At 71.3% G+C, this 54424-nt stretch carries 56 protein-coding genes and 2 pseudogenes (1 of these 58 cut by a window edge); 25 read left to right on the top strand and 33 right to left on the bottom strand.

Annotation, left to right across the window (positions count from 1 at the left end):
• Window positions 1-831: the 3' portion of an RNA polymerase sigma factor gene (locus ACZ6R6_RS36175; RefSeq protein ID WP_470101117.1), read on the top strand. 381 nt of this gene lie to the left of the window's left edge; 831 of the gene's 1212 nt are visible here — the last part of the coding sequence; the start codon falls outside the window, past its left edge; the stop codon is at window positions 829-831.
• 72 nt (window positions 832-903) lie between these two features.
• Here ACZ6R6_RS36175 and ACZ6R6_RS36170 read toward each other — a convergent pair whose 3' ends face one another.
• Genes ACZ6R6_RS36170 through ACZ6R6_RS36155 form a run of 4 tightly spaced genes read right to left on the bottom strand, consistent with a single transcriptional unit; the run spans window position 904 to window position 5196 of the window.
• The gene (locus ACZ6R6_RS36170; protein ID WP_470101115.1) at window positions 904-2262 is read right to left on the bottom strand and encodes an alpha-L-fucosidase; all 1359 of its coding nucleotides are present in this window, start codon (window positions 2260-2262) and stop codon (window positions 904-906) included.
• A gap of 9 nt (window positions 2263-2271) precedes the next feature.
• The gene (locus ACZ6R6_RS36165) at window positions 2272-3093 is read right to left on the bottom strand and encodes a carbohydrate ABC transporter permease (RefSeq protein ID WP_470101113.1); all 822 of its coding nucleotides are present in this window, start codon (window positions 3091-3093) and stop codon (window positions 2272-2274) included.
• Window positions 3083-3925 (bottom strand): carbohydrate ABC transporter permease, encoded by an 843-nt coding sequence (locus ACZ6R6_RS36160; RefSeq protein WP_470101111.1) that lies wholly within the window; start codon window positions 3923-3925, stop codon window positions 3083-3085. Before ACZ6R6_RS36160 ends, ACZ6R6_RS36165 begins: the two co-directional genes overlap by 11 nt.
• Window positions 3922-5196, bottom strand: a complete 1275-nt coding sequence (locus ACZ6R6_RS36155) for an ABC transporter substrate-binding protein (protein ID WP_470101109.1) — start codon at window positions 5194-5196, stop codon at window positions 3922-3924. Before ACZ6R6_RS36155 ends, ACZ6R6_RS36160 begins: the two co-directional genes overlap by 4 nt.
• 111 nt (window positions 5197-5307) lie before the next feature.
• On the opposite strand from ACZ6R6_RS36155, the gene ACZ6R6_RS36150 reads away from it, so the two are divergent.
• The 3 genes from ACZ6R6_RS36150 (at window position 5308) to ACZ6R6_RS36140 (ending at window position 8434) form a co-directional block, all read left to right on the top strand.
• Entirely contained in the window at window positions 5308-6444 is a 1137-nt protein-coding gene (locus tag ACZ6R6_RS36150) for an ROK family protein (protein WP_470101107.1), read from the top strand.
• Between the two features lie 124 nt (window positions 6445-6568).
• The gene (locus tag ACZ6R6_RS36145) at window positions 6569-7453 is read left to right on the top strand and encodes a TrmB family transcriptional regulator (RefSeq protein WP_470101105.1); all 885 of its coding nucleotides are present in this window, start codon (window positions 6569-6571) and stop codon (window positions 7451-7453) included.
• 27 nt (window positions 7454-7480) lie between these two features.
• Window positions 7481-8434: a hypothetical protein gene (locus ACZ6R6_RS36140; RefSeq protein WP_470101103.1), complete on the top strand. Its 954-nt coding sequence runs from the start codon at window positions 7481-7483 to the stop codon at window positions 8432-8434.
• On the opposite strand, the gene ACZ6R6_RS36135 is transcribed toward ACZ6R6_RS36140, so the two are convergent.
• The 3 genes from ACZ6R6_RS36135 to ACZ6R6_RS36125 all read right to left on the bottom strand — a co-directional run bounded on the left by ACZ6R6_RS36135 (window position 8435) and on the right by ACZ6R6_RS36125 (window position 13273).
• Entirely contained in the window at window positions 8435-9394 is a 960-nt protein-coding gene (locus tag ACZ6R6_RS36135) for a hypothetical protein (protein ID WP_470101101.1), read from the bottom strand.
• Window positions 9391-10635: an MFS transporter gene (locus ACZ6R6_RS36130; protein ID WP_470101099.1), complete on the bottom strand. Its 1245-nt coding sequence runs from the start codon at window positions 10633-10635 to the stop codon at window positions 9391-9393. Before ACZ6R6_RS36130 ends, ACZ6R6_RS36135 begins: the two co-directional genes overlap by 4 nt.
• A gap of 85 nt (window positions 10636-10720) precedes the next feature.
• Window positions 10721-13273, bottom strand: coding sequence for a proprotein convertase P-domain-containing protein (locus ACZ6R6_RS36125; RefSeq protein WP_470101097.1), 2553 nt, complete (start codon window positions 13271-13273; stop codon window positions 10721-10723).
• 627 nt (window positions 13274-13900) lie between these two features.
• Between ACZ6R6_RS36125 and ACZ6R6_RS36120 the strand changes: the two genes are divergently transcribed.
• The 3 genes from ACZ6R6_RS36120 (at window position 13901) to ACZ6R6_RS36110 (ending at window position 16191) form a co-directional block, all read left to right on the top strand.
• Window positions 13901-15133, top strand: a complete 1233-nt coding sequence (locus tag ACZ6R6_RS36120) for an SMI1/KNR4 family protein (protein WP_470101095.1) — start codon at window positions 13901-13903, stop codon at window positions 15131-15133.
• The gene (locus tag ACZ6R6_RS36115) at window positions 15123-15740 is read left to right on the top strand and encodes a hypothetical protein (RefSeq protein ID WP_470101093.1); all 618 of its coding nucleotides are present in this window, start codon (window positions 15123-15125) and stop codon (window positions 15738-15740) included. The genes ACZ6R6_RS36120 and ACZ6R6_RS36115 overlap by 11 nt, the downstream gene beginning before the upstream one ends.
• Window positions 15741-15903: 163 nt before the next feature.
• The gene (locus ACZ6R6_RS36110; RefSeq protein ID WP_470101092.1) at window positions 15904-16191 is read left to right on the top strand and encodes a hypothetical protein; all 288 of its coding nucleotides are present in this window, start codon (window positions 15904-15906) and stop codon (window positions 16189-16191) included.
• Window positions 16192-16233: 42 nt separating this feature from the next.
• On the opposite strand, the gene ACZ6R6_RS36105 is transcribed toward ACZ6R6_RS36110, so the two are convergent.
• From ACZ6R6_RS36105 to ACZ6R6_RS36075, 7 genes are all read right to left on the bottom strand, one after another.
• Entirely contained in the window at window positions 16234-17406 is a 1173-nt protein-coding gene (locus tag ACZ6R6_RS36105; RefSeq protein WP_470101090.1) for a serine hydrolase domain-containing protein, read from the bottom strand.
• A 631-nt stretch (window positions 17407-18037) separates the two neighbouring features.
• A complete protein-coding gene (locus ACZ6R6_RS36100) occupies window positions 18038-18520 on the bottom strand; it encodes a Clp protease N-terminal domain-containing protein (protein ID WP_470101088.1) in 483 nt (160 codons plus the stop codon).
• Window positions 18521-18522: 2 nt separating this feature from the next.
• Window positions 18523-18753 carry a hypothetical protein gene (locus ACZ6R6_RS36095; RefSeq protein WP_470101086.1) on the bottom strand — a complete coding sequence of 77 codons (231 nt, stop codon included), beginning with the start codon at window positions 18751-18753 and terminating at the stop codon, window positions 18523-18525.
• A gap of 176 nt (window positions 18754-18929) precedes the next feature.
• Entirely contained in the window at window positions 18930-19727 is a 798-nt protein-coding gene (locus tag ACZ6R6_RS36090; RefSeq protein ID WP_470101084.1) for an amino acid ABC transporter ATP-binding protein, read from the bottom strand.
• Window positions 19724-20632 (bottom strand): amino acid ABC transporter permease, encoded by a 909-nt coding sequence (locus ACZ6R6_RS36085; RefSeq protein ID WP_470101082.1) that lies wholly within the window; start codon window positions 20630-20632, stop codon window positions 19724-19726. The genes ACZ6R6_RS36090 and ACZ6R6_RS36085 overlap by 4 nt, the downstream gene beginning before the upstream one ends.
• 2 nt (window positions 20633-20634) lie before the next feature.
• Complete coding sequence (locus ACZ6R6_RS36080; protein ID WP_470101080.1) at window positions 20635-21588, bottom strand: ABC transporter substrate-binding protein; 954 nt, start codon at window positions 21586-21588, stop codon at window positions 20635-20637.
• 14 nt (window positions 21589-21602) lie between these two features.
• Complete coding sequence (locus ACZ6R6_RS36075) at window positions 21603-23171, bottom strand: amidohydrolase (RefSeq protein WP_470101078.1); 1569 nt, start codon at window positions 23169-23171, stop codon at window positions 21603-21605.
• Window positions 23172-23281: 110 nt separating this feature from the next.
• On the opposite strand from ACZ6R6_RS36075, the gene ACZ6R6_RS36070 reads away from it, so the two are divergent.
• Window positions 23282-24157, top strand: coding sequence for a LysR family transcriptional regulator (locus ACZ6R6_RS36070; RefSeq protein ID WP_470101076.1), 876 nt, complete (start codon window positions 23282-23284; stop codon window positions 24155-24157).
• A 141-nt stretch (window positions 24158-24298) separates the two neighbouring features.
• Entirely contained in the window at window positions 24299-25480 is a 1182-nt protein-coding gene (locus tag ACZ6R6_RS36065) for an amidase (RefSeq protein WP_470101236.1), read from the top strand.
• Between the two features lie 3 nt (window positions 25481-25483).
• On the opposite strand, the gene ACZ6R6_RS36060 is transcribed toward ACZ6R6_RS36065, so the two are convergent.
• Window positions 25484-26524: an Lrp/AsnC family transcriptional regulator gene (locus ACZ6R6_RS36060; RefSeq protein WP_470101074.1), complete on the bottom strand. Its 1041-nt coding sequence runs from the start codon at window positions 26522-26524 to the stop codon at window positions 25484-25486.
• 131 nt (window positions 26525-26655) lie between these two features.
• On the opposite strand from ACZ6R6_RS36060, the gene cuyB reads away from it, so the two are divergent.
• Window positions 26656-27519, top strand: a complete 864-nt coding sequence (gene cuyB / locus ACZ6R6_RS36055; protein ID WP_470101072.1) for a cysteate racemase — start codon at window positions 26656-26658, stop codon at window positions 27517-27519.
• A gap of 27 nt (window positions 27520-27546) precedes the next feature.
• Here the strand turns inward: cuyB and ACZ6R6_RS36050 are convergent, their stop codons facing one another.
• Window positions 27547-28125, bottom strand: a complete 579-nt coding sequence (locus ACZ6R6_RS36050; protein WP_470101070.1) for a hypothetical protein — start codon at window positions 28123-28125, stop codon at window positions 27547-27549.
• Between the two features lie 242 nt (window positions 28126-28367).
• A complete protein-coding gene (locus tag ACZ6R6_RS36045) occupies window positions 28368-31184 on the bottom strand; it encodes an AfsR/SARP family transcriptional regulator (RefSeq protein ID WP_470101068.1) in 2817 nt (938 codons plus the stop codon).
• Between the two features lie 94 nt (window positions 31185-31278).
• Between ACZ6R6_RS36045 and ACZ6R6_RS36040 the strand changes: the two genes are divergently transcribed.
• Window positions 31279-31731 (top strand): carboxymuconolactone decarboxylase family protein, encoded by a 453-nt coding sequence (locus ACZ6R6_RS36040; RefSeq protein WP_470101066.1) that lies wholly within the window; start codon window positions 31279-31281, stop codon window positions 31729-31731.
• A 33-nt stretch (window positions 31732-31764) separates the two neighbouring features.
• The gene (locus tag ACZ6R6_RS36035) at window positions 31765-32055 is read left to right on the top strand and encodes a hypothetical protein (RefSeq protein ID WP_470101064.1); all 291 of its coding nucleotides are present in this window, start codon (window positions 31765-31767) and stop codon (window positions 32053-32055) included.
• Window positions 32056-32179: 124 nt separating this feature from the next.
• Here the strand turns inward: ACZ6R6_RS36035 and ACZ6R6_RS36030 are convergent, their stop codons facing one another.
• Window positions 32180-32668, bottom strand: a complete 489-nt coding sequence (locus ACZ6R6_RS36030) for a MarR family winged helix-turn-helix transcriptional regulator (RefSeq protein WP_470101062.1) — start codon at window positions 32666-32668, stop codon at window positions 32180-32182.
• Between the two features lie 198 nt (window positions 32669-32866).
• Here ACZ6R6_RS36030 and ACZ6R6_RS36025 point away from each other — a divergent pair, with 198 nt between their 5' ends.
• Window positions 32867-34024, top strand: a complete 1158-nt coding sequence (locus ACZ6R6_RS36025) for a cytochrome P450 (RefSeq protein WP_470101060.1) — start codon at window positions 32867-32869, stop codon at window positions 34022-34024.
• Window positions 34025-34177: 153 nt separating this feature from the next.
• Here the strand turns inward: ACZ6R6_RS36025 and ACZ6R6_RS36020 are convergent, their stop codons facing one another.
• From ACZ6R6_RS36020 to ACZ6R6_RS36010, 3 genes are all read right to left on the bottom strand, one after another.
• Window positions 34178-34957 carry a class I SAM-dependent DNA methyltransferase gene (locus ACZ6R6_RS36020; protein WP_470101058.1) on the bottom strand — a complete coding sequence of 260 codons (780 nt, stop codon included), beginning with the start codon at window positions 34955-34957 and terminating at the stop codon, window positions 34178-34180.
• A 193-nt stretch (window positions 34958-35150) separates the two neighbouring features.
• Entirely contained in the window at window positions 35151-36362 is a 1212-nt protein-coding gene (locus ACZ6R6_RS36015) for a cytochrome P450 (RefSeq protein ID WP_470101056.1), read from the bottom strand.
• Window positions 36363-36924: 562 nt separating this feature from the next.
• Window positions 36925-37398, bottom strand: a complete 474-nt coding sequence (locus ACZ6R6_RS36010) for an RrF2 family transcriptional regulator (RefSeq protein WP_470101054.1) — start codon at window positions 37396-37398, stop codon at window positions 36925-36927.
• Window positions 37399-37478: 80 nt separating this feature from the next.
• Here ACZ6R6_RS36010 and ACZ6R6_RS36005 point away from each other — a divergent pair, with 80 nt between their 5' ends.
• Window positions 37479-38222: an SDR family oxidoreductase gene (locus tag ACZ6R6_RS36005; RefSeq protein ID WP_470101052.1), complete on the top strand. Its 744-nt coding sequence runs from the start codon at window positions 37479-37481 to the stop codon at window positions 38220-38222.
• Window positions 38223-38485: 263 nt separating this feature from the next.
• Complete coding sequence (gene aroQ, locus ACZ6R6_RS36000) at window positions 38486-38938, top strand: type II 3-dehydroquinate dehydratase (protein ID WP_470101051.1); 453 nt, start codon at window positions 38486-38488, stop codon at window positions 38936-38938.
• Window positions 38939-39320: 382 nt separating this feature from the next.
• Here the strand turns inward: aroQ and ACZ6R6_RS35995 are convergent, their stop codons facing one another.
• From ACZ6R6_RS35995 to ACZ6R6_RS35980, 4 genes are all read right to left on the bottom strand, one after another.
• Window positions 39321-39647, bottom strand: a complete 327-nt coding sequence (locus tag ACZ6R6_RS35995) for a DUF1048 domain-containing protein (protein ID WP_470101049.1) — start codon at window positions 39645-39647, stop codon at window positions 39321-39323.
• A 1-nt stretch (window position 39648) separates the two neighbouring features.
• A complete protein-coding gene (locus ACZ6R6_RS35990; protein ID WP_470101047.1) occupies window positions 39649-40005 on the bottom strand; it encodes a DUF1048 domain-containing protein in 357 nt (118 codons plus the stop codon).
• On the bottom strand, window positions 40002-40328 hold the full coding sequence (locus ACZ6R6_RS35985; protein ID WP_470101045.1) for a PadR family transcriptional regulator: 327 nt from the start codon (window positions 40326-40328) through the stop codon (window positions 40002-40004). The genes ACZ6R6_RS35990 and ACZ6R6_RS35985 overlap by 4 nt, the downstream gene beginning before the upstream one ends.
• Window positions 40329-40750: 422 nt before the next feature.
• A complete protein-coding gene (locus tag ACZ6R6_RS35980; protein ID WP_470101043.1) occupies window positions 40751-41071 on the bottom strand; it encodes an ArsR/SmtB family transcription factor in 321 nt (106 codons plus the stop codon).
• Between the two features lie 141 nt (window positions 41072-41212).
• Between ACZ6R6_RS35980 and ACZ6R6_RS35975 the strand changes: the two genes are divergently transcribed.
• The gene (locus ACZ6R6_RS35975) at window positions 41213-41590 is read left to right on the top strand and encodes a VOC family protein (protein WP_470101041.1); all 378 of its coding nucleotides are present in this window, start codon (window positions 41213-41215) and stop codon (window positions 41588-41590) included.
• Between the two features lie 199 nt (window positions 41591-41789).
• Here the strand turns inward: ACZ6R6_RS35975 and ACZ6R6_RS35970 are convergent, their stop codons facing one another.
• Entirely contained in the window at window positions 41790-41912 is a 123-nt protein-coding gene (locus ACZ6R6_RS35970; protein WP_470101039.1) for a hypothetical protein, read from the bottom strand.
• 333 nt (window positions 41913-42245) lie between these two features.
• Here ACZ6R6_RS35970 and ACZ6R6_RS35965 point away from each other — a divergent pair, with 333 nt between their 5' ends.
• Window positions 42246-43124: a hypothetical protein gene (locus ACZ6R6_RS35965; RefSeq protein WP_470101037.1), complete on the top strand. Its 879-nt coding sequence runs from the start codon at window positions 42246-42248 to the stop codon at window positions 43122-43124.
• Here the strand turns inward: ACZ6R6_RS35965 and ACZ6R6_RS35960 are convergent.
• A complete protein-coding gene (locus ACZ6R6_RS35960; protein WP_470101035.1) occupies window positions 43108-43428 on the bottom strand; it encodes a helix-turn-helix transcriptional regulator in 321 nt (106 codons plus the stop codon). The genes ACZ6R6_RS35965 and ACZ6R6_RS35960 overlap by 17 nt on opposite strands.
• Window positions 43429-43736: 308 nt before the next feature.
• Between ACZ6R6_RS35960 and ACZ6R6_RS35955 the strand changes: the two genes are divergently transcribed.
• Window positions 43737-44210, top strand: coding sequence for an STAS domain-containing protein (locus tag ACZ6R6_RS35955; RefSeq protein WP_470101033.1), 474 nt, complete (start codon window positions 43737-43739; stop codon window positions 44208-44210).
• Window positions 44211-44236: 26 nt separating this feature from the next.
• On the opposite strand, the gene ACZ6R6_RS35950 is transcribed toward ACZ6R6_RS35955, so the two are convergent.
• Entirely contained in the window at window positions 44237-44554 is a 318-nt protein-coding gene (locus tag ACZ6R6_RS35950) for a hypothetical protein (protein ID WP_470101031.1), read from the bottom strand.
• 62 nt (window positions 44555-44616) lie between these two features.
• On the bottom strand, window positions 44617-45261 hold the full coding sequence (locus ACZ6R6_RS35945) for a hypothetical protein (RefSeq protein WP_470101029.1): 645 nt from the start codon (window positions 45259-45261) through the stop codon (window positions 44617-44619).
• A 40-nt stretch (window positions 45262-45301) separates the two neighbouring features.
• On the opposite strand from ACZ6R6_RS35945, the gene ACZ6R6_RS35940 reads away from it, so the two are divergent.
• Window positions 45302-45889 carry an isochorismatase family protein gene (locus ACZ6R6_RS35940; protein WP_470101027.1) on the top strand — a complete coding sequence of 196 codons (588 nt, stop codon included), beginning with the start codon at window positions 45302-45304 and terminating at the stop codon, window positions 45887-45889.
• A 252-nt stretch (window positions 45890-46141) separates the two neighbouring features.
• On the opposite strand, the gene ACZ6R6_RS35935 is transcribed toward ACZ6R6_RS35940, so the two are convergent.
• Window positions 46142-46339 (bottom strand): hypothetical protein, encoded by a 198-nt coding sequence (locus ACZ6R6_RS35935; RefSeq protein WP_470101025.1) that lies wholly within the window; start codon window positions 46337-46339, stop codon window positions 46142-46144.
• Window positions 46340-46448: 109 nt separating this feature from the next.
• On the opposite strand from ACZ6R6_RS35935, the gene ACZ6R6_RS35930 reads away from it, so the two are divergent.
• Entirely contained in the window at window positions 46449-46784 is a 336-nt protein-coding gene (locus tag ACZ6R6_RS35930) for an ArsR/SmtB family transcription factor (RefSeq protein ID WP_470101023.1), read from the top strand.
• Between the two features lie 10 nt (window positions 46785-46794).
• Window positions 46795-47751 carry a GNAT family N-acetyltransferase gene (locus tag ACZ6R6_RS35925; RefSeq protein ID WP_470101021.1) on the top strand — a complete coding sequence of 319 codons (957 nt, stop codon included), beginning with the start codon at window positions 46795-46797 and terminating at the stop codon, window positions 47749-47751.
• A gap of 504 nt (window positions 47752-48255) precedes the next feature.
• Here the strand turns inward: ACZ6R6_RS35925 and ACZ6R6_RS35920 are convergent.
• Together ACZ6R6_RS35920 and ACZ6R6_RS35915 are read right to left on the bottom strand one after the other, a co-directional pair.
• Window positions 48256-48966: pseudogene (locus ACZ6R6_RS35920) on the bottom strand (F510_1955 family glycosylhydrolase); the annotation flags it as partial.
• Between the two features lie 206 nt (window positions 48967-49172).
• A pseudogene (locus tag ACZ6R6_RS35915) lies at window positions 49173-49235 on the bottom strand (hypothetical protein); the annotation flags it as partial.
• A 323-nt stretch (window positions 49236-49558) separates the two neighbouring features.
• Here ACZ6R6_RS35915 and ACZ6R6_RS35910 point away from each other — a divergent pair.
• The 3 genes from ACZ6R6_RS35910 (at window position 49559) to ACZ6R6_RS35900 (ending at window position 51735) form a co-directional block, all read left to right on the top strand.
• Complete coding sequence (locus tag ACZ6R6_RS35910) at window positions 49559-50086, top strand: DinB family protein (RefSeq protein ID WP_470101019.1); 528 nt, start codon at window positions 49559-49561, stop codon at window positions 50084-50086.
• 235 nt (window positions 50087-50321) lie between these two features.
• A complete protein-coding gene (locus ACZ6R6_RS35905) occupies window positions 50322-50591 on the top strand; it encodes a hypothetical protein (protein WP_470101017.1) in 270 nt (89 codons plus the stop codon).
• Window positions 50592-50863: 272 nt separating this feature from the next.
• Window positions 50864-51735 (top strand): IS5 family transposase gene (locus ACZ6R6_RS35900; protein ID WP_470101234.1). Its coding sequence is split into 2 segments (ribosomal slippage): window positions 50864-51499 and window positions 51502-51735, totalling 870 coding nucleotides; the frame shifts between segments, so codons are not numbered across the junction.
• 50 nt (window positions 51736-51785) lie between these two features.
• Here ACZ6R6_RS35900 and ACZ6R6_RS35895 read toward each other — a convergent pair.
• Window positions 51786-53528, bottom strand: a complete 1743-nt coding sequence (locus ACZ6R6_RS35895; RefSeq protein ID WP_470101015.1) for a leucine-rich repeat domain-containing protein — start codon at window positions 53526-53528, stop codon at window positions 51786-51788.
• 315 nt (window positions 53529-53843) lie between these two features.
• Here ACZ6R6_RS35895 and ACZ6R6_RS35890 point away from each other — a divergent pair.
• A partial coding sequence (locus ACZ6R6_RS35890; RefSeq protein WP_470101013.1) for a transposase occupies window positions 53844-54424 on the top strand: 581 nt, incomplete at its 3' end.

Raw genomic sequence — 54424 nt, 5'->3', positions numbered from 1 at the left:
ACCACGGCCGAGATCGCCCGCGCGTTCCTGGTGCCGGAGGCCACGATGGCGGCCAGGATCAGCCGGGCCAAGCAGCGCATCAAGGCCGCCGGCAGCTCGTTCGGCCTGCCGGACGGCGCGGACCGCGAGGAGCGGCTACGGGTCGTCCTGCACGTGCTCTACCTGATCTTCAACGAGGGCTACACCGCCTCCTCGGGCAGCGAGCTGCACCGCGCCGACCTCGCGCACGAGGCGATCCGGCTGGCCAGGATGGTGCGCGCGCAGCTGCCCGAGGACGGCGAGGTGACCGGGCTGCTCGCGCTGATGCTGCTGACCGACGCCCGCCGGGAGGCCCGCACGACGGCGGCCGGCGACCTGGTGCCGCTGGACGAGCAGGACCGTACGAGGTGGGACCGCGGGCTGATCGACGAGGGCATCGAGCTGGTCAAGGCGTCACTGGCCGGCCCGGCGCTGGGGCCCTACCAGCTACAGGCCGCCATCGCCGCCACGCACGCCGCCGCGGCCACGGCCGCGGCGACCGACTGGTCGCAGGTGCACGCGCTCTACCTGATCCTGGAACGGATCGCGCCCAACCCGATGGTCACCCTCAACCGGGCGATCGCGCTCGCCGAGATCGAGGGCCCGCCGGCCGGGCTGGCCCTGCTGTCCACACTGGACGGTGACGAGCGGATGGCCGGGCATCACCGGCTGCTGTCCGTACGGGCGCATCTGCTGGAGAAGACCGGCGACACGGCCGGGGCCTACGAGCACTACCGGCGCGCGGCGAAGTCCACCGCCAGCATCGCCGAGCGACGCTACCTGGAGGCCCGGGCCAGCCGGGTGAGGACGTAGATCCCGCCCCAGCCCCTTCACCGGTGGTGCTCTGTGGATCTCGTCTGAGCCGGAGCGGCAGACGGGCGACGGTCACGGCCGGAAGGCCGAAGACGGCGGCAGGGTCAGGACGGCGGCGGGCAGGTGGCGCAGCGCCGGCGGGACGGTGACGGTGCCGTCCCGGTCGATCTGCGCCGGGTCCTCGCCCCAGTGGGCGCCCGGGTGGCCGAGCAGGTCGGCGGGCAGGCGGAAGCCGCCGTGCGCCGGGTCGAACGCGATCACGTTGAGCGCCCCGTCGGGGCGGACCGTGTAGCGCAGCGGCGCGCCCACCGGCTCGGCGTGGCGCTGCCAGGGGCGGGTGCCGTAGACGGCGTGCGGGTGGGCGGCCAGCCAGCGGCCGAGGTCGCGCAGCCGGTCGACCTGCGCGCCGGGCAGGGAGCCGTCGCCGCGCGGGCTGATGTTGAGCAGCAGGTTGCCGTTCTTGGCGACGGTGTCGACGAGGAGGTGGACCAGCTCGGTGGCGCCGATGAGGTGGGTGTCGTCCTCCGCGCCGTTGTAGCCAAACGAGGCGCCGAGGCCGCGCGTCGCCTCCCACGTCCACTCGGGCGCGGTGGTCTCGGTGCGGTACTCGCGGGTGCGGAACCCCCGGTGCGGCACGCCCCACCGGTCGTTGACCACCCCCTCGGGCACGCGCTCGTAGTAGTACTCGAACAGCGCGGCCAGGCTGTGCGGCCCGGCGGCCTTGGCGGAGTCCGGCCAGTCGATGTCGTTCCACAGCACGTCGGGCCGGTGCCGTTCGACCAGTTCCCGCACCTGGTCGAAGCAGTAGCGGGCGAAGGCCGGGTCGTTGCGCCGGTAGGTGAACAGGTCGGTCAGCGACCGGATCGGCGGGAAGTGCGACACGTGCCAGTCGAGCGCGCCGGAGTAGTAGAGCCCGAAGCGCAGCCCTGCCGACCGGGCGGCGCCCGCCAGCTCGGCGACGACGTCGCGGCGGGGTCCCCGGTGGACGCTGGAGAAGCCGGTGGTGGCGGTGTCCCACAGGCAGAAGCCGTCGTGGTGCTTGGCCGTCGGCACCACGTAGCGCGCCCCGCACGCGGCGAAGAGCCGCATCCAGCCGTCGGGGTCGTACCTGTCGGCCGCCCAGTCGTCGGCCAGGTCCTCGTAGGAGGTGCCGACGCCGAAGGCGCTCTCGTGGTGGGCGCTGGTCGGCGAGCCGGGGATGCGCAGGGTGTTGGCGTACCACTCGGCGTACTGGTGGTGGCTGTATTCGAGCTCCGCGGGCACGTCCTGGCCCGGCCCGCGCGGCGGCGCCCATCCGGCGACCGAGTACAGCCCCCAGTGGACGAACACGCCGAACTTGGCGTCCCGGTACCAGTCGGGCACCGGTCTGTCGGGGTAGTCCGGCGCGTCCGCGCCGAGGTCGGGGCCGGTCCGGCGATCGAAGAAGAGCATGGATTCCTTTCAGCGCCCGGCCAGCCCGGCCGTGGCGATCCCTTTCACCAGGTGTTTCTGCAGCGCGATGAGGAGCAGCAGGGTGGGCAGAACGGAGATGACGGAGGCGGCCATGACCAGGTGCCACTGGTTGCCGTTCTGGCCGAAGAAGAGCTGCAGGCCGAGCGGCACCGTGCCTCTGGCGTTCACATCGTTGATCATGATGAGCGGCCACAGGAAGCTGTTCCAGTAGCCGATGAAGGTGAACACCGCGAGCACGCCCAGGGCGGGCCTGGCGAGCGGCAGCATGACGCGCAGGAAGACGCGCAGCTCTCCGGCGCCGTCGAGGCGCGCCGCCTCGCGCAGCTCACCCGGCACGCTCTTGAAGAACTGCCGCAGCAGGAACGCGCCGAAGGCGGTGAACGCCCACGGGAAGATGAGCGCCTGGTAGCTGTCCACCCAGCCGAACCCCTGCATGAGCAGGAACATCGGCACGACCAGCACCTCCTGCGGCACCATCATGGTGGCCAGGAAGACGAGGAAGACGCCGTCCCGGCCGCGCCAGCGCAGCGCGGTGAAGGCGTAGGCCGACAGCGCCGAGGCGGCCAGCACGACGAGGGTGCCCGCGCCCGACACGAGCACGCCGTTGCCGATGTAGCGCTCGAAGGGCACGTAGTCGAAGACGTCGGCGAAGTTGCGCCAGCGCAGCTCGGAGCCGATCAGCGCGGTCGGCGAGCCGAACGTCTCGCCCGGCGGCTTGAGCGCCGTGGCGACGGCGAAGATCAGCGGGTACAGGAACGCCAGGGCGACGCCGGCCAGCAGGGTGTGCGACAGCAGGCGGCTAACTCTCATAGTGGACCCACCGTTTCTGGCCCAGGAACTGCACGGCCGTGACACCGAGGATGATCGCGAACAGCAGCCACGCGCCCGCCGCGGCCAGCCCGAGGTCGCGTGACTCGAAGCCGGCCTGGTAGACGTTCATGACCAGCGTCTCGGTGACGTTGCCCGGCCCGCCCGCCGTGAGGATGTAGGGCTGGGTGAACACCTGCAGCGCGTTGATCATCGTCATGGTCGCCGCGAAGAACAGCGCCGGCGAGATCAGCGGCAGTTGCACGCTGAGGAGCCTGCGCAGCCCGGTCGCCCCGTCGAGCGAGGCGGCCTCCAGCACGCTGGGCGACATCTCGTTGATGGCCGCGGAAAAGACGATCATGTTGTAGCCGAACCCCTGCCACACGCTCATCGCGACCACGGCCAGCAGCGCGGTGCGGCCGTCGGCCAGCAGGTTCGGCTCCCCGCCCACGGCCTGGAAGAGCAGCTTCCAGATGACCGCGTTGGCGACCATCGGGGTGATGGCCGGGACGAAGAACAGCACCCGCCACAGGTTCGCCCAGCGTGACCGGTTGATCCAGAACGCCAGGCCGAGCGCGAGCAGGAGGTTGAGCGGCACGTAGAGGCCGGTGAAGACGAAGGTGTTGCGCAGCGCGGTCAGGAAGTCGGGATCCTCGCCGAGCAGGTAGCGGAAGTTCTCCAGGCCGACGAACTCCCGCGTGCCGAGCATGGGCCACTCGAAGAAGCTCATGACGACGGCCATCCCGACCGGGAACAGGGTGAACAGTCCCAGCCCGAGCACGCTCGGCGTGACGAAGCCGAGCGCGCTCCACTGCTCTGTCGTGCGCGGCTTCACTGGCCTCGGGCGCTCTGCTGCTGGATCGTGCCGAGCGCGTCCTTGGGTGACTGGTCGCCGGTGTAGACCTGGATGAGGTACTGCGCCATGAGCTTGCTGACGCTGTCCCAGTTCTTGGTGGTGAAGAGGGGGACGCCGCCGGTCAGGCCGTCCTTGAGCGAGGCGATCGCGCCGCGTACCGCCTCGGCGTTGCGCGGGTCCTGCTTGACGAGGAACTCCTCGTAGGTGGCCTGCTGGTCGGTGCGCGAGGGGAGGCTGCGGCCCTGCCCGGCCAGGTAGGCCTGGGCGTCCGGCCCGGTCAGCACCGAGACGGCCTTGGCGGCCTCCTGCGGGTAGGGGCAGCCCTTGGCGACGCCGAAGCCGGAGGCGGCGAGGTAGGTCTTGGACCCGCCGGACCCGGCGGGCAGCGGCGCGAAGCCGACCGCGAACTTGGCGTCCTTGACCGCCGAGCCGATGTTCCACGACCCGTCGACCGCCATCATGGCGTTGCCGTTGACGAACTGCGTCTCGCCCCAGCCCACGTCGGACGAACTGGCCGGCACCAGCGCCGCCTTGCTCGCGGCCAGGCCGGCGTACCAGGTGAGCGCGTCCACCATGGGCTGGCTGTCGAACCCCAGCTTCACGTCCGGGGTGACCGGCTGGGCCCCGTTGTAGGACAGCATGAACGACAGCGAGTGCAGGTCGGCGAAGGACATGCCGAACCCGGCCTTGCCCCCGGTGGAGAGCTTCTTGGCCGCCTGCTCGAAGTCGGCGACGGTCCAACCGCTCTTCGGCTCGGCCACGCCCGCCTTGGTGAAGGCGTCCTTGTTGTAGTAGAGAAGCATCGAGGCCAGGTCGTACGGCAGGGCGAGCTGTCTGCCGCCCAGTTTGAGCGCCTCCAGGGCGGCGGGGGCGAAGCCCTGGGTGTCGATCTTTCCGTCGAGCGGCTCCAGCAGGTCGGCGTAGGCGCTGAGGCGCAGGCTCTGCATGGACACCACGCACGGCTGCTTGCCGGCCGCGAACTCGGTCTGGAGCTTGGTGAAATAGTCGTTGAACGGTGCCGTGCGGAGATTCACCTTGATGGTGGGGTGTCTCTGGGTGACGAGCGCGGCGAGATGGTCGAGCTGGGCCTTCTCGTCCTCACTGCCGGCCCACATCTCCCAGTCCAGCGTGACGGTGCCTCCGGTGTCGCGGGCGCCGCCCGACGTGCCGGAGCCTCCGCCGCCGCACGCGGCGGAGACCATCATGCCTGCCAGGCCCAGAGCCGGCAGGACGCTTCTGCGCATGCGCATCTGCGCTCCCTCCTAGACGCCGCCCGTGATATTTTTCGGGGACGAATTTATTATGGTGGCTGACCTTAGGGTCGGGACGCGCAGGCCGTCAAGAGAGGCAGAATGACCGACATGCCCCCACCTCCGTACCGGGAAGACCTGGTCAAGGCGGAGATCCTCGCCATGCTCGGGTCACGGCCGCTCAACCGGTCACAGATCGCCGCCCGGCTGGGCCTCGGTGCCGCCACCGTGACCGAGCACACCCGCCGCCTGATCGAGCTGGGCTTCCTGCGCGAGCTGCCGCCGCAGGTCAGCGGCAGAGGGCGGCCGAAAGTGCCGCTGGAGGTCGTCCCCGACGCCGCCTACACGCTGGGCCTGCGCGTCCACTCCGACCATCTGATGGGCGTGCTGGCCCGGCTCGACGGGGGCGAGGTGGCCCGCTTCACCCGGCCGTTCTCGCCCACGGGCGACCCCGTGCGACAGCTCGCGGCCGCGTGCGAGGACGTGCTGCGCGATCCCGACACCGGCTCACGGGTGCTCGGCATCGGGCTGGCCGTCCCGGGGGTCATCGACCCCGGCACCGGAACGGTGCGGCTGTCGCCGCGCATGGGGTGGACCGACCTGCCGCTCCAGCCGCCACTGGCGGCGCGCCTGCCGGTGCCCGTGCTGATCGACAACGACACCCGCGCCTCCACCACGGGAGAGCTGCTCTACGGCACCGGCCGCGACCACGACGACTTCCTGGTGCTGGCCATCGGCGACGGCGTGGGCATGGGCATCGTGCTGGGCCGCCGGGTCCATCGCGGCCCCGACGGGGTGGCCGGCGAGTTCGGCCACGTGCCCACCGGTCCGGGCGGCCCGAAGTGCGTGTGCGGGCGGCGCGGCTGCGTCGACGCCTACGTCGCGGACTACGCGCTCGCCGCCGAGGCCGTGGCGCGCGGCCTCGTCGACGTGCCGCCGCCGCTGGAGGGACTGCGCCGCCTGGCCGCCGACGACGCCCCGGGCGTGCGCGACCTGCTCGCCGAGGCCGGTGAGATCCTCGGCCGCGCCGTGGCGGGCGTGGTGAACGTGCTGGCCGTGCGGGCGCTGACCGTCATCGGAGAGAGCCACGTGCTCTGGCCGTACATCGCGCCCGGCTTCCACCGCGCGGTCGACGAGGGGGTCATCGCGGCCCTGCCCGGACTGGAGATCACCCTGAGGCCGTGGGACGACAGCGGTCACGCCCGCGGCGCGGCCAGCCTGGTGCTGGCCGCCAGTCTCGCCTCGTGAAATGCCGACAGACAGCCACCGGATTACTTATAGTGATCGCGTGGAACCGGATGATCTATATAGTCACCTGGTCATTCTCGGCTTACGCCCCCAAACCGCCCGCGTGTACGTACAGTTGCTCTCCATGCGGCAGGTGACCGAGGCGGCGCTCGCCGAGGCGCTGGACCTGCGGGCCGACCAGGCGCGCTCGGCGTTGAAGGAGCTCACCACCTGGGGCCTGGCGGGCCGGCACGACGCCAGCGGTTTCCGGGCGGTGGTGCCGGAGGTCGGCCTCGACGCGCTGGTCCGGCGGCGGCAGGCCGACGTCGAGCAGGCGCGCATCGCCGTGGGCCACGCCTTCGAGACGCAGCGCAGGTCCGCCCGCAGGACCGACGTCGACTCGCCGGTCGAGGTGGTGACCGGCCCTGCGGTGAAGCTGCGCATCCGGCAGCTCGTCAACGGCGTCCGGCACGGGATCCGGCGGCTCGACCGGCCGCCGCACCTGTTCGGGGCCGTCAACAGGGCGGAGATCGAGCAGCTCGCCCGGGGGGTGAGCTACCGGGTGGTCTACGCGCGGGAGTCCCTGGAGCTGCCCGGCTACCTGGAGGAGAACGTCACGCCGTGCGTGGAGGCCGGGGAGCAGGCACGCGTCGCCGCGGACCTGCCGGTGAACATGACCATCCTCGACAAGGACCTCGCGTGGCTCGCCAGGCCGGAGAACGGCCGGGACGGGGCGCTGACGATCGTCTACCCGGGGGGCCTGCTGGAGGCGCTCGCCGGGCTGTTCGAGATCTGCTGGAAGAGCGCCGTCCCCCTGCACCTGGCGGCCGGGACGGGGCCGTCGATCCGCGCCGATGACCGCAGACTGCTCGTCCTGCTCAACGCGGGGGTCAGCGACGCCCGCGCGGCCCAGAGCCTGGGGATGAGCCGCAGGACGTTCTACCGCCGGCTGGAGCAGCTGATGGCCCTGACGGCCACGACCAGCAGGTTCCAGCTGGCCGTCGCGGCGGCCCGGCGGGGCTGGCTGTAGGCGTGCTCGACGGAAGGGAGCGCAGGGGTGAACCAGCAACAGCCGCCTGAGGAGTTGCGCAGGTCCCTCGACGAGGCGCTGGCCGCCGGGCCGTTCAGCGTCGCGTTGAGGCTGGCCATCCAGGTAGGCGGCCTGAGCCTCGACCGCCTCCAGCACCGCCTGCGCGAGCAGGGGATCTCGGTGAGCAGGACGGCGCTGAGCTACTGGCAGTCCGGCCGCACGCAGCCCGAACGGGCCGAGTCGATCCGGGCGCTGCGCGCCCTGGAGCAGGTGCTGGACGTGCCGGCCGGCTCGCTCGTCGGCCTGCTCGGACCGCCCAGGCCCCGGGGGCGCTGGACCGGGCACCACGTCCCCCGCCCGACCCGGCCCGACCGGTCGTGGGCCAGGCCGGACGGGCTGCTGCGGGTGCTCGCCCAGGTGGAGGCCGCCCCCGACACCATGGCCCACCTGCTCCAGCGGCGGCGCAGCACGCTGGTGCGGCTCGACGCGCACCGGCAGATCCGCTCGATCTTCATGCAGGTGGTGATGGAGGCGCAGCGCCCCCACGTGCACCGCGCGCTCATGGTCCACCGCTTCCACATGGCCGGGGTGCCCGGCCCGGCCATCGAGCAGCCCCGGGGATGGCGGCCCGGCCGGGTCAGGAGCGACCCGGAGACCGGCTTCGAGGTCCACGAGATGATCCTCGACCGCATCCTCCCGCAGGGCGCGACCGCGGTGACGGAGTACACGCTCGCCTTCCCGCCCGGCCACCTCGACCCGTACACCGCCCACCGGGTGGTGCCCGGCACGCGGGAGCTGACCATCGAGGTGGTCTTCGACCCGGCGGCGCTGCCTCCCTTGTGCCGCGGCTTCTACCAGCCGTCGATCGCGCACCCGCGGACCGCGACGGAGGAGCTGTTGGTCGGCGGCACGGGCACGGCCACCTACACGCTCTTCGACCCCGAGCCGGGCATCCACGGCGTGGCCTGGGAGTGGAACTGACTATCGCTGGATCACCGCCGGCGAGGAGGCGTCCCGGCGCAGCAGCCGCGGCGCCCCCGTGCCGTCGGCCGGCACGGCGAACAGAGAGATCCGCCCCTCGCCGTCTGGCCGGGCGTAGGCCACGGTCGCGCCGTCCACCCAGGCCGCCTGGTCGTCCACCTCGGCCCGCTCGGCGAGCGGGATCTCACGCCCGGTCCGCAGGTCCATGACGTGCAGCCGCCAGCGCGTGCCGGCCCGCTTCTTGTAGGCGATCCGCGTCCAGTCGGGCGACAGTGAGGGGCACTCCACGCCGTCGGCGACCGCGGTGAGCGTGCGCGTGGCCAGGTCGCCGCGGAGCAGCCAGATCCGGCCGCCCGATCCCATCGTCGCGTAGAAGATCCGGTCGTCGGCCGCGAACGTCACGCCCCAGAAGTTGCGGTCCTCCCGCCGGTACGGCTCGCCGTTGACGACGACGGCGAAGTCCTCCAGCGAGCCGTGCAGCGTCCCGGACCGCGTGTCGTAGATGCCGGCGGTGGTGGCGAACCCGCCCGGGTCGTAGGAGTCGCCGGAGCGGAAGACCGTCCAGGCCGCCAGGCGGCCGCTCGGGGAGACCCGCGCCCTGCTGGGCGTGCCGTCGATGCGGACCGGCTCGGCGATCTCCTCGTCACCGCGCAGGAACGCCGCCTCGAAACCGGCGGGCACGGCGACCGGCCGCAGGCACACCGTGGTGCCCCCGGAGGTGTAGGCGCGCAGGCAGGTCCGGACGCGGCGGACCGGCTCCGCGCCGGCGTCCGTGACCGGCACCTGGGCGAGGGTCCGGCCGCGGTCCAGGAACACGAGGGTGCCCGGCCCGGCCTCGGCCGCGGCCCGCGTGACCGGTTGCTCGTTCCCGGTCATCGCCCAGGCCACGTAGCCGCCGCCCGCGCAGGCCAGCGCCATGATCGAGCAGATTCCGGCGACGATCCGGCGGCGGGCGCTCACGACAGGGTCTCCTTTCCACCGGGCGGGAAGGCGCAGGCCGGCAGGAGGCCGGCGGCGAGCAGCACGGCGAAGGCCCCGAACGAGACGCGCAGGTCCCAGCCCGTGGCGAGCGCGCCGAAGCCGATCGTGCCGCCCATGCGGGCCAGCGCCTGGCCGGTCTGGGTGATGGCCAGGCCGCTGGCGCGCAGGTGCTCGGGCAGGTGAGGCGCGAGATGGGCCATCAGCACCCCGTCGGTGGCGGCGTAGAACAGCCCGTGCAGCAGCAGCACGCACGCGGCCGCCACCGGGCCCTGCCACGCGGCGGCCAGCAGCGCGTAGGCCGCCGCCAGCAGCGCGTGGCCGGCCACGAACACCTTCCAGCCGCCAACCTGGTCGGCCAGCCTGCCCAGCGGCACCGCCGCGAGGAGGAACACCAGTGAGGTGGCCAGCGGCAGCAGCGGCAGAGTGGCCGCGCCCAGCCCGGCCTGCCGCTGGACGCCGACGAACACGAACGCGTCCCCGGCCGTGACCAACCCCAGCATGGTCGCGTAGGCCGCCGCCCGGCGCAGCGGGCGCCGCGCCGGCAGACCCCAGCCGTCCCGCAAGGAGACCCGCGGGCGGACGGCCGGGGCGATCCGCCGGTCGCGCACGAAGCACGCCAGGATCACCACGCCGATCATGGCCAGGCAGAAACTGGTGACGAAGACCGCGTCGTAGGCGTCGCCGACGGCGGCCACCAGCGCGAACACCACCACGGGGCCGAGCAGCGCACCCGCCGTGTCCAGCGCCCGGTGGACGCCGAAGGCCGCGCCCAGCGCGTGCGGGGACGTGGCGGCCGTGATGAGGGCGTCACGCGGGGCCGCCCGCAGCCCCTTGCCCGCCCGGTCCACGGCGACCGCCGCGCCGATGGCCGAGACCGCCCCGCCCACCAGCGGGAACAGCAGCTTGCTCGCGGCCGACAGACCGTAACCGGCCAGGGCCACCGCCTTCGGCCGCGCGGACCGGTCGGCCAGGTGGCCCCCGGCCAGCCGCAGCAGCGCGCTGGCACCCGTGTAGAGGCCGTCGAGCAGACCGAGGTGCAGGAAACCGGCGCCGAGGCCGTACAGCAGGTACATGGGCAGGAACGCCGCGACCATCTCGGCGGAGATGTCGGTGAAGAAGCTCACCATGCCGAGGGCGACCACGGTGGCGGGCACGCGGGCGGATCTCAGCCGCCCGGCGGCCGCGGGCGTCCCGGTGGCCCTGGTTGTGGACAGATACACGGTTCACCTTCTCTGGGGCGGAGGGCTTGGCGGGCCGAGCGGGGGCGCGGGACGGCGGCTCCGTCCCGCGCCCCCGGGGCGCCGGTCAGAAGGTCAGGCTCCAGGAGTTCAGGACGCCGTTGTCCTGGTCGAGCGTGTCCTTCACCCGGAGCCGCCACTGCCCGTTCGCGGCCGTGCCGGAGCCGTCCACGGCGGTGCCGACGGTGAGGTCGGCCCCGTCCTCCTTGCTGTGCGCGGCCTTGATCGGGAAGGTGTGCCCGTCCGGGGCGACCGGCTCGACGGCGAGGTCACCGCGGTAGGGGTGGGAGATCCGCGCGTTGACCCGCAGCCCGGCCGGCGCGTTGTCCGGCCGGCCGGCGGCCGCGATGGGGCTCTCCGCGCTGCCGCGGTCCGGCACCGGGGACTCGGTGTCGTTGCGGAAGGCGTCTGCCCCGCCGGAGGAGGTGATCCGCACGTCGTCGACGGCGGCCTCGACGAGGCTCGCCGTCCCGACGTCGGCCGCCTCGACGAGGATGCGGACGCTCTGCCCGGCGAAGGCGCTCAGGTCCGCGGTGGCCGTCTTCCAGGCGCCGTCCAGGTCGGTGGAGGCGGTGCCGAGTTTCTCCAGGACGGTGACGGTGACGGTGCCGGTGCCGGTGCCAGTGCCGGTGCCGGTGCCGGTGCCGACGACCTTGACACGCAGGTAGTCGTCGGGGCCGGAGTTGTCCCGGTGGGCGAAGTTGTAGGAGAAGGTCAGCGTGGAGGCGCCGGCCGGCAGCGTGACGGCCGGGGAGCGGATGCCGGTGACACCACCGTCGACGTCGTCGGCGCCCGGCCCGGAGCCGGCCAGCTTGCCGGTGACCAGCGCGTTGAGGCCGCTGACCGTGGTGCCGAGCTGCTTGACGCCCGACTCGGCGGTCTCCTCGGGGTCGCCGCGCTCCCAGCGCCCGCTGGTGGCGGTGTCGCTGCCGGCGGGGTTGGCGGTCCAGCCACGCTCGGCCTCGAAGTCGTCGGAGAAGGCGGTCGTGCCTCCCCCGCCGCCGACGGTGAGCTGGACGGTGGCGGTGTGGCTGAGGGAGCCGGAGGTGCCGGTCACGGTCAGGGTGTGGGTGCCGGTGGGCGTGCCCGCGGCCACCGAGACGTTGAGCGTGGCGTCCGCGGTCGCGCCGCCGCTGACCGTCACCGACGACGGGGAGATCGTCGCGGTCACACCGGACGGCCGGCCCGAGACGGCGAGCTGGGTGGTGCCGGCGAAGCCGTCACGGCTCGCCACCTGCACGGTGGAGGTGGCCGAGGCGCCGGGGGCGACGTTCAGCGAGGAGGGCTGGGCGCCCACCGTGAAGTCGGGCGTGCTCGAGCCCGCCTTGTGGCAGGTGGCGGTGCCGCTGTCGGTGAACGTGCGGCCGGCGATCGGCACGAAGTCGAACCGGTAACCGGTGCTGGACAGGGTCAGCTTGAGCACGCCGTGCGTGTTGGCGTTCTTGGCCTGGAGATTGGCCGGGTTGCTGGAGCTGAGCGAGTAGAAGCTCCGGCCGCCCGTGCCGACCAGGATCTCCCGGATGCCGTTCGGGTCGGCCCTGCCGTCGGGGTCCTGCAACGCCCACCGCTGGTAGTTGTGGTCGTGGCCGGCCAGCAGCAGGTCGGCCTTGTGATCGTAGAGGGCCTTCCACAGCGGCCGGGTGCCGGTGGCCGCGCCGTGGTCGCCGACGTTGAAGAGCGGGTGGTGCAGGTAGGCCGCGGTGCACGGCTTGGTGTTGGCGGCGAGGTCCTGGCGCAGCCACTGCTCCTGGGCCGAGCCGGCGCTCGTCGAGATGTTGCTGTTGAGCGCGATGAAGTGCCAGTCGCCGATGTCCCAGCTGTAGTAGCCCTTGCCGCGGGCGCCGGCGCGGGCGCCGAAGTAGTCGAAGTAGCCGGAGGCGCCGCTGGTCTTGTACTCGTGGTTGCCGGGGGTGGGGTAGGTCCTGTCGAAGAAGGGGCCCCAGGTCTGCCTGTAGGCGCCGTTGTACTCGCTGAGCGTGCCGCTCTCGTAGGCGTTGTCGCCGGTGGTGAAGACCGCGGCGGGGTTGATGCCCGTCAGGAGCTTGGCGGTGTCGGCGCAGGCGCTGCCGCAGATGTCGCCGGCCCCGGCCACCACGACGTCGGCGGCCGCGAGGGACTGGGTGCCGGCCTGGTAACCGTCGACGGCGTATGCGCTGGCCGGGTCGCTGAAGCGGGGCTCCACCCTGGCGCAGTCGCCCTGCAGGGCGCGGGTGGTGAACACCCTGTCGCGCCAGGCGTCCCCGGTGAACCGGAAGCCGCCGCCCGCCGAGCCCGTCACGGTCAGGCTGTCCCTGCCGCGCAGGTCGAGCCGGGTGAAGCGCAGGCGCAGCCACTTGGCTCCGGAGCTGCACACCTCGCGGGCGGCGGCCCTGGCCGCCGACCCGGACACGGCGACGCTGCCCGTACCGGCGGCGCTCTCGGCGAGCTGCGGCACGGTGTCCTCGGCGGGAGCCGCCTGCGCCGCGGCCTGGGCCGTCCGTACGTTCGTGGTCTGGGCCTGCCGGCCCTGGGTCTGGGTTCCGGCTGCCTGGGCCTGGGCCGGTCCGGCGCCGAGCGCGGCCAGCATCGCCAGGCACGCCGTACCGGACAGGAGTCGGTAGCGTCTCTGAGAAGGGATCACGGACGGTGTTCCTCTCGGATGGGGTCAAGAGTCGTGCCTCTCCGTGGGCCCCACGGCGATCGGAAAGCTATCTGCCGTACGCGCGGAGTCAATGGCCGTGTCGGACGCCGTGACAGCATTCAGTGAATGGCCGGGCGGCGCGCGGGCAGGTCAGCCGGAGTCTCCCCTGGCCAGCGGCCCTGTCAACGCTTGCTGTTCCGTGAATTGACGCCTTGACGCCACGCGCTATGTCCCTATTAACGGCATTTATGGCTGTTTATCGCTGGAATCATGGCGTATTGGTGCCAGTGGCACTGCTTCCCCCACAATGAGGGTGCCGGCGCAGGACCTTCACCCCATGAGACGACCCAGCCGCGCCGTGGCCGCCGTGGCCACCGCCACGCTCATGGCCACGACCGGCCCCGTACTGGCCCAGCCCTCCCACCCCGCAGATCGCCGACGCCCTCGTGACCGCGGCCACCACCGGCAAGGTGACCGACCCGGGCAGCAGCTCGCCCAACCGGCTGCTCCACCTGGCGCCGGGCGCGAGCGCCTGCGGCCCGTTCACCGACTCCCCCGCCGCCGCACCGGCGGACCGGGCCACCGTCAGGCGCCCCGTCACAGGCCGCCGCCGAATAGGGTGCCGCTGTGGATCTGGACGTCATCCGGCGCGGCATCGACGCGCTCAGCGAGTACGACACGGACTTCGGACTCTTCGGCGCCCGCCGACACCGCTACCGGTTCGAGCCGCCGCTCGACGAGGCCGCGCTGGAGGCCGTCGAGGCCCGGACCGGGGTGCGCTTCCCGGCCGACTACCGCACGTTCTTGACCCGGCTCGGCAACGGCGGCGCCGGCCCGTACTACGGGGTTCACGGACTGCCGCCGGAGCACGCCTGGACGCGGTCCGGCCCGTTCCCGTTCACCGAGGAGTGGGAGCCGCCCGACCTGGACGACGAGGACTACGACGACGTCATGGAAGCCGCGTTCGAAGGGCTGCTGCCGGTCGCCGAGCACGGCTGCGGCTACCGCTCCCACCTCGTCGTCAACGGTCCCGCCGCGGGCCAGGTCTGGGGCGACTGGACGTGCGTCGGCGAGGTGCTGGCCCCCGAGGCCCAGTCGTTCGGCGTGTGGTACCACGACTGGCTGGAGGGTTCGCTGCGCACGGTGCTGGGTGAACGGATCGAGGCCACCGTGCGCGACGAGGCCGGCTGGAGCGTTGACCGGCGGCTGCTCGGCCTCCTCCCGCCGCCACCCGCCGGTGGTGACGGACAGCCGGAGGTAAAGGTCCTACGGCTGCTCATGCGGGTCTACCCCGCCCTTTACGGACACCGCCACAGCGACGCCCGCGACCTCCTCACCCGAGCCCGCGCGGTCGGCGCCGCGATGGACTACGAGGTGCGCATCGCGCTCGCGGAGGCCGTGCTCCTGCGTGAGGAAGGCAGGATCACCGACGCCCTCACCACCGTGGAACACACGATCCCGCGGTGCGGATGGCCGTTCGAGAGCGCGTGGCTGCGCCGCCTGCGAGTCGAGCTGCTTGTGATGCGGGGCCGGCTGGACGACGCGTGCGCGGCGACCGAGGAGCACATCGCGTACTGTCCCGACGACGACTTCGGCTACGTGCGCCGCGCCCTCCTTCGGGTGCTGACCGGCGACCCCTCGGCCGCCGAGGAGGTCCTGCGCGCCGACGCCCCGCTCGGGAGAGGACTCGGGCCGGCGAGCCACCTGTATCCCGCCGACCGCGCCCCGGCCGCCCTACGGCTGCGCGCCCGGCGCCTGGCCTGGGAGTGCCGCCGCTGGGGACACCCCGCCGACGCGTCCCGCTTCGACGCGATCGCCACCGAGCCGGGTGCGGGAACCGAGGACGTCGATGCTCGCTGAGGAGTTCGGTTACCGGGTGCTACCGGGGGCGGCCGTCGACACCCTGGGCGTGGAGGAGATCCTCCGGGGCCGGGAGCGGGGCTCGCGCCTGGGCCTGGCCCTGCTCGCCGCCGAAGCGGTGCTGTCGGCACTGGCGGCCGTGACGGAGGGGCCGGTGTCGCCTGCCGCCGTGGCCCTCGTGGCCGTCTCCGCGGCGACCGCCGCCCCGGTCCTGCTGTGGCGCCGGGCACGGCGCAAGGAAAGGGCGATCATGTCCGCGTACGGCTGGCAGGTGTGGCCCTGCGCCGTCGAGACCGTGCGGGTGGTCGCCGCCGAGGGGCGGCGTGACCGGGGCCGGAACTGGGCGCGGCAGAGCCGGGTCGTGCTGCTGCGGCCCGACGGCCAGGCACAGTGCTCCTTCCCCCCTCCGGAAGACGGCGTGCCCGCGGCCGGGGAGGTGTGGTTCGCCGGCGACACCCGGTTCGGCGGGATGCTCGCGCGCCCCGGCGGGCTCCCCTTCCGCTATGTCGTCCGCGCCAAGCCCGGCAGGGCGCGGGGAAGCGCCCAGGAGGACCGCGCCGCCCGAGCCACCGGCCTGATGCCCCGCGCCTGGCGTCCCCGCGGCTGAGGCCCCGGAGCCTGCCCGGCGCCGTACGGAGGCGGGGACAGAGCGCCGGCGGACCTGAGGGTGTGCTCGTCCAGCCGGAGGCCGCCGTCCCAAGGTTTATGATCTTTCGCGACCATCCAGCTATCGCGGCAACACGGTGCGAAAGTCGCTGACCTCACCCCTCATGCTCGTGGCAGGAGTCTGCGTCGCTCCCGGCGTTCAGCACCCGGTCGCCTCCGCGCGGACCGACAGCCCGAACACCGTGCGCGTCGACCTCACCCACAGCCTCGGGGCGCTCCCCTTCCGGCCGGGCCGTCAGCTGAGCGCCATCCCGAAGAGCTGGCGGTACGGCCCGGCCACGGACGCCACCCTGGAGCGGCTGGACCTGGACCGGACCCGGGTGTGGCTTTCAGCGACGCCTACGACGTGGCCAGGCGGCAGCCGGCCTACGAGAAGCTGTACGACTACATGACGGCGCACGCGTCGCGCAGCCGGAGCCGGGCGCTGAGGCCGACTACGGCGCCCGGGAACCGTCCGGGCAGAACTCCGCCTGAAGCACATCGGTGAAGACGCCGATCGGGTCCTTCCACCCGCCCCCGGCCCAGTCGCCGTTGACGTTGACCGCGACCACGCGCCCGCCGTCGCGGGTGCCGTAGGTGTAGGTCCACGAACCGAAGATGGCCCCGCCCATGCCCCAGACCGTCGCGCCGCACGACAGCCTCACCGAGGAGACGCCCAGGCCGTAGGTGGTGTGGGGGATCCAGTCCTTGGTCGGGACCATGGTGAACATCTCCCGCTGCTGGGCGGCCGGGAGGAGCCGGCCGCCCAGCAGCGCCCTGAAGAAGCGGTTGAGATCCCGAGCTGTGGAGATCATGGCCCCGGCCGCCCAGAACGGGGAGGTGTTCATCTCGGTCACGTCGTGGATCTCGGCGCCGGGGTCGGGCAGGTTCAGCTTGGAGTAGTGCCGCGAGTGCGGTCCCCGCAGCTTCAGGTCCTCGCCGCGCGGCAGGTACGTCCCGGCCAGGCCGAACGGGCGGGCGATGCGCCGCGAGATCTCCCCCGCCAGCGTCCTGCCGGTCGCCCGCTCGATGACCATCGCGGCCAGGACGTAGTTGGTCTGGGAGTATCCCCAGCTCGTGCCCGGTTCGAAGGCGGGCGGATGGGACATGGCGATCTGCACGAGCTGTCGGGGGGTGGGGTAGCCGTAGCGGTTCACCGCCGCCTGGTCCTGGAGGTAGTCGAAGATCCCGCTGGTGTTGTCGAGCAGCCGCCTGATGGTGATCTTGCGCCCGTCGTTGCCGTTGCCGCCGACCACGCCGGGCAGCCACTTCTCCACGGTGTCGTCGAGGCTCACCGTGCCTTCGGCCGCGAGCTGCAGGGCCACGGTGGCCACGAACGTCTTGGTGGTGCTGCCGATGCGGAAGCGGTGCTGCGGCTTACGCTTGCGACCGGTCCTGGTGTCGGCCACTCCGGCCGAGCCGGACCACCGTTCACGGCCGTCGCGGATCTCGGCGAGGATGCCGGGGACGCCGCCTTCGGCCACGGCCCGGTCGAGCACGCGCTGGACCTCGGCACGGCCGGGGCCGGCCGGCGCCGAGGGCGTCGCGGAGGCCGCCATGGCGCTCCCCGCCACCATCGCCCCGGTGATGAGCAGGCCGAGGCCCGCTTGAGCCGTGCGTGTGCGCATGGGGGTGTTTCCTTTCGGGTGGCGCGAGCCGTGCAAGACCGCACGGACTCGCGATCGGTCGAGTTTCATCGGTCCGCCTGCCAGGTGACCGGAAGGCGGTGCACGCGGCAGACGGCGGTGGACACCGGGGCGGCGCGCGCTGGCGCGTCCTCGGGTGGGATGGCCGGGCGTGGCGTCGCGGACCGGGCGGGCGGCGCGGCAAAGGCGTCCCGCGCCCCGCGTCCGGGCGCGGGCCGGCTGCCGGGCGAGGCGCCGGTGGATGCCGCGGCCGGAGGCCGGAGGTCCGCCGGCACGCCGGTGCGGACGAGTGCGGGACGCGGGGGCCGGGGATCGGCGGACTCAGCCGGATCGCGGTTGGCGGTCCGGGCCGGGCGAGCGTCTCGCCGGCCTCCGGTGAGGGGGCGGCGGCGGGCGGGGGCACGCCGATCGCACGGGGCTTCACGGCCGGCGTTCGGGGATCCGTCGTGCGTCGCCGTGCGGGCGGCCGTCGTGGGCCCGGTGCCGGGAAAGCCGGGGAAGTCAGGGAAAGTCGTGGGCCCGGTGCCGGGAAAGCCGGGGAAGTCAGGGAAAGTCGTGGGCCTGGTACCGGGGGACGTCGGAGAGGCTGGGCGCTCTCAGCGGCGGCCGCCCGTTACCGGCCGGCGTCGGTGAGCGTCTGCAGCAGGCGCGCCATCAGGTCGTCGTGGTCGACACCGGCCAGGGCGAGCGCGCGCGGCACGGTGCCGACCCGGGCCTGCAGGATGCCCAGCAGCAGATGCGCCGGCTGCAGGTCCTTCTTCCGGGTGACGGACGCGAAGCCTCGTTCGAGCGCGAGCTTGGCCGAGGCCCCCAGCTGCGTGGGAGGGTCGGGGGCGGTGCTCGGCTGCGGGAGGTCGAAGGCGGCGAGAGAGACCCCGGCCGCGTTCAGGCTGTGCTCGAACTCCCGGTCCAGCGCGTCGCGGATCGCCTGGCGGTCCAGCCCGGCCGAGCTCAGGACCCGGCGGGTGGTGCTCTCCTGTCCGGCGGCGATCGCCAGCAGGAGATGATGTGCCTCGATCGTCGTCGATCCGTCGGTGTGGGCCTGGTGTGCTCCCTGGTCGATGATCGTGTTGATGTAGTGGTCGATGGCGGCCATCGTCAGCGCCTCCTCAGTGTGACGCCTGCGGCGATGAGCCGTTTGGCGTGCTTCTTGTGGACCGCCTGCCGCGTCACGCCGAGCGCCTCGGCGACCTGCGGCCAGCTCCAGCCCGCCCGCATGGCCTGCTCGACGGCGGCGTCCTCTATCTGGTCGGCCAGGCGTCTCAACGCCGCCACAGCCGCCAGCGCGTCAGCGGGCTGCGGGGAATCGGGAATCTCATTGGCGGGCATGCAAGCAACCATAGTTGACTAATCTCAAGTTAGTCAACACAGGTTGCTTGCTGCGGGCTCCGGGGGCCGCGCCGCCTCCCCCGCCTCCCCCGCCTTCCCCGCCCCGGCGCCGTCCGGCAGGTGGCCGGCCGGCAGCGACGCGCGTAGCGGGCACGGGCCGGCGCCGGCGCGCTCCGCTAGGACCGCCGGCGTTCTTCCGGGCCGAGCACGCTGGACAGGAACGCCCTGGTCCGCCCGTGGCCCGGGTTGGCCAGGAGTTCTCTGGGCCGGCCCCGCTCGACGGCCACGCCGTCGGCGAAGAAGATCAGCCAGTCGCCGACCTCCCTGGCGAAGGCGATCTCATGGGTCACCACGACCATCGTCATCCCCTCGGCGGCCAGCCCCTTCATGACCTCCAGAACCTCGTCGACCAGCTCCGGGTCCAGCGCGGAGGTCGGCTCGTCGAACAGCATCAGCGCCGGGTTCATCGCCAGCGCCCTGGCGATGGCCACCCGCTGCTGCTGGCCGCCGGAGAGCTGGTGGGGCCGCTTGTGCGCGTGGTCGGCCAGGCCCACCCGCTCCAGGTGCTCCATGGCCAGCGCCCGCGCCCGGTCGGCCGGGGTGCCCAGGACGTGGACGGGGCCGCAGGCGACGTTCTCCAGCGCGCTGTGGTGGGCGAACAGGTTGAAGCGCTGGAAGACCATGCCGATGTTCCTGCGGAAGGCGGCGAACTCCTTGGGCGTCCAAGGGTGGTACCTGCCGCCGCGCAGGGTGTGGCCGACCTCCTCGCCGAGCACCCGCAGGCTGCCGCCGAGCACCGGCTCCAGGCCGTTGATGCACCGCAGGAACGTGGACTTGCCCGAGCCCGACGGGCCGATGACGCAGCTCACCTCGCCGGAGGCGACGGTGAGGTCCACGCCGTTGAGCACCTGCACATCGCCGTAGCTCATCCGGACGCCCGCGGCCCGCACGACCTGCTCGCCCGGCGCGTTCATGCGGCCGCCTTCGGCAGGATCCTGGCGGCCAGGCCGCCGCCGCGCACCAGCCGTACGGCCTCGGAGCCGAAACGGCGCTCCAGCCTGCCCTGCAGGAAGGTCGCCACGGCGGTCATGAGCATGTACCACAGGCTCGCCACGATCAGCAGCTCCATGATCAGGTTGTTCGCCTTGTATATCTGGCTGGCGTTGGTCATCAGGTCGTGCCCGGCGACCACGTAGACCAGCGAGGTGGTCTTCAGCATGGAGATGAACTCGTTGCCGGTCGGCGGGATGATGATGCGCAGCGCCTGCGGCAGCACGATGACCCGCATCCGCCTGGCCGGGGTCATGCCCAGCGCGTACGCCGCCTCGCTCTGGCCGCGGTCGACGGCCTGGATCCCGGCGCGCACGGTCTCGGCGAAGTAGGCCGCCAGGTTCAGCCCCAGCCCCAGCATGGCCGAGGTGAAGCCGGTCATCACCTGGTTGGTGTCCCACTTGACACCGATCATGGTGAACGGGATCTTGAGCACCAGCTCGGGGAACAGGAAAGCCAGGTTGTACCAGAAGATGAGCTGCACGAGCACCGGCGTGCCGCGGAAGAACCAGATGTAGAACGTGGCCAGTGCGCTCAGCACCGGGTTGTGCGCCAGCCTCATGATCGCGACCAGCACGCCCAGGACCAACCCGAGGGCCGTGGCCAGGACCGAGATCTCGATGGTGACCCAGACCCCGCTCAGGATCCGCTCGTTGAACACGTAGCCGGCGACCTTGCCCCAGTCCAGGTTCGGGTTGGCCACGATGAGGTAGGCCAGCCGGGCCGCGACCGCCAGCGCGACCGCCGCGGCCAGCCAGCGACCCCAGTGCCAGGTCCGCGCGACGGGGATCGGCCTGCCCGACGCGTCGGTGATCGGTTCGGTCCGCACGGTCACTTACCGCCGTTGATCACAGCGGACTGGACGGCCAGCTTGTCGAGGTTCCACGCCGCGAGCAGCTTGCCGTACTCGCCGCTCTGGATGAGCGCGTCCAGCGCACCCCTGACGGACTCGATGAGCTCCTTGTTGTCCGGCTTCATCCCGATGCCCCACGGGCTCTCGGTGCCTTCGAGGGTGATCGCCTCCATGGCGAGCTTGGGATCGGCGGACTTGTAGGCGGCCACCACGTAGTCGGTGACGGTGGCCTGCGCGCGACCGTTGCTCACCTGGAGCATGGCCTCCGTGTCGCCGGGGAACTTCAGGATGTTCACCGCGGCCTTGCCGTCCTTCTTGCAGTCGGCGTCGTAGCTCTCGGCCAGCTCCATCGAGGAGCCGTTGTCGACGACGGAGACCGTCTTGCCGCACAGGTCCTTCGGCCCGGCGATGCCGGCCGGGTTGCCCTTCTTGATCAGCATCCCCGAGCCCGCCTGCACGTAGTCGACGAAGGTGACCTGGCCCTGCCGCTCGGGATTGTCGGTCATCGAGGAGATGACGAAGTCGTAGCGGCCGGTGAGCACGCCGGGGATCTGCGAGTTGAACTCCTCGTCAGTGATGGTCACCTTGACGCCGAGCTTCCTGGCGATGGCCCTGGCCAGGGCGGGGTCGAATCCGATCGGCGTCTTGCCGTCGCTGGCGTACAGCTCCATCGGCGGGTAGCCGATGGAGGAGACGACCTTCAGGCCGCCGGACTTCAGGCTCGCCGGCGCCCTGGCGGCGAGGTCCTTGTCGGGGGTGATGGCGTTGATGACGTCGGCCGCCTTCTCCTCGGCGGGGGCCTGGTCGAGGACGACGTCCGGCGCGGCGGCCGCGGCGCCGGACGCGCCGTCGTCCAGGGACTGGGCGCCGCAGGCCGTGGTGGCGGCCAGCAGCGCGCCGGCGGCGAGCGCGGTGAGAATCCGGGTGTTCAACGGGGGGTGCTCCTTCAGGATTGCTGCCAGCGGACTTCGCCGCCGACGACGGTGGTCATGACCTTGGTGCGCAGCAGCGCATCCGGTGACTCCACGAAGGGATCGGTGTCCACCGCGATGAAGTCGGCGAGCTTGCCGGGCGCGAGGACACCCTTGAGGTCCTCCTCACCCGCGGCGTAGGCCGCGCCGAGGGTGTGGGCGGTGAGGGCCTCGCCCATGCTCAGCCGCTGCTCGGGCTGCCAGCCACCGGCGGGCGTGCCGTCGGCGCGGGTGCGGGTCACCGCGGCGTACAGCGCGGCGAAGGGGTTGGGGTGCTCGACCGGGGCGTCGGAGCCGAAGGCCAGCGCGACGCCGACGTTCAGCATCCCGCGCCAGGCGTAGGAGGCCAGCTCCTGCCCGGCCAGCAGGGAGTCGACCAGGTCGATGTCGCTGGTGCAGTGCACGGGCTGCATCGAGGCGGCGATGCCCAGCCTGGCCATCCTGGCCAGGTCGCCGGGCCGCAGGTGCTGGGCGTGCTCGATACGGTGCCGCAGCCCCGCCGTGCGGCCGACGGCCTCGTAGGCGTCGATGACCAGGTGGTTGGCCTGGTCCCCGATGGCGTGCGTGGCCACCGCGATGCCGGCCCCGGCGGCCGCGCCGAACAGCCTGACCAGGTCCTCGTACGGCGTGACCGCGATGCCCACGTTGCCCTGCTGGCCGGCGAAGGACTCGCTCATGTGGCAGGTGTGCGAGCCCAGCGCCCCGTCGCTGAAGATCTTCACCGGCCCGGTGCGGAACCAGTCGTCGCCCTGCCCGGTACGGCGCCCCTCGGCGATGGCCGCCTCCAGATGGATCATCGGGATCGCCTTGTGCACGCGCAGCTTCAGCTCACCGGCTTCGCGCAGCTCCAGGTAGGCGGCCCGGCAGTCCTCGCCGTCGATGTCGTGCACGCTGGTCAGGCCGAGTGCGAGCAGCTCCTCCTGCGCGGCGCGGAGCTGGTCGCGCAGGTCGGCGGAGACCATGAGGTCGCGCAGCGGGTAGGAGGCCGACTCGCGCAGGATGCCGGTGGGCTCCCCGCTCGCGTCCCTGACGATCTCGCCACCCACCGGGTCGGGGGTGGCGGCGTCGATGCCGGCCAGCCGCAGGGCCGCGGAGTTGGCCCATACCGTGTGGCCGTCCACGCTGGGCAGCGCGACCGGCAGCTCGGGACAGACCGAGTCCAGCGCGTACCGGTCCGGCTGCGCCGGCGGATCCCAGGTGTTGCTGTTCCACCGGCCGCCGAACAGCCAGGCGCCCGGTCGCAGCCGCGCCGCGTGCGCGGCCACCTTGGCCAGCGCCTCCTCCAGGGAGCGCACCTCGCGCAGGTCCACCGCGTCCAGGCTCTGGGCGTACTGCGCGGTGTGGATGTGGGCGTCGTAGAACCCGGGGAGCACCGCGGCGCCCTCCAGGTCGATCAGCTCCGCTCCCCGGCCCGCGGCCTCGCGCACCTCCGCCTCTCCGCCGACGGCCAGCAGCCGCCCGCCGTCCACAGCCATGGCCTGGGCCAACGGGTTGCCGCTGTCTCCTGTGTGGATGGCGACGTTGCGATACACGCGGATGCTCAATGTGACTCTCTAGGGCTCGATTGACGGTGGCCATCACTGTAGGAGTGGTGGAAAGAAGTCGGAAGCGCTATAAACACGACATTCGGCAACCCTGAGCGCAAGGAACTCTAATGCTGAAGCCGGAACACCTGCGTACTCTCCGTGAAGTCGTTCAGCTGGGGTCCTTCGCCGCCGCCGCCAACCGGCTCGGCTACACCTCCTCAGCCGTCTCCCAGCAGATGGCCGCGCTGGAACGGGAGATCGGCGTCAAGCTGTTCGTCCGCTCTGCCCACAGCGTGCTGCCCACCAGCGCCGCCGAGGTGCTGGCCAGACAGGCGGAGACCGTGCTCATCGACATCGAGCGCATGGTCGCCACCGTCCAGGCCGTGCACAGGAACAGCGAGCGGCAGATCCGCCTGGGCGTCTTCCCCAGCTTCACCGACGTGCTGACCGGCGTCCTGCGGCGGATGGAGCCCGAGGAGCGCGCCGGCATCAGGGTCTCCGTCGCCGAATCCTCCCAGCTCATCCCGCGCCTGGGCTCCGGCGGCGAGATGGACGCGGCGATCATCTACCAGGTGGGGAACTCCGGCCTGTCGTGGCCGTCGGCACTGGGCCGGCGCTGGATCGCCGAGGACCGCTACAAACTCGTCCTCCCGCGCAGCTGGCCCGACCTGGCGCCCCACCGGGTCGAGCACCTCGTCGACCTGCCATGGATCATGCACCACCCGGCGAGCAGCGACGCCTCCGTCTTCGAGGGTCTGTTCGCCCACTGGGGGCTGCACCCCCGGGTGGCCTGCCACTCCGACGACTTCAAGGTCACCATGGCCATGATCGGAGCGGGGATGGGTGCGGCGCTCATCCCCGACCTCGCGCTGCGCGGGCACGGCCCGGACATCGTGGTCGTCGACGTGCCGTGGCTGAACATCAGCCGCAGCATCTTCACCCTCGTCCATCCCGACCGCGAGACCGCCCGGCTGCAGTCCCTGCTGGACGCGCTGATGCTCTGACCGGTCCCGCGCACTCGACTGGGCGCGGCGGATCTGCCAGCATGTGCCGGATTACGGGCGCGGCCGGTGACGGACCCGGCGCGCCGGCCGTCACCGGCCGGCTCCCCTGCGGCCGGGGCGGACGTCAGGAGGTCCTTGACCGTGGAACACCAGGCGGCGATCGCCAGGTCCGCCGAGGCCATACGCCTGCACAGCGGGCACAACATCCTCATCGAGGCCGGCGCCGAGCCGGTCATCGACCGGCTCTCACGCCGCGAACGGCCGGTGCCCGCCACCCCGCCCGAGCTGTGGGCCTGGACGTTCGTGGTCAAGGACATGATCGATGTCGCCGGGCTCCGCACCACCCGCGGGTCCGCCCTGTACGGGAGCGAGGAGGCGCTGACCACCGCCCCCTGCGTCGAACTGCTGGAGCGCGCCGGGGCGCTCCTGGTCGGCAAGGCCAACCAGCACGAGTTCGCCTGGGGCGTCACCAGCGAGAATCCACACTGGGGCGATGTGCGCAACCCGCGCCACGGGCACCTGGCTCCCGGCGGGTCCAGCGGCGGCACGGCGGCGGCGCTGGCCGCCGGGATCGCCCGGATCGGCCTCGGCACGGACACCGGCGGCTCGGTGCGGATCCCGGCGGCCTGCTGCGGCGTGGTCGGGCTGCGCCCGAGGGCCGGCGTCCTGCCGGCCGAGGGGGTCGCGCCCCTGGCCCCGATGTTCGACGTGGTCGGGCCGATGGCCACCTCGGTCGCCGACTGCGCACGCGTGTGGCGGGTGCTCGGCGGACAGGCCGTCGAGCCGCCGAGCTCGCTGTCGGGACTGGTCGTCGGCGTCGCCGAGGGATGCGCGCAGGCCGGGGAGTTCGCCGACCTGGGCGCCACGGTCCGCGAGATCGCCCTGCCGTACGAGATCCTCGCCCCATACTGGACGGTCGTGGGCGCGCAGGCCCGGCGCACCCACGAGGCCACCTACCCGAGGAACGCCGCCGACTACAGCGCGGGCGTGCGGCGGAAGCTGGAGGACGCCGCCGGGATCGGCCACCGGGAGTACCGCCGGGCCGTCGAGCGGCTTTCGGCCCTCCGGGCCCGGTTCTCCGCGGAGATGTCCGGCCTCGACGTCCTGATCACACCGACGCTCGGCGGCCCCGCGCCGCGGGCCGGGTGCGACGAGGCCGCCGTCCGCGGCGAGGTCGGCCGGCTCACCGCCGTCGTGTCCGCGCTCGGCCTGCCCGCGCTGGCCGTCGGAGACCTGCAGGTGGTGGGGCGCAGCGAGGCCGACGTGCTGCGGGCCGGCCTGTGCCGGGAGGCCCGGGGAGGCGCGGTCCCCGTGCCGCGCTGAACCTCAGGGGCGCGGCGACAGGCTCCACGGGTCCACCGCGACGACGCCCGTGCAGCGGCCGAGGCGGTCGAGGATCCGCCCGTAGAGCTTCGACTGCCTCAAGACGATCTGCCGGTCGACGACGCTCACATACGGGAACCGCTCCTCAAGGCGCACCACCAGCGGGTGCAGGTCCCAGACGCCGTGCAGGCCGACGGTGAGGAGCAGGTTGCGGGCCCCCGCCAGCGCCGCGCACGTCCGAGTCTCCGGCCAGTCGAGCAGCGCCCGGCCCGTCTCCTCCAGCAGCCCGTCCGGCATCCGCAGCCACAGCACCGCCGAGGAGTGCCAGCCCGCGTGCGAGCGCGCCAGGTCGCAGCGGAAGTCGACGTCGCCGGTCGCCACCAGCCGTGACAGCCTGCGCTGCACCGTGCGTTCGGAGACGCCGACGGCTACGGCCAGCTCGGAGTAACCGGCGCGGCCGTCGGCGAGCAGGGCCTTGAACAGCAGCCGGTCGACCTCGTCCATCGGCCTGGTGGACTCCGCCGGCCCGGCTCGTCTGGCCAGCGCCCCCGCCGACCGGGGCGGCAGCACGCGCAGCCGCCAGCGGCACGAGGCCTCGAAGACGCGCGTGGCGACATGGGTGCGCACCTTCGCCACGCCCGGCACCCGCGGCAGGTCCGTGAGCACGTAGTCGGCCAGCGCCGGCATCGACGCGGCCACGGCGATCACGAACAGGTCGTGACCGGCGGCGACGTGCTGAACGGTGATGAGGTGTCCCGCCCTGGCGAGGGTGTCGGCGACCTCGACCGCCGCCCCGGCCGCGCAGTCGATCTCCAAGAACGCCATGCTCATCGTGTGCAGCTGGCGCCGCCCCAGAGCGACGGTGGTCCACGCCTCCCCTGCGCTGTTCAGCCGCCGCCAGCGCCGCGCCGCCGTCACCGGGTCCGCGCCGGTCGCCGCCCCGATCTCGGCCCAGCTGGCCCGCGGGTTGATCTGGAGGGCGTCGATGAGTTCGAGGTCGGCCTCCGACAGCAACCGCTGAGGCTCGATGCCGGAATCCTGCACGGTCACTCCTCCGATGACGGATTGCTGCATCTGGACAGCGGGCTCACCTTATCCCTCGATCCTTGTGCCGGCGGCCGTCCCCGACCCCGGGCCCGCCTTCCGACCCGCCGCGAAGGAGAGGACGCTTTTCGATGGCTCGCTCCCGCGACCGCGACCTGATACCGGCCGGAGGGCCGGGCATCGACCCCGGACCCGGCCTGGACCCGCTCGCCGGCGCCGCCGTCCGCGGCGGCACGGCCGCGGCGGCCGGCGGGGCCCCCGCCCTGCGCGCCGCCCGGTCGCGCCGCCGGCGCAGGAGCCCGGCGAGCGGGGCCCGGCTGGTCGGCGTCCTGGGCGGCATGGGCCCGGCGGCCACCGTCGACTTCTACGGCAAGCTCGTGGAGGAGACGGCCGCCGCCTGCGACCAGGGGCACGTGCCCGTCGTCATCTGGGGCGACCCCCGCGTCCCCGACCGTTCCCTGAGCCTGCTCGGCGGCGGCGAGGACCCGACCCCGTACCTGCGGCGCGGCATCGAGGCGCTGAAGCGGGCCGGGTGCGAGCTGCTCGCCGTACCCTGCAACACCGCCCATGCCTTCGTCCCGCGCCTGGCGGAGGAGGCCGGGCTGGAGCTGGTGAGCATCGTCGAGGTCACCGCCGACGCCCTCGCCGCCGACGGCGTCCGCGCGGCCGGCGTGCTGGCCACCTCGGGCACCCTGCACGCGGGCCTGTACGCGCGGGCTCTGCCACGGCGCGGCGTGGCGGTGGTCGAGCCGGACCGGCCCGGTCAGCAGCACGTCATGGCCGCCATCGGCGCCGTCAAGGGCGGCGGCGTCCAACCGGCCCACCGGCGGGCGCTGGCCGAGGTCTCCCGTCGCCTCGCCGAGCGCGGCGCGGAGCGGATCGTCACCGCGTGCACCGAGCTCGTCCTGGCCCTGGACGGCTCCCGCGTCCCCGTCCCGGTTCTCGACCCCGCCCGCCTGCTGGCCCGCCGGGTCGTCGAGGCGGCGTTCGGCTGAGGCAGGAGGTGGTCCGCCGAGCGCGGATCAGGCCACGGAGTGGCTGATCGTGCCGGTGTAGGTGCCCGCCACCGCCTGGGCGGGGATGTCGATCACGATGGTGGGGTCCCAGGTGGCGGAGTTGTAGCCCGACCCCGTCGTCTTGCTGAACGCGGTGTAGGGCTCGTCCAGCACCTCCGCTGCGGCGGCGTCGGGCTGCCCGGGGACGAAGGTGCCGGTGCCGGTGGTGGCCGTCGCCGGACCCGACCAGTAGGAGACCGCCGTGGTCGGGACGGTCTCCGAGCCCGTTCCACCGCCCGTGGTGAAAGCCGTGCCCCACACGGTCGCCGTCCAGGTGGCGGTGAGCGCGGCCCGCTCGTCGGACACCGTGACCGCGCCGAGTGGCCCGCTGATCTGCGTACCCGGCGGGCCGCTGCCGATGGCGACCGGACCGTCGGGCACGGTGATCTCCAGCCCGTCGTCCGTGGTCACGGTGAAGGTCACCGTCGTGGCGCACGTGGTCGACGGAGCGCACGTATCGGCTGCCGAAGGCGCGGCCGCCGGCACCGTGGACACCATGGCAACGGCGGCACCCGCCCACAGGGCGCAGAAACGGCTCTTCAACACTGCGATCTCCCTCGGCGCGCCCCGGCCTGGACAGGGTCCCGGCATGTGATCACATCGTGCTCGGCAAGTGGAGTCCGGAAACGGCACGTACGAGCATCTGACAACTCTTTTGTCATGATCTAATGCCGCTTGACAGTCTCTGCGAGTAAGTGCGGACCCGGCTACCGCCGTCGGTGAAATCGTGCTCGATGCCGGCACCGGAACCCGGCCAAGGCGGCCAGAGCCCTCCCGCGGCAGAACGTTCAGCGCCGCACGGGGTGAGGGTGGTCCTGCCCGGCGGCCTTTCCGGCATGCTCCAGGAAGGCGCGGACCTCCTCGGCCTCCGGAACGCCGAGCTCCCCGTAAAGGCCGAGAGCCAGCCGCCCATGCTCACAGGCCTGCTCTGCGCGCCCGAGCGCGAGGTGGGCGCGTGCCAGCCCGTCGTGAGCACGCGCCTGTTCCGGCCGGTTGCGCGTCAGGTCGGCGAGCGCGAGCGCGGCCGTGTGCCCCTCGACCGCCCGGGCCGGCTCCCCCGCCGCCTCGGCCAGCCCGTTGAGCGCGGCGGCCTCGTCGGCGGTGTTGCCGAGCTCGCGGTAGACAGCCGCGGCCTGCTCGTGGCGGGTGCGTGCCTGGGCGAGCTCGCCCTGGCGCCGCAGGACGACGCCGAGGTGGTTGAGGATCACCGCCTCTCCGGCCGGGTTGCCGACCTTGCGGTGCAGCGCCAGTGCCAGGTCCAGATGGCGCCGGGCCTCCTCCGGACGGCCGGCCCGGTCCAGGACGAGGGCGAGGATGCCGAGCACGTGGGCCTCGCCCCAGGTGTCGGCGCCGATCCGGGTCAGGTCGAGTGCCTGCTTGAGGTGCTGCTCGGCCTGCCTGTCCTGCCGCCGGCGCAGGGCCACATTCCCCAGCGTGAGCAGTGCCCTGGCCCGCTCGTACGGCTCCTCGCACGCCTGCAGGGCCTGGTCGGCGTGCTCCTGCGCCCGTCCGTACTCGCCCAGCCGCCAGTAGGTCCACGCCAGGTCGCTGAGCGCCTGCACCTCGAAGTCGCGGTGGGCGTGGCCGAGCTTGCGCGCGCGCTGGAGCGCCAGGGTCTGCAGCGTGAGCGCGTCGGCGTGGTGTGCCTGCCGGTCGAGGTAGGGGCGCATCGCCAGGGCGAGCATGCCCACGCAGATCTCGGGCCCGTGGACGGCGGTCGCGATGATGTTGGAGCGTTCGGCGTCCAGCCAGGTGATCGCCTGTTCGGCGTCGCCGATGGGCGGGACCGGGGTGGCCGGCCGCGGGATGCCCTCGCGGTGGCTGAGGCTGTCGGGGAAGAGCCGGTCCACGGCGGCGCGGGAGCGGTGCAGGTAGTAGGTGAGCAGCCGCAGGACCGGGACGGCGCCGTCGTCCTCGGCGATCGAGCGCGCGTGCTCGCGGAGCAGGTCATGGAAGGTGTAGCGGCCGGCTTCGAGCTGCAGCAGCATGTGGGCGTCCAGGAGTCCTTCGAGGAGCTCCTCGGCCTCCTCCTCGGTGATCCCGGCCAGCGCGGCCGCGCCGTAGGGGTCGATGTCGCGCCCGGGCGCCAGCCCGAGCAGGCGGAACATGCGCTGCTCGGCCTCGTCGAGCTGCTCGTAGGACAGGGCGAAGGCCGCCGAGACCCCGTCCAGGAGCCGGCGATGGTCCCGCAGCCGGCCCGCCAGGTAGGACACGCTCCAGCGCGGGCGGTGCTGGAGGCGGGCAGCCGAGATCCGGATGGCGAGCGGGAGGTGCCCGCACAACCGCAGCACCTCGCCCACGGCGTCCGGCTCCTGGCGGGCGCGTTCACCCACGATCCGCTCGAACAGCTCCGCGGCGTCCTTCTCCGCCAGCACCTCGACCGACAGTGCGTGGGCGCCGTCCAGGTCGACGAGCCGCCGCCTGCTGGTGATCAGGACGAGGGTGTGGGAGTGCCCCGGCAGCAGGGGGCGCACGTGCTCGACGTCCAGGACGTTGTCCAGCACGGCGAGCACGCGGCGATCGGCCAGCTCGGCACGCCACAGAGCGCTCCGCTCGACCAGGGTGACCGGGATGCGGTCGGCGGGCACCCCGAGCTGGCGCAGCAGGGCCTCCAGCGCGGCGGCGGCGTCGAGCGGCTCCCGGCCCGCGGTGTGGGCCCGCAGGTCGATGAAGAGTCGGCCGTCCGGATAGCGGGCCGCCAGCCGGTGGGCCACGTGGACGGCGAGCGTGGTCTTGCCGATCCCGGCCATGCCGTCGATCGTGACGACCGCCGGCCCGTGGTGCTCGCCCACGAGCCGCTCCAGCTCGGCGGTCCGTCCGGAGAAATCGGGAATGTCGTAGGGCAGGAAGGTGGAGCGACGCGGCGGGCCGGAGACCGGCGCGGCATCGGCCAGGCGCAGGGCCGGATCATCGGCCAGGACCGCCCGCTCCAGCTCGGTGAAGGCGTGCCCGGGATCCAGCCCCTGTCCGTCGGCGAGAGCCGTACGGTAGGAACGCGCCACGGCCAGGGCGTCGGCCTGCCGCCCCGCCCGGTGCAGGGCCAGGACGAGATGGCCGTTGAGCTTCTCGCGCAGCGGGTCGGCGCTCACCTGGGCGGCGAGCTCGTCGAGCAGATCGCCGTGCCGCCCGGCGGCGAGCTCGGCCTCCGCCAGGCGCTCGTAGGCCGACAGCCGCCGGTCGTGCCAGAACTCCCGGACGCCGCTGACGTAATGCGCGTGCACGCCCTCCAGCGCCTCGCCGCTCCACAGATCCAGCGCCTTGCGCAGCTCACCGGCGGCCACCAGCTCGGTGAACTCCTGCGCGTCGACCTGCCCGGGCTCGGGCTGCGCGACGTAGCCGCCGGCACGTGTCTGGAGGAGCTGCGGGGCTCCCGCACCACGCAGCACCTTGCGGATCGCGGTGATCGAGGCGTGGATCTGCGACCGGGCGGTGTCGGGCCGGTCGTAGCCCCATATCGCGTCGATCAGCCGCTCGATGCTGATCACCCGGCCGGCGTTGAGCAGGAGGTAGGCCAGCACAGCCCGGTGACGTGGGGCGATGCCCGTCAGGGGCGCGCCGTCGACGATCATCTGGACGGGGCCCAGAAGGATGAAGCGCAGCATCATCCCTCCATCGCCGGCGCATCGTGAGTGCATAGCGAATGTATCAACCCCGGCAGCCACTCTGATCTCACACCGAACGAGACCAGAGGAGAACACGATGGAAGCCCGGATGAAGAACCCCGCCACGATCATCCCCGCCGCGATGAAGCCGATCATGGAGCTGATGCAGGCCGCCCAGTCGCAGGGGCTGCCCCAGGAGCTCATGGAAATGATCCACTTGCGGGCCAGCCAGATCAACGGCTGCAGTTTCTGCGTCGACGCGGGCCTGAAGAACCTGCGCAAGCTCGGCGAGAGCGACGAGCGCATCGGCCTGGTCGCCGCCTGGCGCGAGGCTCCGTACTACACCGACGCCGAGCGGGCGGCGCTGGAGCTGGCCGAGGCCGCCACCCGGCTGGCCGACCGCGCCGACGCCGTCTCCGACGAGGTCTGGAACAACGCCGCCGACCACTTCGACGAGCAGCAGCTGGCCTCGATCCTGATGATGACCGCCGTCACCAACCTCTTCAACCGCCTCAACGCCCCGATCCGGCAGATCGCCGGCAGCTGGTAGGCCCCGCCCCCACGCGCAGAAAGGGACACCGACATGTCCGTCGTCCGCACCCACCGCTACTCCGTCGCCGGCACCGAGCTGGAGGAGTTCCTGGCCCGCCGCGGCTCGCTGATCGCGACCGTCCGGGAGGGCCACCCCGGCCTCACCCACGCCACCCTCATCCAGCTCGAGGACGGCACCTACACCGACACCTGGCACTGGGAGAGCGCCGAGCAGCTGGGCGCCGCGCTCGCCGCCCTGCCCACCTTCCCCGAGGCGCCGCTGACCATGGCCCTCACCAAGGACGCCACCGCCCTGAACGGCCAGGTCGTCGACGAGCGCTGAGACCCGGTGATCGTCCTCAGCGCCGGCGATCTCAGGCGCCTGTGCCCCGACGACGGCACCACGCAGGCGCCGGCGGACGGTTGCGCCGTCCCGGACATCGCGGCCCGGGACGGCGCACGCGCCGTCAGGCGTCCCTCCCCTGTTGCGTGAGCTCGGCCTCCAGGCCGGTGCGCAGATGGGTCAGGAAGGTCTCGAACTGCTGAAGCAGTTCGGGCGGGTATTGGGACAGGATGGCGTCCTGGCGTCCGTTGACCGGTCCGAAGAACTCCTCGGCGAGCTCTTTGACGTGCCCGCCGCTGCGCAGGGTGACGATCCGCCGGTCGGCGTGTTCGCGGGTGCGGGTGATGTGGCCGGCCTGTTCGAGGCGGTTCAGCAGCGCGCTCATGGCCCCCGGAGACAGTGAGATGCGCTTGCTGAGAAGGGCCGGGGACAGCGGGGCGCCCCTCTCCTCGGCGGAGGCGATCTCCAGGAGAGCGAAGGCGTCGGTGGCGTGCACGCCCAGCACGGTGGCGAAGCGGCGGCCCAGCTCGGTGAAGCTCGCCCCGTAGGCCCTGAGCCCTTCCGCCAGCCGTTCGCGCTGCGCCGCGACGGCGCCGAGCGTCTGTTCCTCCATCAGGTCCTCCCTCTCGTAGCGGCGATCCGCGCCGGCGGCCGTGTTGACAATCTACCGCCACAAGAATATTTTACGGCGGAATTACATTGTCATGGAACTAACTCATGGTGGAAGCATTTGCCGCGCCCCCGCCTTCCGCCCGCCGATGAGCTGTCCTCGCCCCACCCGCCAAGATCCAGACGCGCCTCGAGGAGCCCGATGCCGAACGCACCCCACGCCGAGCTCGACCCCTTCGCCGCCACCGTCCGCGGCGTCGGCGAGCCCCATCCCGCCCACGCCGCCCTGCGCGCCCTGGGCCCGATCGTCCGCGCCGAGGCCCCCGCGGGCGGCCCGGTGTGGATCGTCACCGACTACACGCTGGCCCGCGAGGTCCTCGCACACCCCGACATCGCGAAAGACCCCGCCTACGCGCCGGCGCACTGGGACCCCCAGGCCGCGGGCCTCGAACCCACCGCCGCCGCGCAGCCGTCGCTCACCACCCTCGACGGCCCCGCGCACGAGCGGCTACGCCGCGCGCACGCCCCGCTGTTCACCGCCCGGCGGATGCGGGACTACCACGAGCCGATCATGACGATCGCCCGCACACTGCTCACCGGACTCGCCGCCACCGGCGAAACGGTCGACCTGATGGCCGACCTCACCACGCGCTTCCCCCTCACCGTCGTCTCAGAAATCCTCGGCGTACCGCTGGACAGGGTGGACCAGGCGATGGCGGCCTGCCGGGGGATGCACAGCAACCGCCCCGAGGACGTGGGGGCGGCCATGGCCGCCTTCGCGGAACTGGCCGCCGCCGCGCTCCGCGACGGCCAGGACGGCATCGCCGTCGAGCTGCGCGATCGCGTCCCCGCCGAGATGACCGAGGAGCAGGTGCACTACCTGATCTTCACGCTGATCTACGCCGGGCAGCTCACCACCGACGCGGCGCTGGGCTTCCTGCTCGCGCACCTCCTCGACCCCGACCGCGCCGCAGACAGGCCCCCGACCGACGAGCTCGTCCGGGAGACGCTGCGCCTGCACCCGCCCGCCCCCTTCACCCTCTGGCGGTTCACCGCCACCGACGTCGAGCTCGCCGGGGTAGGGCTGCCCGCCCGCTCCGCGGTGCTCGTCGACATCCGGGGCATCAACACCGACCCGGGCCGGCCCGCCGGGCCCGACCTCGCCTTCGGCGCCGGCCCGCACTACTGCACCGGCGCCCAGCTCGCCCACCTCGAGCTGAGCGCGATCGTGGAGGTCCTGCGGACCGACTTCCCCGACGCACGCCTGGCGGTGCCCTTCGCCGACCTGCGACAGATCACCGTCGGCGGCATCCAGGGAAGCCGGCTGGCCGCCCTCCCGGTCACGCTCGGCGCTGCGTAGAGGATGTCCGGAAACCCCGGGCGGACACTCGGGCGAGGCCAGGAAGCAGCGCGATGACCACAGCCGGGTAGATCGTGCTCTCCGGGGCGGCGGTAGCCGTCCGGCCGGGATGAACGTGCGCTCCACCCCCGGCGGCGCGGGGCACGGGCGTGCTCAGTCTGCCCGGCGGGCGACGTACAGGATCCGGTCGTGGTCGTCCTCGTCGGCCGGCTCCCGCGCCGCCGTCCCCACCAACCCGCAGGTGGCCACGATGCGCAGCCCGGCCCGCTCGGCCACCCGGCGCACCGTCCGGTCGGAGTGGTGCCGCTGCACGTGCCGCATCGACACCCGCTCCCAGCCCGCACCGGCCCGCTCGAACAGGTCGAACTGAGTGACCACGACCGCGTCGGCCTCGACCGGCGGGGACAGCGCGAACCACGCCACGTACCGGTCCCCCCGATCGGCGATCGCGGGGACGCCGAACGCGCGCCGGTAGTAGCCGATGGTGGTCAGGTCGAAGACCAGCACCCCGTCCTCGGCGAGCTGGTCGCGTGCGGCCGCCAACGCCCGCCACAGCTGGTCCGTGGCGGTCAGGTACGCCATCGGCACATCCACGCAGGCGACCACGTCGAAACCGCTCAGCCCAGGGGGAGGCTCCTGCAGCTGTCCCACCAGGAACCCGATCCCCTCGGCCCCGGGCCGCCGCCGGGCCATCGCCACCATCGCCGGGGACAGGTCGTAGCCGGTCACCTCGAACCCCCGCTCGCGAAAGGCCACGCTGCTGCGGCCGGTCCCGCACCCGGCGTCCAGCAGCCGTCGCCCACCCGACCCGTACCGATCGGCCGCCTCCACGTAGCGGTCCACCAGGGCGGCGGTGTCCATCCGCGCATTCAGCTCGTCGTACCGGGCCGCGATGGCCTCGTAGGCCGCCAGCGTCTCGTCCACATGCGACATGCGCGCCTCCTGGGCGCGGCTGTCCCGTCGGACGCGCGCCGGGTCAAAAGGCCGCGCCGGGCCGTCGGGCCCGGCGCGGCCGGCGAAAGAAGGCTTACCAGATGTGCCACGCCTGCCGGTTGACCCGGCGGCCGGTAACCCGGCGCAGCAGCTTCCTCATGGAGTTCACCTCCTTCCTGGTGACCGCTGGTGGTCAGGGCCTGTGTGGGGTCCGGCGCAGCTGGAAGCGGGGAGGGGTGATGATGCCCTCGACGTGGGGACGTCCGTGGCCGCCGCGCACCTCCAGGCGGGCGCCGTCGGTCACGGCGGCGAGCAGATCGGTGGCCAGGGTCTGGGCGACGGCGGCGCCGGCGCAGGTGAACGGACCGCCGCCGAAGGGCAGGTAGGGCCCGTGGGGGCCGGGGCCGTCCCACCGGCCGGGCTCGAACCGGGTGGCCCGCGGCCAGTGCCGTCCGTCGCGGTGCAGCAGGTAGGCGCAGACCGACACGCTCTCCCCCGGCTCCAGCGGCACGCCGCCGACCTGGTGGGCGTGGTGCACCGGGCGGCCCAGCAGCCACGCCACCGGCCACAGCCGCAGCGACTCCCGTACGGCCGACTCCGCGGGCACGGCCGCCAGGTCGACGCCGTGGGTGGCGGCCGCCAGCAGCGCCCAGGCGACCACGTGGCCCACCGGCGCCACCGAGGTCCGGAACAGCAGCAGGTACACCTGGGCGATCTGCGGGGCAGGCGTGTCGGACGGGGTGGCCCCGATCACGGCGTCCAGCAGGTCGCCGGGCCGGCCGGGCCGAGGGTCGGCCCGGCGGGCGCGCACCTCGCCGGCGACCGTCCGCACCACGCGCGCCCACAGCGCCCGCCGCGCCACGCCCGCCAGCCGGCCGCCGGAACGGATCAGGACGTCGCGCCGCACCACCTGCGCCATCAGCTCCCGCAGCGCCGGCGGGCTGTCCGGGCGCAGCAGCGCCTCGGCCAGGAACCGGTAGGCGGCGGCGCGCCCGGCCGCCGGCCACTGGCTGACCTCCCCCAGCTCCGCCACGAGGGTGGGCAGCCGTTCGCGGTGGGCGGCCAGGTGGGCGCGTAACGTCGCGCGCGCCGCCCGCCCGATCGCGACCTGCGTCGTCCGCGGCCCCAGCCGGCCGCCGCGGACGTGGAAGAAGTCGGACACCTCGCCGTAGTGGCCCTCATCGTCGTGCAGCACCCGCAGGGCCTCCATCGGGTCGGCCACGCACAGCGACCCGTCGTCGGGCAGCCGGAACACCGGACCCCGCTCGCGGGCCGCCTGCTCGACGAACCCCAGCGGGTCCCGGCGATACCACCGCGCCGCCCCGCCGGGCAGGCCCCCGGCCACGCCCGCCCCCGGGAGCCTCCCGCCGGGAGCGGCCTGATCCGGTTCTCCAAGCGTCGCCATCCCCACCTGCCCCACGCCGTCCGTGATCTCAGATGCACGCGCAGGAGGTGCCGTCCGCGCGCCCCGCCAGGAGAACAGCGTCGCCCGCCACCTCACCGGGCAGGCGACCGGACCCGCAGGCCCGCCGGTGCGCGGCAACGATGAAAAGACGACGTCAAACCAGGAACAGCGGTAGCTTATACCTTTAGATCACGCTTACTGTTTATTGAGTGAACAATGGGAAATATCGGCATTTCATTTACAGAATTGATGGAATGTGACGGTGAGCGCGCCCCTGACGGGCCACCCGCGCCGCTCCACCGCTCCGTGGAGGCGTTCCGCTTCTGACCCACCCACCCGGCGAGTCCGCCCAGCGGCTCACAACGCGCGCCCCTGACGGGGCTCATTCCAGGTCACAGATGGTGCCAGTGCGGAGGGGACCACAGGGAGCCATCCCGCCGGTCCCAGCCGAGGCCGGCATCGAAGTCCTCATCCGCCGGCCCGGCCGGCCCGGCGGCGGGGCGGACGGCCGGCGGGTGTCGCGCCGAGACGGCTCAGGACGCCACGCGCGGCGACGCACGGACTACCCCGTCCCCGACAGACGCAGCCGAGTGCGGGACGGCGCTGACGGAGGCAGCGCGGCGAGGACGTCGGCGAGAGTGACCCCGGCAAGGCTCCCCCGCCACGCCTCATGCGCCTCGGCCATTTTCTCGGCGAGAATGCAGGTGCGGCGGCACTCCTCCGGAGGCAGCGCCCCCCGCCCCTGCTGGCGGATCTCACGACACTCATACGGCGAGGACGTGCCGTCGACGGCCTCGACGATCTGCAGGAGCGTGATCTCGGAAGCGGACCGCGCGAGCCGGAACCCTCCCCGCGGGCCCGTGGTCGCGGCCAACAGGCCGACCCTGACGAGCGCCTTCAACTGCTTGGTGAGGTAGGCCGGCGGCAGATCGTAATACTGCGCCAGCTGCGCCGCCGACGCCGCGGCTCCCGGATCGAGCTGCGCCAGCGTCGTGGCGCAGTGCAGAACCCATTCAGTGCTCACAGGCAGTTTCACGGCCCAAGTCTATCGCAGACATTGTGGACCTATTTAGTCCATGATAGCGTCTGCACCGTACGAAAGAAGGAGAGATCATCATGCGGATCGCAATCGCCGGCGCGACCGGGAACATCGGAGCCCTCACCGTCGCCGCCCTCCAACGGGACGGACACGACGTCGTGCGCATCAGCCGCTCACTCGGCGTCGACCTGTCGACCGGCGACGGACTCGACGACACCCTGGCCGGCGTCGAGACAGTCATCGACGCCACCAACGGACCGGCGGCCGACCGAGCCGAGACGGTGGCCTACTTCGGCACCGCCACGCGCAACCTGCTCGCCGCCGAGGAACGGGCCGGTGTCCGCCACCACGTGCTGCTCTCGATCACCGGGATCCATCACATCGAAGGCAACGCGCACTACGCCGGCAAGCGGGAACAGGAGCGCCTCGTGGCCGCGGGACCGGTGCCGTGGACGATCGTCCCAGCCACACAGTTCCACGACTTCGCCGCGATGGTGGCAAGCTGGACCGAACAGGACGGAGTCGCCACGATCGCACCCCTGCTCGTACAGCCGATCGCACCCGCGGACGTGGCCGACATCCTCGCCGAGATCGCGGTGGGCCCGCCGCAGGGACGTTACGCCGACATCGCCGGACCCGAACCGCAGGACCTGGTGGACATGGCCCGGCGCACCAACGAGACACGCGGCCGTACGGTGAAGCTCGTGCCGACGTGGTCGGGGCCGTTCGGCCTGGCGATGGCCGGCAACGCGCTACTGCCCGGCGAGGGCGCCCGCATCGCACCGACCACCTTCGACGAGTGGCTCGCCGGACAGCGATAGGGCCACCGCCGTAAGACGCCGCCGCCGTACGGAGCCGGCGCGACCGGGACAGCCTCCGGGCATCCGCCAGGCCCCCATCCGCCCGCAGAGCGGATGGGGGCCGCCCGCGCGCCAGAAGAGGACGTCACGCACGCCGATCGGCGGCAGCCGACCGGACGAACGCCTTTACAACGTAGATTAATAAGTCCGGATGTCGCCGCTCAGGACATCGCCTCCCCGGCGGTGCCGCTCCCCGCCCTGCGAATGAGCGATAATGATCGCCCATGACCAGCGTCCACATACTCAATGGCCCGAACCTGAACCTGCTCGGCGCCCGCAGGCCCGAGGTCTACGGCACCACGACACTCGCGGCCGTCGAGGACCTGTGCCGCGAGGAGGCCACCCGGCTCGGTCTGGACGTGGTCTTCCGTCAGTCCAACCACGAGGGCCGGCTGATCGACTGGATCCACGAGGCCGGGGCGCGCGTCAAGGCCGGTGAGGTCATCGGCGCGGTCTTCAATCCCGGGGCCTACACCCACACCTCGATCGCCCTGCACGACGCCATCGAGGGCACCGAGCTCCCGGTCATCGAGGTGCACATCTCCAACGTGCACCGCCGGGAGGCGTTCCGGCACCACTCCTACATCTCCCCCGTCGCGCGCGGCACCATCGTCGGCCTCGGCGTGGACGGCTACCGCCTCGCCATCGACGCCCTCCACAGGATGTCCCTGGCGTAGCCGGAGCAGGGGGTCAGCTCGGCATGCTTATCTGCGATAGCGAGGGAGAGGCGTCGCGGGCAAGCTTCACCGCCTGGAGCGCGGTGGATCACCTCCGCTGCCCGCCGCGGCGGCCGCCTACCTCGCCACCCTGTCCGGCCGCGAACAACGCAACACCCAGCGCGCCTACCGTTCCACCCTCCGCGCCCTGACCGCCGAGTTCACTCGGGTATGTGACGATCTTTCCCAACGCCCCAGTCGGGTCCACGCCCCGGGCCCGGCGTGGCACTCGGGAGGAGCGCTTACCAGCTGCTCAGCTCGCCAAGGACGGGCATGCGCTCACTGGCACGACGACGACGTCCCGGTGCTCAAGGCGCCCGCCGGGGCCTTGAGTCGTCGGGTGTTACTTCTCGGCCGTGCCGGGTTTCCCGCTGATGGACTCTTGATAAATGTCCGCGTAGGTGCGCGAGTCCTTGATCAGCTCATCGCAGAACGCAGCGACGTCGTTGCCGATGAGTTCCAGGACTCCCCTGTTGGCCGCGATGCCCTCGTCGAAGAAATCGAGGATCCCTGAGAGCAGGGGCCCGTCAAGCAAGTCGATCGGTCCAACCTTGAAGAGGTACTTCTGAATCTCTTTGTAGACGATCTGATAGTCCGGCGGGAGCGCCTTGACCCGCGCCATGTGCGCCCGCCACTGCTTCTTGCCCTCGATGATGTCTTGGATGCCCACGTCAGCCTCCTAGCCGGCCCAATTTCCTTGCGACGTTCCTGTTCAACTGCTCGCGCCACCGGTCGCGATAGCTGCGAGCCCCTTCTCCACCGGCCAGCGCCGCGCAGAAGCCCTCGATGTCGTCACCCAGCACTTCGTGAATGCTCTGCCCATCGGCCGCTGTCTCTTCGAGCAGCCCCAGAGCACCGTCGAGAATCGGCATCAGGTTTCGACCGGTGAAGTCCCCGTAGGGAAAAAGATGACCCTTGATCCCTTCCCACGCCGCCCGGTAGTCGGGCGGCAATGCCTGCGCCCGGGCTTCGAACGCCTTGTATTCCCTGGTGAGATCGCTGCCTGTGATGGTCTCCCAGAAGTTCATTCCCCGCCCTCCTTGAGCTTGTCGATCCGTGATGAGACGTACTCCCATTTCGCCCAGAACGTCGCGAGTTCTTCGCGCCCCGCGTCATTGAGCGCATAGAACTTGCGCGGCGGGCCCAGCCCGGACGGTCGTTTCGTCACCTGGACGAGCCCGTTCTTCTCCAGCCGCAGCAGGATGGTGTAAACCGTCCCCTCGACGACGTCGGCGAAGCCGAGTTCGTTCAGCCGACGGGTGATGGCGTATCCATAGGTCTCCTCGCTGCCGATGATTTCAAGCACGCAGCCCTCAAGCGTGCCCTTCAGCATCTCCGTCAGGTCGTCCATCGTGGGTCCTCTTCGGCCTCCTGGTACTTTGTAGTACCGAGTACCGCTATACAGTACCACAGAGTAGTGGACCACGGTATTGGCAGTACGCCAGAACCACCGCGCGGTGCAGGCGCCTCACCCAGAGGGGCGCTTCAGCAATCGCGGGAATTCAACGAACCCGTCTCTGATCTGCGGTTACGTTGGTTTGGGATACAGAGCGCTGCGGGCGCCATCCCGATTCAGGACTTGTCTTGAGGGTCCAGTCGCCTCGAAGCCCGGGCGGCCCTGCGCCACCGCCACCTGTGGGCGGCCGCCGTCCTCATCGTCATCGGCGTCGCCGACGGCATCCTGTCGAACGTCCCCTCCATCCAGCACTTCTTCGAGGGGACCATCGATGTCGCATCGATCCCGAATCCGGCTTCGGGATCCTGTCGCATGAGCTACTGGACGCGCCCCGATTGGCCATCTGACGTAGGACCGACGGCGGCCTCGGGCGCGGCGGCCGCGAGGATCGTCTCCAGTACGCCCGGAAAGCGAGCCTCCAGGTCGTCACGGCGCAGCGTCATGTAGCGGGCCTTGCCCTCCGAGCGAGTCGAGGTGATGCCCGCCTCACGCAGGATGCGCCAGTGGTTGGAGAGCGTGGAACGCGGGACGTTCAGGTGTTCCGGGCTGCAGGGCACCTCGCCGTCTGCAGCCATCCGGCGCGCCAGGCCCAAGCGGACGGGGTCGCCGAGCGCATGTAGCACGGCGACCAGATTCATGTCTGCCGTCTTGGGCTCGGTCGGCGATCGCATCCCACTCCCCTGAGGTCCGTCTGTTTGAGGTTGGCATGTCCTGATCCAGTCAGTATAGGATCATTTCCATATTTCGGAAAAAGCGAAATGATCAAGGAGTTCTCTCTCATGGCCACCCGCACCACCTACGCCCGCATCTATGTCGACGACCTGGACACCGCGCTGCCCACCTTCGAAGCACTCACCGCCGCCCGGCCGGGGCTACGCTTCTCCTACCAGGACCTCGAACTGGCGAGCATTGGCGACTACCTCCTGGTCTCAGGCACCTCAGAGGCGCTGGCGCCCTACCGCAACGTGCAGGCCACCGTCATCGTCGACAGCCTCGATGACATCTTCGCCATCGTCGAGCGCGAGGGAGGCGACACCCTCGACGGCCCGAACGAAGTCCCTACCGGACGCAACCTGACAGTCCGCCACCCCGGCGGCGCAATCATCGAATACGTCGAGTTCGACTCCGCCAAGGTCCAAGCTCAATCGGCGCAGTAGAAAGTTCATGGGACAGGCCCTGGTCGATCAACCCGCCGGGTGCCAGCTGCGGGGCGCCCAGCGCCAGACGCCGCCAGCCCCCTCGGCCAGCAAGGCCAGATCGATGTGCTCGACGGTCGGTTTGCGCCGGTCCTACCCCCTGGGCAGCTCACGCAGCGCCTCCACGATCGGCGCTCCCGCCCTGGCCGCCCCTGGGAGGCTACGGCCTCTTGTAGGGGCTGGGGGCCTCGGTGGAGAGCAGCACGAGCACCGAGCAGCCGCGGTAGTCGGCACGTTCACCGACAGCCGCCTCGGGGCGCACCAGCCCTTGGGTCTGATCCATTGGCTGCGGGGCATGACCGGCGAAGACACCCGGTGCGCCATGAGCACCTATCGGGAGCAGAGCGGCAATCGGTAGGCGCAAGGGAAACATCGTGGCAAGCACATCAACGCCGGCGCGGGCGAACCCAGGGCTGTGCGGATGGCCGCTGAAGGGCCTGCAACGCTCTGACCCCAGGACCAGCGGTCCGCATCACGAGGAGCCACCCGAGCATCAGCACTCCTGATGGCAGGTGATCTGCCTGGCCGGCGCGGACTACTTCTCCACTCTGGGCTACCAGCCCGGCATCGCCGCGCCGGCCGGCGGCACGCTCAGCCCGACCGTCACCGTGCTGCGGTGGCGCTGCCCCTGTTCGGCGCCCTGCCGACCTACCGGGCGGTCGCCAAGGAGAGCCCTCACGGGCTCGGGTCGCCGTCGATGCCGGAACGGCTGCTGCCCGGCCGGCGCGGCAAGCTGCTGGTGCTGTTCCTGCTCGGGTCCGTGGCCACCGACTTCATCGTGACCATCACCCTGTCGGCCGCCGACGCCACCGCGCACCTGCTGCCCAACCCATTCGCGCCAGCGGTCTTCGCCGGCTGGCGGGTGCCGGTCACCTTGGTGCTGACCGCCGAGCGCTCCAGCCCGATCGCGATGATCGTCGTCTCGCTGTACGTGATGCCCAAGCTCACCCTGGGCCTGTCCGGCTTCGAGATCGGCGTGGCCGTGATGCCTCTGGTCAAAGGTGACCTCACCCAGCGGATCCAGGGCGCGAAAAAGCTGCTGACCACCGCGGCGCCCTTCTTCGCCGCCATCACGCTGATCTTCGCCTACGCCACCGTCGCCAACATCGTCGAACGCCCTGACGGCCTGGTCATCGTCCTGCTGTCCGTCCTGGCCATCGTGATCACCTCGCCGATCTCCCGCGCCACCCGCTCCATCGAATTGCGCGTCACCCACATCACCCTGGACGGTCAGGCCCGCCAGTACATCAACGAGGCCGCAGACCTGCGCCTCATCGCCAACGAACCGTACGCACGCGGCTGCAAGGAGTACGTCGACAGGGCCCGCGAAGCGTGGGAGCTGCACCGGCTGTGTACCAAAGAGGGCCTGCTCATCGGCCTACCGGAGAAGGCGGGCGGACCCGGACGGCTCCGAAGCGCTACGACTTCCCACCCTGCTCAAAGGCTCAGTCGAAGGGGGTTGGTCTGGCCTTTCTCGGCTACTTTTCCCCGGTGACGCCGACCTGAGTGGAGGGCCAGGCAGAGGCGTGGCGGGCGGCGGGGGCATCGCCGCCGGGCAGGTCATGCTGGGTGAAGATGTCGATCAGCAGCCGGACGGGCAGATTGGCCTCCGTTGGATAGCGGAAGCTGCGCTCGAGGTTGAGGGTGTAGTGGTTGCGGCGGCCGACTTTGCCGCGGGTCAGATAGCCCTCCTGGTGCAGGTCGGACACGATGCCCTGCACGGCGCGTTCGGTGATGCCGATCCGGGTGGCGATGTCGCGCAGGCGCGCCTGCGGATCGCGGGCGATCTCCAACAGCACTCGGGCATGGTGGGTCAGAAACGTCCAGGTGGAGGTGGGCTCACCAGAGCTGCTCATGGCCATGTCGCATCTTTCGGGGCCGATAGGTCCGGCCTGTTGGTAACGAGGACGGAACGTCTCTATCATAAGAACTTACCGGAAGTTCCTTTCCGGTAACTGTCTTCTAGAAACAGGCTGCGGGTGAGATGATTCCAGTCGACCGGCCTCCCTCCCCGAACGGGGATCCACATGCCTGCCTCTCCACACCAGCGCACCTGCGCACTTCTCCAGAGCAGCGCTGGCCCCGTCCCACCCCTGCCCACAACGCCATGACCATCCAGCGCGACACCCCCTCCGGCGTCCCCGAACCCGATGGCGCCGCGCTCCACGGGGTCATCGACGCGCCCCTCTATGCCGATCACCAGCTGCGCCTGACCTACCGCCCCAAGCCTGGCGCGATCCTCGTCCGGCTGATCGGTGAGATCGACGCCACCAACCGCACCGCGCTGACCGAGGCGCTAGCCCGCGCCGGGCACGGCGACGACCGTCTCCTGATCGACATCGAGCACCTGCGGTTCATCGACGTCGGCGGAATGTGCCTGCTGGCGGAGCTGTGTCAGGAGGGTGCAGCCTGCGTGGTCAACGTGCCGCCCTCCACGCGTCGCCTGGCGGAGCTGCTGAACCTGCCACTGCGTGATGGCGCCCTGGACGGCGGCGCAGAGCACGATCCCGGCCCACCGCGACAGGGTGATTTCTCGCATGAGAGACGGCCCCACTTTCGGACGGATTCGGACCCCGCTTGACGATCTTCAACGGTGCCGGCGGCTGATCAGCTCGGCACGCGTTCCGCTGCGGTCTCGTGCGCCGAGGCGACGGGCGCTGGGCCGTCCGGCTTCCGGCGGTGCGTCAGTGTGACGGCCAGTGAGCCGAGGGCCAGCGCCGCGACGGTGCCGCCGTAGACGACGGCGGTGCGCAGCAGGCCGGTGTGCGGTGCCGCGAAGCCGGCTGCCACCGCGGGCAGGCTGAAGGCCAGGTAGCTGACCACGTACACGGTCGAGAACAGTTCCGCGCGCTCGGCGGGGGCGGCCAGCGGGACGACGGAGCCGAGTGCGCCGAGGAAGGCGGCGCCGGATCCGATCCCGGCCACCGCCGTCGCGGTGATGCGCGCGGCGGACGAGGGGGCGGCCCCTGGTTCGCGGCGGGCCCGGTTCAGCCGCCGAGGCCGAACTCGACGGACTGCTCGCCCAGAACCACCCGGTCCTTGCCGGTGCGGTTGCGACCGTCGGTGGTTTTGCTGCCGCGGGTCTTCACCCCGCTCACCGTGACCCCATGGATGCCCGGGGCCAGGTTGCGGAAGACGCGCTCGGCCGTGAGCGGATACGGAACCTCCTCGGCGACCACGGTGATGTCTTCGGAACTGACCGTCGCGCCGTCGGGACCGGTCAGGGTCAGCGTGGTGTCCATCTTCGGCACGGATTCGGGATTCAGCTTGTTGCTCTCCCCGAACCATTTGACGTGTGTCCAGATGGAGGGAATCGCCTCGTAGGTGACGGTCACCGTCTGCGGTTCGGCGCCCCCGCCCACCTCGGCGGTCAGGACGGCTCCGACCTTGGAGTAGCCGCCGTCGTCCCCCATGAATTCCCGGCTGCTCTTGGCCGGATTACGGACGCTCGTCATGTGCTGCCCCCCTCTGTCCACCTTCACTCGACAACATATAGTGACTATACATATACTCAATGTCACGATCGGGTGGATGCGGCCCGGGCCGGAGCGGTGGACCACGTTGCACGCCGTCGCGCCGGCCGGTGAACGTCCGGGAAGTGACGCGCCGCCCGCCGGCGGAAGAGTGATCATCGCAGAGGTTCACCCGAGACTCGAGGGAAGGGGATTGTCCGTGCGTCGTGCACTGATCATCGTCGATGTGCAGAAGGACTTCTGCGAGGGCGGCAGCGTCCCGGTGAAGGGCGGCGCGGACCGAGCCGCCGCCATCGCCGACCTGGTCCGGCGCGCCGACGGGCAGTACGCCTTCGTCGTCGCCACCCGTGACCACCACATCGACCCGGGCGCCCACTTCTCCGACAACCCCGACTTCCAGGACTCATTCCCCGTGCATTGCGTCGTCGGCGGCCAAGGAGGCGAGTTCCATCCGAATTTCGCGACCGCCGTCGACTCCGGGCACATCGACGAGGTCTTCTTCAAGGGCGCGCACTCCGCCTCCAAGAGCGGCTTCGAGGGCTCGACCCAGGACGGCACGACACTGTCGGCCTGGCTGAAGGACCGCGATATCGCCGACCTCGACGTCGTCGGCATCGCGACCGATCACTGCGTGAAGGCCACCGCACTGGACGGAGTACGCGCGGGCTTCACGGTGCGGGTCCTGCTCGACTACACCGCCGGCGTCGCCGCCGACACCACGCGCACCGCACTGGATGAGCTGCGCCGGGCCGGTGTCGCACTGACCGGCGAACCTGTCGTCGCCTGAACAGGCCGCTCCAGCCCGCCCGCCGGCGCCACAGCCGCCTCCACGCCGACCGCCGCATCAGCCCTCGGGGAGGAGCGGAACGATCAGTGACGGTAGCGTGCGCAGGAAACTGCACACTCGTTCGCGTCTGGCCGGGCTGTGGGAGCGGCGCAGTTCAGCTGCGCTCGAAGGGGTTCAATCCCCAAGGATCGCGGTGCGGCTCGCCGCGCTCGCGCAGCTCGACCTGGTAGGCCCGCCAGATGTCGGCCTCCGTCAGAGGTAGCCGCGCAGCCGGGAGTGGTGCTTGGTCTTGCTGGAGTCGGCCAGCGGTGAGCGCTCCAGCGCGGTGGCGTATTCGGTGATGATCGCCGCGTACGGGCCGGGAAGTGTGACGGCGCGGGACCGGCTTGTGTCTTCGGAAGCCGTTCCGGGGGTCTGCGAGATCGCTGGCGTCGTGCTTCCGGAAGACACTCCCGGAGTATGTTTCCGGAATTGCCGCATTCCGGAAGTTGTGGATGTTCGTCGGCGTGTCGCCGGAGGGCTTCCCCCCTCTCTTTTTATCGACTATCGTCGATTAACGATGAATGAGGAGAACGAGCCGCTGCCGCGCGCGGAGGCCGAGGAGTACGCGAGCTGGTTCAAGGCCCTGGCCGACGCCACCCGGATTCAGATCGTGTCGCTGCTGGCCCGGCGGCGCGTACCGATGAGCGTGGGCGAGATCGTGACCGCGTCCGGCGTGGGCCAGTCCACCGTCTCGCACCACTTGAAGATCTTGGCCGAGGTGCGGTTCGTGCTGGTCGACAAGCACGGCACCTCCAGCCTGTACCAGATCAACGAGGCGTGCGTGAGCTGTTTCCCGACCGCCGCCGACGTGGTGATGGGCAACCCGGTCCCGGCCACCCCCACCTGCGAGTAAGGAGCCCGCCATGGCGAGTGAAGAGCACGAACAGGTCGTCGAACGCTATTCCGGTCTGGCCCGTGCCGCGCTGGTCGGCCAGGTCGCTCTCGACTGCTCGGCCGGCGAGTTCGACCGAGGCGGCTTCGGCGTGGCCAGCTACGACGACACCTCGGGACTTCCGGGTGGCGCGCTACGGGCCAGTCTGGGCTGCGGCAACCCGGTCGCCGTGGCCGAGGCGTTCCGGGTGCTGCGGCCGGGCGGCCGGTTCGGCGTCAGCGACGTCGTCACCGAGGGTGTCATCGACCCGCAGCGGCGGGCCGCGGCCGAGCGGCGTATCGGCTGCGTGGCCGGAGCCTTGGCCCTCGAGGAGTACCGCGACCTGCTGCGGCGGGCCGGGTTCACCGGCATCGCCGTCCGGCTCACCGCCGATCACGGCGATGGCGTGCACTCGGCGATCATCCAGGCGGTCAAGCCCGCGGCCCCGTCGGGGCTGGAGATCCGGCCGATGCGCGCAGCGGACGCCGAGCAGGTGCTGGCCATCTACCAGGCCGGTCTGGACACCGGTCAGGCCGGCTTCGAGACCGTCGCGCCCTCCTGGGAGGGTTTTGCCGCGGGCAAGCTGGAGCGCCTGCGCTACGTGGCCGCCGACACCGCGACCGGCCAGGTCGTCGGCTGGGTGGCCGCCGCGCCGGTCTCGGCCCGGCCGGTGTATGCCGGGGTGGTCGAGCACAGTGTCTACGTCCACCCGGGTTGCCAGGCGCACGGGATCGGCCGGGCGCTGCTGGCGGCGTTCATCACGGCCAGCGAGGACGCCGGGATCTGGACGGTCCAGGCCGGGATCTTCCCGGAGAACACCGCCAGTCTCACTCTGCACCGGGCGCTCGGCTTTCGCGTGGTGGGCACCCGTGAGCGCGTCGGCCGCCACCACGGCGTCTGGCGGGATGTGGTCACGGTGGAACGGCGCAGCATCGTGGCCGGAACCTGAGCCACCGGTCAGGGCGGCGGCCGGGAACGTCGGGCGGCCGGCGGTGGTTGTGTATCGCGTGGCCGGTGCGCCCGGTGTCCCCGGGCCTCACCTTTGCCTTCGCGGACGACCGTTCGGCCGGAGCCGTGTTTGTGCCTTTCGCCGCGAGGCGACACGCACACCGGTACGCACACGCTGAACCGGGGGCTCCGCCGTACGGCGGGCCCCGGCATCTCTGGCGGTCTCCTCTTGCCGGGCCGGTCGCACACTTATGGCGTGCGGACCGGCCTTCGGAGGATCGGACCGGTTTTGGTGGTAGGGGCGGGAAGACCAAGTGCGCCAGAAAGGGGCAGTGGGGCGTCGCCCTGAACCGTCGGCTCGGGCCACAGCGGCTGTCCGAAGACAAGGTAGGTCCGAGACGAGATCACCGGCCGAGGAGGAACCGTCTCGGTCCGTGCGCGACCTTCCATGCCTGCGGCGGGATGGCTTACCGTCAACGGCTGCTCCACTGTTTTTCGGCCCGTCCTAGCGAGACAGCGGCAGGAGGCGGGTGAAGGTGGCACCGTTGTCGCGGGATTCGTAGATGCCGTCTTCGGTGGCGGCCAGGAGACGGCGTTGGTCGACGGCTTCGAACGCCTGAGGCAGCCCGCCGGGGATGGTGGAGATCGTCTTCCAGGTGGTGCCGCCGTCGGCGCTGATACTGAGAGTGGCGGCAGGATCGATGGCGTACAGGGCGCCGGCGGTGGGCCAGGACAGCAGGACCTGCGGTGCGCCACCGCTGGTGCGGAAGGTGCGGCCGCCGTCGGTGCTCCTGGCAACGCCCCGCTCAGTGGTGGCCAGGACGGTGTTGCGGTCGGTGGGGCTTACCTCGATGTCGGCGGCGTCGAGCCGGGCGCGGTTGTCCCAGGTCTTCTTGTCGGCGCTGACCCGCAGCCTCCGGGAGGTGGAGTCGTAGCCGTAGACGGTGCCGTGGGCGTATTCGAGGGCGTGGAAGTCGGCTTGGCCGGCCAGGGACAGGCTGCGCCAGGTGATCGCGGCGTCGGTGGACTCGATCAGGCCGAGGTTCGCGGGGCCGCCTTGGCCGGGTGCGGGATGGCCGCTGCCGAGGAAGGTGTCGGTGCCGATGACGGTGAAGCCCACGGTGTCCTGGCGGCCGGCTCCGACCGGGGTGGCCCTCCCGGGAGCCTCGATGAGGTCCACGCCGTGGTGGGTGGCCACGTAGACCTTGCCGTTGCCGGGGTTGACCCCAGCCCGTGCACGTGGCTCATCTGGCTGACTTGGCCTCCGGAATGGCCGTCACCGTTCGCGGAGGTGTTGTCCGTGCCCGCCGTGAGGGCCAAGGCTGTCGCCGAGCGCCGCCGCGGATCTTCCACCTCCGGCCAGGTCTCCTTCATCCAGCCGGTCACCGCCGCCTGGTCGCGCTCCAGGGCGCGGCGGGCCGGGATCTGGCAGGTGCAGCCGTTGCGGATCAGCAGCTTGCGCATGCCGTGGAGGGTGTCGGTCAGGTGAAAGCGCCGGCCGATCAGGGTCGTGATGCGGGCCAGGGTCCAGCGCCGGTCCGGGGTTGAGGAACCCGCGGACAGCCGTCGGCGCTGTGAAGGATCTTGTAGTGTTTTCCCTGCTCAGCAGGGATCGCCCTCATCCTCGACGGCACTACCAACCTCCGCTGACCCCGCCGAACTCGATGGTCAGGGGGGCGTCATGGCCGCCCAGCATTGACCAGACACATCACAACAAGATCAACGCCGGTTGGGGCTCATGACACGTTTCTTACGGCACCCCTTCTTGCGCGCTACCTGCCCCAGGCAGAGCCCGGCATGATGGTCTGATGAGTTGGCTCGCTCCGGAGATCCCCCGTGTCCACGTCCAGTTCACCGAGATCGTGGGTGACGAGCGCTCGCTGGCGGACTCCTGGCTGGACTTTCACCGGCAGACGCTGCTGTGGAAGTGCGGCGGGTTGACCGCCGAGCAGCTCAAGCTCCAGTGCATACAACCGTCGAACCTGTCGTTGCTGGGCCTGGTGCGCCACATGGCCGAGGTGGAGCGGGACTGGTTCCGCTTCCGATTCGCGGGGCAGCGGGCCGGTTACCTGTATTGCAGTGATGACGACCTGAACGCCGAGTTCGCGGTGGAGGCCGCTGATGCCGAATCGGACCTCATCACGTATACCCGCGAGATTGAACTAGTCCGCCAGGTGACCTCAGGCCACTCGCTGGATGAGACCTTCATTGACCCCCGGCGCAAGGTCGAGATGAGCCTGCGCTGGGTCTACTCCGTCATGATCCAGGAGTATGCCCGCCACAACGGCCACGCCGATCTGCTCCGCGAGCGCATCGACGGTGCTACCGGGCACTGAGGCAAGTCTCGAAACGACGCTGGTGGATCTGGCCGGACTCATCGTTTCCGAAGTTCCAGACGAGGCCCACTCTGGCCTGGTCAAGAACGGTGATGCATTGATCCCTTGAGACCACCGCCGTTTACGGGACGGCGAAACGATCATGGTTCCCGAGAGGCGTTCCCCCAGGAACGACCGTCCCGAAACCCTGCCGCTGGAGATTGAGTTTCAGGACCCTTTTCGAGACGGTGAGGAGATGCGCGCCCCCACCGTGCCCACGGAGCAGACCCCGGACGTCTCCATGGAGACCGCGCAGACGATCCCCGGCATCACCACCGCCTCCGTCTCCGCCCTTTCGGCGACGATCAACGCGATCCGGACCGGCTACGCCCGCGTCTCCACCCGCGCCCAGGACCACCTGTCCCAGATGGAGGCGCTCGCCGCCGCGATCGCCAAGGTCTTGGGCGTGGGCCGCTCCACCCTGTATCGGGCACTGGAAGGCGACGCCCGGTTCCCCTCCGCCTGATCACCGGAGCTCACTGGTCCGAGCTCTGCCGGCTGTCCACGAAGGCCTGCAACGCGGCGCGCTGGCGCCGTTCCTCGGCGAGCACGGCCTCGAAAGCCCGTGTGTCGATGTACGCGGCGACCCGCCGAGCACCAGCCGTCGCAACTCCTCTGGATCCAGCCCTTCCATCTCGGCCCTCCACTCCGAATGCGTGTCCCCTGCCCGCCCGAGACCCTTAGGGCGTGTCTTAGAACCCTGTCGCGTTGATCGCGCTGCACCGGGATGATCTCGGTGTGGCGCGTGGGGACTTAAGTGATGCGCAGTGGGCGGTGCTGGAGCCGTTGTTGCCGGTGGCGGCAACGGGCCGACCGGCGTTGTTCCAGCGCAGGCTGATCGACGGGGTTCGGCATCGCGTACGGACCGGTGTGCCCTGGCGTGACCTGCCCGAGGAGTACGGTCCATGGCAGACGGTGTACTCACTGTTCCGGCGCTGGCAGCGCGAGGGCATGTGGGCCATGCTGCTCATCAAGCTGCAGACCAGGGCCGATGCTGCCGGGCGGATTATCTGGGACGTGTCGGTGGACTCCACGATCAGCCGGGCCCATCAGCACACCGCCGGCGCCCGCCGCGACGGCGCAGCCCAGAAGGAGCCGCCGGGCGGGGTGGACATCGAACCGGCCGACCACGGCCTGGGCCGCTCCCGCGGCGGCCTGACCAGCAAGATTCATCTGGCCTGCGAACACGGACAGCGCCTGTTGCCCCTGGTCGTCACCGCTGGGCAACGCGGCGACAGTCCACAGTTCGTGCCCGTGTTGGAGGCGATTCGGGTGCCCCGCCTGGGTGCTGGCCGTCCCCGCTGCTGCCCGGATCGGGTGCGGGCCGACAAGGCGTACTGCTCGAAGGCCAACCGCGTCTACCTGCGACGTCGGGGGGCATCCGGGCCACGATCCCGGAGCGCCGCGACCAGATTGCCGGGCGGAAACGTCGCGGCAGCGCCGGCGGTCGACCGCCGGTATTCGACCGGGAGGACTACGAGCTGCGGCACGCCGTGGAGTGCGGGATCAACCGGCTCAAGCGGTACCGGGCCGTGGCCACCCGATACGACAAGCTCGCCGTCCGCTACTTGGCCACCGTACAGATCGCGGCGATTGGTGAGTGGCTGTGATCCCCGGCGACCGGCTCCGCTGTCATGCCGGCCACGCCGACCTCGAACGCCTACTCGAAGTCGATCTGGGCGGTCGGGTGTGCGGCGGTGATCCGGTCGCGGACCGCCCCTGGGAACAGGTTGCCGTACAAGTTGGCCACCGCCAGATCGGGGAGCGTGTCGAAATCCGCCGGCAGGTCGTTGAGCTGATTGAACCTCAGGTCGACGATCCGCAGCCGACGAAACGTCCCGATCCCGGCGAAGTGCTCGGGCTTGAGCTTGAGGCGCTTGGTGTTCCGCTGCCACCGGCTGATCCGGAGCTCCTCCAGTCCGGCCAGCTCCATGGCGAACAGCTCCCGCAGGAAATCGTGCGACGGCAGGGGCGTGCTAGCGCGGCGGCTGTGTCCGCCGAAGCCGAGGACCCGCAGCGCGGGCAGGCGGCCGAGGTCGGGCAGCGGGTCGCGCAGCAGACCGAGGCTGTCGCCGAGGTCGAGCTCTTCGAGGCGGGTCAACCGCAGCAGGCTGTCGGGGACGGTGTCGAAGTAGTTGCCGCTCAGGTCGAGCCGGCGCAGGTTCGGGAAGGTGGTGACGGCCTCGGGGAAGGTCCGCAGGAAGTAGTGGCTCCCGCCGGTTATGGACACCTCCTCGACGGCGGCCAGCCCGTGCGCGGAGTCGGGGAACACGACGTCGGTCCCGTCGGCGACCAGCTTGCGCAGCGCGACCAGGTCGCCGAAGGCGTCCGGCAGGACGAACCGCGTCACCTCCGGCAGGTTCCACTCCGACCCCGACTCCGTGTCGACGGAGACGGACAGGTAGGAGATGTCGAGTTCCTCCAGGGCGGTGAGCCGGCCGATGGCGGCCGGCAGGGTGAACTCGACCGTGTCCAGGTCCGTGTCCCGGTTGCTGGCGACGCACAGCACCCGGAGCGCGGCCAGGTCGCCGATCGATTCCGGCAGGGCGGTCAGCTCGCAGTTGCGCACCGACAGGTGCTCCAGCCGGGTGAGCGTCCCGAGCGCCTCGGGCAGCTCGCCGATCGGGTTGCCGTCCAGGATCAGGGTACGAAGCCACGGCATCTGGAGCACCTCGGCGGGAAACTCCTTGAGGTTGCGACCGGTCAGGTCGAGGTGCTCCACCCGGTCGGCCCGGGACCGGGACACGTCGGCTTCGGCCGACTCGGCCGCCGTCCGGGCTCCGGGCCGCAGGACCGGCAGCCCGGCCCGCAGCCGGTCCAGGAACGCATCGACGTCCAGACAGCGGTCCTCCGCGTCGACGACCTCGGGCACGAACGCCTCGACGATGCCCGGCTTGGCGTAGTCGGCGTCCTTGGCGTCGCCGAAGTTGTCCACCCAGCGCCCGCCGACGGCGTGCACGTCCATGGCGTGTTCGAAGTCGATCACCCAAGGGGTCTCGACGGTCCCGGTCCGTAGCCAGCCGTGGTTGTAATAGCCGTAGACGAGGTGCGTGAAGGCGCCGTCATGGATGTAGATCTCGCAGTCGCCGGCCTCCAGGGTCTCGGCCTCGGTGCGACCGCCGACGTAGAGTCCGGGCTGGTCCTCATAGAGCGCGATCGGGCCGTTGACCGTCAGATTGCCGGTGATCACGATCAGCTCGACGTCGTCCTCGTCGTCCCCGCTTCGCAGGGCATTGACGGCGTCCAGGAAGTCCCCGTCGACCGCGAGATCGCCGTCGAAGAACAGCACGCTGTCATAGTCGGACGACTCTCCTTCACTCTCGAACGCGGCGGACAACGCGCCGCTCAGACGGGCGTCGGCGTCGGCATAGGACAGGGATGCGGGGGTGGCGGATATCGACATGGCAACGAGCATAGGTCCGCGCTGTGACAGCCCTACGGGAAAGTCCAGCGCCGTCGTGAGGCTGCTGGCCGCCCCGCCGTCGATACCGGTAGCAGAAGTTCAACACAGCCCACTGTTCATCGGTGAGATCCCCACGCGCCACACCGAGATCATCCCGGCGCAGCGCGATCAACGCGACAGGGTTCTAAAACACGCCCTAGCTTGATCTTTAACCTTGGTGGCTAGTGAGGCCGCGCCTGATTTCTCAGTGAGACAGCCCTTGGTTGATCATTCTTCTTGTCGAGGGAAGAAGATCCATTACCAAGGGCTGTCTTGATGACCAGTGTGCCTGATCAGTGTCCGGTTGATGCATGGGGAGAGCTGACGCACTTCCGGGCCGAGTTCTACGGCTGTCTGACCGCGCGGGCCGATGCGACATTCGAGCTGGCCGAGGCGGTGTTATGCGGTGATGGGCCAGTACGGTCACTGGTGGAGTTGTCGCTGGTTGGTGAGCACCGCCGTGGTCATGGGTCGTTGTATGCGGCGTTGGAGCGTGGCCGGCTGGAGGTCGGGCGGCTGCGCCGGGCGTTGAGCACGGTGTCCCTGCCCAGAGCGGCTGATGGGCGGTTGGTGCCGGCGGTGGATGTGACGTGCTGGCTGCGGCCGGACGCGCACACCTCACCAGAGCGGATCTTGTGCCATACCTATGGGCGGGGCAAGGACCAGCACATCATGATCCCGGGCTGGCCGTACTCCTTCGTGGTGGCGTTGGAGGCCGGCCGCAGCTCGTGGACTGCGCCGCTGGATGCGCTCCGGCTGACACCTGGGGATGATCTGGCCGCGGTGACCGCCGGCCAACTGCGCGAGGTGATCGAGCGGTTGATGGCTGCCGGGCAGTGGCGGGCCGGTGATGCCGA

Source organism: Streptosporangium sp. NPDC048886, from assembly GCF_055586905.1.
This window is presented reverse-complemented; position numbering and strand designations above follow the sequence as displayed.

Bases quoted from the DNA above. Each gene is read 5' to 3' on its own strand.
- ACZ6R6_RS35910 (WP_470101019.1), top strand. From the start codon at position 49,559: ATGAGTTGGCTCGCTCCGGAGATCCCCCGTGTCCACGTCCAGTTCACC.
- ACZ6R6_RS35955 (WP_470101033.1), top strand. From the start codon at position 43,737: ATGACCATCCAGCGCGACACCCCCTCCGGCGTCCCCGAACCCGATGGC.
- ACZ6R6_RS36090 (WP_470101084.1), bottom strand. From the start codon at position 19,727: ATGAACGCGCCGGGCGAGCAGGTCGTGCGGGCCGCGGGCGTCCGGATG.
- ACZ6R6_RS36145 (WP_470101105.1), top strand. From the start codon at position 6,569: ATGCGGCAGGTGACCGAGGCGGCGCTCGCCGAGGCGCTGGACCTGCGG.
- ACZ6R6_RS36035 (WP_470101064.1), top strand. From the start codon at position 31,765: ATGTCCGTCGTCCGCACCCACCGCTACTCCGTCGCCGGCACCGAGCTG.
- ACZ6R6_RS36100 (WP_470101088.1), bottom strand. From the start codon at position 18,520: ATGGCCGCCATCGACCACTACATCAACACGATCATCGACCAGGGAGCA.
- ACZ6R6_RS35985 (WP_470101045.1), bottom strand. From the start codon at position 40,328: ATGGACGACCTGACGGAGATGCTGAAGGGCACGCTTGAGGGCTGCGTG.
- ACZ6R6_RS36115 (WP_470101093.1), top strand. From the start codon at position 15,123: ATGCTCGCTGAGGAGTTCGGTTACCGGGTGCTACCGGGGGCGGCCGTC.
- ACZ6R6_RS36095 (WP_470101086.1), bottom strand. From the start codon at position 18,753: ATGCCCGCCAATGAGATTCCCGATTCCCCGCAGCCCGCTGACGCGCTG.
- ACZ6R6_RS35905 (WP_470101017.1), top strand. From the start codon at position 50,322: ATGCGCGCCCCCACCGTGCCCACGGAGCAGACCCCGGACGTCTCCATG.
- ACZ6R6_RS35980 (WP_470101043.1), bottom strand. From the start codon at position 41,071: ATGAATCTGGTCGCCGTGCTACATGCGCTCGGCGACCCCGTCCGCTTG.
- ACZ6R6_RS35970 (WP_470101039.1), bottom strand. From the start codon at position 41,912: ATGGATCAGACCCAAGGGCTGGTGCGCCCCGAGGCGGCTGTCGGTGAA.
- ACZ6R6_RS36005 (WP_470101052.1), top strand. From the start codon at position 37,479: ATGCGGATCGCAATCGCCGGCGCGACCGGGAACATCGGAGCCCTCACC.
- ACZ6R6_RS35990 (WP_470101047.1), bottom strand. From the start codon at position 40,005: ATGAACTTCTGGGAGACCATCACAGGCAGCGATCTCACCAGGGAATAC.
- ACZ6R6_RS36015 (WP_470101056.1), bottom strand. From the start codon at position 36,362: ATGGCGACGCTTGGAGAACCGGATCAGGCCGCTCCCGGCGGGAGGCTC.
- ACZ6R6_RS36045 (WP_470101068.1), bottom strand. From the start codon at position 31,184: ATGATGCTGCGCTTCATCCTTCTGGGCCCCGTCCAGATGATCGTCGAC.
- ACZ6R6_RS36150 (WP_470101107.1), top strand. From the start codon at position 5,308: ATGCCCCCACCTCCGTACCGGGAAGACCTGGTCAAGGCGGAGATCCTC.
- ACZ6R6_RS36105 (WP_470101090.1), bottom strand. From the start codon at position 17,406: ATGCGCACACGCACGGCTCAAGCGGGCCTCGGCCTGCTCATCACCGGG.
- ACZ6R6_RS36040 (WP_470101066.1), top strand. From the start codon at position 31,279: ATGGAAGCCCGGATGAAGAACCCCGCCACGATCATCCCCGCCGCGATG.
- ACZ6R6_RS36170 (WP_470101115.1), bottom strand. From the start codon at position 2,262: ATGCTCTTCTTCGATCGCCGGACCGGCCCCGACCTCGGCGCGGACGCG.
- ACZ6R6_RS36020 (WP_470101058.1), bottom strand. From the start codon at position 34,957: ATGTCGCATGTGGACGAGACGCTGGCGGCCTACGAGGCCATCGCGGCC.
- aroQ (WP_470101051.1), top strand. From the start codon at position 38,486: ATGACCAGCGTCCACATACTCAATGGCCCGAACCTGAACCTGCTCGGC.
- ACZ6R6_RS35975 (WP_470101041.1), top strand. From the start codon at position 41,213: ATGGCCACCCGCACCACCTACGCCCGCATCTATGTCGACGACCTGGAC.
- ACZ6R6_RS36110 (WP_470101092.1), top strand. From the start codon at position 15,904: ATGCTCGTGGCAGGAGTCTGCGTCGCTCCCGGCGTTCAGCACCCGGTC.
- ACZ6R6_RS36165 (WP_470101113.1), bottom strand. From the start codon at position 3,093: ATGAGAGTTAGCCGCCTGCTGTCGCACACCCTGCTGGCCGGCGTCGCC.
- ACZ6R6_RS36070 (WP_470101076.1), top strand. From the start codon at position 23,282: ATGCTGAAGCCGGAACACCTGCGTACTCTCCGTGAAGTCGTTCAGCTG.
- ACZ6R6_RS35930 (WP_470101023.1), top strand. From the start codon at position 46,449: ATGAATGAGGAGAACGAGCCGCTGCCGCGCGCGGAGGCCGAGGAGTAC.
- cuyB (WP_470101072.1), top strand. From the start codon at position 26,656: ATGGCTCGCTCCCGCGACCGCGACCTGATACCGGCCGGAGGGCCGGGC.
- ACZ6R6_RS36155 (WP_470101109.1), bottom strand. From the start codon at position 5,196: ATGCGCATGCGCAGAAGCGTCCTGCCGGCTCTGGGCCTGGCAGGCATG.
- ACZ6R6_RS35945 (WP_470101029.1), bottom strand. From the start codon at position 45,261: ATGATCACTCTTCCGCCGGCGGGCGGCGCGTCACTTCCCGGACGTTCA.
- ACZ6R6_RS35895 (WP_470101015.1), bottom strand. From the start codon at position 53,528: ATGTCGATATCCGCCACCCCCGCATCCCTGTCCTATGCCGACGCCGAC.
- ACZ6R6_RS36025 (WP_470101060.1), top strand. From the start codon at position 32,867: ATGCCGAACGCACCCCACGCCGAGCTCGACCCCTTCGCCGCCACCGTC.
- ACZ6R6_RS35925 (WP_470101021.1), top strand. From the start codon at position 46,795: ATGGCGAGTGAAGAGCACGAACAGGTCGTCGAACGCTATTCCGGTCTG.
- ACZ6R6_RS36030 (WP_470101062.1), bottom strand. From the start codon at position 32,668: ATGGAGGAACAGACGCTCGGCGCCGTCGCGGCGCAGCGCGAACGGCTG.